At 46.6% G+C, this 57,671-nt stretch carries 42 protein-coding genes (3 of these 42 cut by a window edge); 33 read left to right on the top strand and 9 right to left on the bottom strand.

Translation table 11 applies throughout. From position 1 onward, the window contains the following. On the bottom strand, nt 1-8,645 hold the 5' portion of the coding sequence (locus tag KAI37_RS23410) for a DUF7507 domain-containing protein (protein ID WP_220030310.1). 2,431 nt of this gene lie to the left of the window's left edge; 8,645 of the gene's 11,076 nt are visible here — the first part of the coding sequence; the start codon lies at nt 8,643-8,645; the stop codon falls past the left edge of the window. 432 nt (nt 8,646-9,077) lie between these two features. Here KAI37_RS23410 and hpf point away from each other — a divergent pair, with 432 nt between their 5' ends. From hpf to KAI37_RS23390, 4 genes are all read left to right on the top strand, one after another. Further along, on the top strand, nt 9,078-9,638 hold the full coding sequence (gene hpf, locus KAI37_RS23405; protein ID WP_023990642.1) for a ribosome hibernation-promoting factor, HPF/YfiA family: 561 nt from the start codon (nt 9,078-9,080) through the stop codon (nt 9,636-9,638). 412 nt (nt 9,639-10,050) lie between these two features. Beyond that, the gene (secA, locus tag KAI37_RS23400) at nt 10,051-12,501 is read left to right on the top strand and encodes a preprotein translocase subunit SecA (RefSeq protein WP_071643279.1); all 2,451 of its coding nucleotides are present in this window, start codon (nt 10,051-10,053) and stop codon (nt 12,499-12,501) included. A 512-nt stretch (nt 12,502-13,013) separates the two neighbouring features. Then, nucleotides 13,014-14,127, top strand: a protein-coding gene (gene prfB, locus KAI37_RS23395) for a peptide chain release factor 2 (protein WP_103744773.1) whose coding sequence is annotated in 2 segments (ribosomal slippage) — nt 13,014-13,085 and nt 13,087-14,127 — 1,113 coding nt in all. Because the reading frame shifts where the segments join, the coding sequence is not laid out codon by codon here. 95 nt (nt 14,128-14,222) lie between these two features. Continuing rightward, nucleotides 14,223-15,122 carry a YitT family protein gene (locus KAI37_RS23390; protein WP_076294061.1) on the top strand — a complete coding sequence of 300 codons (900 nt, stop codon included), beginning with the start codon at nt 14,223-14,225 and terminating at the stop codon, nt 15,120-15,122. A 100-nt stretch (nt 15,123-15,222) separates the two neighbouring features. Here the strand turns inward: KAI37_RS23390 and KAI37_RS23385 are convergent, their stop codons facing one another. Then, entirely contained in the window at nt 15,223-16,143 is a 921-nt protein-coding gene (locus KAI37_RS23385; RefSeq protein WP_076294062.1) for an SMP-30/gluconolactonase/LRE family protein, read from the bottom strand. Between the two features lie 418 nt (nt 16,144-16,561). Here KAI37_RS23385 and argC point away from each other — a divergent pair, with 418 nt between their 5' ends. From argC to KAI37_RS23320, 13 genes are all read left to right on the top strand, one after another. Then, nucleotides 16,562-17,611 (top strand): N-acetyl-gamma-glutamyl-phosphate reductase, encoded by a 1,050-nt coding sequence (argC, locus tag KAI37_RS23380; RefSeq protein ID WP_220030309.1) that lies wholly within the window; start codon nt 16,562-16,564, stop codon nt 17,609-17,611. 103 nt (nt 17,612-17,714) lie between these two features. Further along, nucleotides 17,715-18,941, top strand: a complete 1,227-nt coding sequence (gene argJ / locus KAI37_RS23375; RefSeq protein ID WP_220030308.1) for a bifunctional glutamate N-acetyltransferase/amino-acid acetyltransferase ArgJ — start codon at nt 17,715-17,717, stop codon at nt 18,939-18,941. A 118-nt stretch (nt 18,942-19,059) separates the two neighbouring features. Continuing rightward, the gene (argB, locus tag KAI37_RS23370) at nt 19,060-19,899 is read left to right on the top strand and encodes an acetylglutamate kinase (protein ID WP_025723996.1); all 840 of its coding nucleotides are present in this window, start codon (nt 19,060-19,062) and stop codon (nt 19,897-19,899) included. Nucleotides 19,900-19,952: 53 nt separating this feature from the next. Next, complete coding sequence (locus tag KAI37_RS23365; protein WP_071643269.1) at nt 19,953-21,215, top strand: acetylornithine transaminase; 1,263 nt, start codon at nt 19,953-19,955, stop codon at nt 21,213-21,215. Between the two features lie 48 nt (nt 21,216-21,263). Beyond that, on the top strand, nt 21,264-22,220 hold the full coding sequence (gene argF / locus KAI37_RS23360) for an ornithine carbamoyltransferase (protein ID WP_220030306.1): 957 nt from the start codon (nt 21,264-21,266) through the stop codon (nt 22,218-22,220). Between the two features lie 60 nt (nt 22,221-22,280). Next, the gene (locus KAI37_RS23355) at nt 22,281-23,516 is read left to right on the top strand and encodes an argininosuccinate synthase (protein WP_071643267.1); all 1,236 of its coding nucleotides are present in this window, start codon (nt 22,281-22,283) and stop codon (nt 23,514-23,516) included. An 86-nt stretch (nt 23,517-23,602) separates the two neighbouring features. After that, a complete protein-coding gene (gene argH, locus KAI37_RS23350; RefSeq protein WP_071643265.1) occupies nt 23,603-25,015 on the top strand; it encodes an argininosuccinate lyase in 1,413 nt (470 codons plus the stop codon). Between the two features lie 516 nt (nt 25,016-25,531). Continuing rightward, a complete protein-coding gene (locus KAI37_RS23345; RefSeq protein WP_023990629.1) occupies nt 25,532-25,783 on the top strand; it encodes a hypothetical protein in 252 nt (83 codons plus the stop codon). Beyond that, entirely contained in the window at nt 25,776-28,235 is a 2,460-nt protein-coding gene (locus tag KAI37_RS23340) for a cyclic di-GMP-binding domain-containing protein, MshE-related (protein WP_220030304.1), read from the top strand. Before KAI37_RS23345 ends, KAI37_RS23340 begins: the two co-directional genes overlap by 8 nt. Nucleotides 28,236-28,258: 23 nt before the next feature. Further along, on the top strand, nt 28,259-29,266 hold the full coding sequence (locus tag KAI37_RS23335; RefSeq protein ID WP_023990627.1) for a glycosyltransferase family 2 protein: 1,008 nt from the start codon (nt 28,259-28,261) through the stop codon (nt 29,264-29,266). Beyond that, on the top strand, nt 29,229-29,648 hold the full coding sequence (locus tag KAI37_RS23330) for a GtrA family protein (RefSeq protein ID WP_220030302.1): 420 nt from the start codon (nt 29,229-29,231) through the stop codon (nt 29,646-29,648). The genes KAI37_RS23335 and KAI37_RS23330 overlap by 38 nt, the downstream gene beginning before the upstream one ends. Beyond that, nucleotides 29,645-31,246 carry an ArnT family glycosyltransferase gene (locus KAI37_RS23325; protein ID WP_076294063.1) on the top strand — a complete coding sequence of 534 codons (1,602 nt, stop codon included), beginning with the start codon at nt 29,645-29,647 and terminating at the stop codon, nt 31,244-31,246. Before KAI37_RS23330 ends, KAI37_RS23325 begins: the two co-directional genes overlap by 4 nt. 103 nt (nt 31,247-31,349) lie before the next feature. Next, on the top strand, nt 31,350-32,984 hold the full coding sequence (locus KAI37_RS23320) for an ArnT family glycosyltransferase (protein WP_220030301.1): 1,635 nt from the start codon (nt 31,350-31,352) through the stop codon (nt 32,982-32,984). 77 nt (nt 32,985-33,061) lie between these two features. Here KAI37_RS23320 and KAI37_RS23315 read toward each other — a convergent pair whose 3' ends face one another. Next, complete coding sequence (locus KAI37_RS23315) at nt 33,062-33,850, bottom strand: alpha/beta hydrolase (RefSeq protein WP_071643255.1); 789 nt, start codon at nt 33,848-33,850, stop codon at nt 33,062-33,064. A gap of 266 nt (nt 33,851-34,116) precedes the next feature. Here KAI37_RS23315 and KAI37_RS23310 point away from each other — a divergent pair, with 266 nt between their 5' ends. Next, on the top strand, nt 34,117-35,253 hold the full coding sequence (locus KAI37_RS23310; protein ID WP_076294064.1) for an S-layer homology domain-containing protein: 1,137 nt from the start codon (nt 34,117-34,119) through the stop codon (nt 35,251-35,253). A 71-nt stretch (nt 35,254-35,324) separates the two neighbouring features. Here the strand turns inward: KAI37_RS23310 and KAI37_RS23305 are convergent, their stop codons facing one another. Continuing rightward, nucleotides 35,325-36,743: a VanW family protein gene (locus tag KAI37_RS23305; RefSeq protein WP_071643251.1), complete on the bottom strand. Its 1,419-nt coding sequence runs from the start codon at nt 36,741-36,743 to the stop codon at nt 35,325-35,327. Between the two features lie 224 nt (nt 36,744-36,967). On the opposite strand from KAI37_RS23305, the gene ftsE reads away from it, so the two are divergent. The 12 genes from ftsE to KAI37_RS23245 all read left to right on the top strand — a co-directional run bounded on the left by ftsE (nt 36,968) and on the right by KAI37_RS23245 (nt 50,649). Then, entirely contained in the window at nt 36,968-37,654 is a 687-nt protein-coding gene (gene ftsE / locus KAI37_RS23300) for a cell division ATP-binding protein FtsE (RefSeq protein WP_023990620.1), read from the top strand. Then, complete coding sequence (gene ftsX, locus KAI37_RS23295; protein WP_013312238.1) at nt 37,644-38,561, top strand: permease-like cell division protein FtsX; 918 nt, start codon at nt 37,644-37,646, stop codon at nt 38,559-38,561. Before ftsE ends, ftsX begins: the two co-directional genes overlap by 11 nt. An 86-nt stretch (nt 38,562-38,647) precedes the next feature. Further along, on the top strand, nt 38,648-39,931 hold the full coding sequence (locus tag KAI37_RS23290; protein ID WP_023990619.1) for a M23 family metallopeptidase: 1,284 nt from the start codon (nt 38,648-38,650) through the stop codon (nt 39,929-39,931). 206 nt (nt 39,932-40,137) lie between these two features. Next, nucleotides 40,138-41,604, top strand: a complete 1,467-nt coding sequence (locus KAI37_RS23285; RefSeq protein ID WP_025721899.1) for a S41 family peptidase — start codon at nt 40,138-40,140, stop codon at nt 41,602-41,604. A 164-nt stretch (nt 41,605-41,768) separates the two neighbouring features. Beyond that, nucleotides 41,769-43,085, top strand: a complete 1,317-nt coding sequence (locus tag KAI37_RS23280; protein WP_220030299.1) for a PDZ domain-containing protein — start codon at nt 41,769-41,771, stop codon at nt 43,083-43,085. Between the two features lie 177 nt (nt 43,086-43,262). Then, nucleotides 43,263-43,820, top strand: a complete 558-nt coding sequence (locus KAI37_RS23275) for a class I SAM-dependent methyltransferase (RefSeq protein WP_025721901.1) — start codon at nt 43,263-43,265, stop codon at nt 43,818-43,820. Between the two features lie 275 nt (nt 43,821-44,095). Further along, nucleotides 44,096-44,479 (top strand): hypothetical protein, encoded by a 384-nt coding sequence (locus KAI37_RS23270; RefSeq protein ID WP_029514546.1) that lies wholly within the window; start codon nt 44,096-44,098, stop codon nt 44,477-44,479. Nucleotides 44,480-44,879: 400 nt separating this feature from the next. After that, entirely contained in the window at nt 44,880-44,993 is a 114-nt protein-coding gene (locus KAI37_RS26840; RefSeq protein WP_143756805.1) for a glycoside hydrolase family 48 protein, read from the top strand. 19 nt (nt 44,994-45,012) lie between these two features. After that, a complete protein-coding gene (locus KAI37_RS23260) occupies nt 45,013-45,222 on the top strand; it encodes a hypothetical protein (protein ID WP_143756807.1) in 210 nt (69 codons plus the stop codon). Nucleotides 45,223-45,333: 111 nt separating this feature from the next. Next, complete coding sequence (locus KAI37_RS23255) at nt 45,334-49,371, top strand: glycosyl hydrolase (RefSeq protein WP_220030298.1); 4,038 nt, start codon at nt 45,334-45,336, stop codon at nt 49,369-49,371. A gap of 519 nt (nt 49,372-49,890) precedes the next feature. After that, nucleotides 49,891-50,217: a BLB8/JUQZ-1 family protein gene (locus KAI37_RS23250; RefSeq protein WP_220030297.1), complete on the top strand. Its 327-nt coding sequence runs from the start codon at nt 49,891-49,893 to the stop codon at nt 50,215-50,217. A 69-nt stretch (nt 50,218-50,286) separates the two neighbouring features. Next, on the top strand, nt 50,287-50,649 hold the full coding sequence (locus KAI37_RS23245) for a BLB8/JUQZ-1 family protein (RefSeq protein ID WP_220030295.1): 363 nt from the start codon (nt 50,287-50,289) through the stop codon (nt 50,647-50,649). A gap of 56 nt (nt 50,650-50,705) precedes the next feature. Here the strand turns inward: KAI37_RS23245 and KAI37_RS23240 are convergent, their stop codons facing one another. Both KAI37_RS23240 and KAI37_RS23235 read right to left on the bottom strand, forming a co-directional pair. Then, nucleotides 50,706-51,848: a DUF4179 domain-containing protein gene (locus KAI37_RS23240; RefSeq protein ID WP_220030293.1), complete on the bottom strand. Its 1,143-nt coding sequence runs from the start codon at nt 51,846-51,848 to the stop codon at nt 50,706-50,708. Next, entirely contained in the window at nt 51,820-52,395 is a 576-nt protein-coding gene (locus KAI37_RS23235; RefSeq protein WP_220030292.1) for an RNA polymerase sigma factor, read from the bottom strand. The genes KAI37_RS23240 and KAI37_RS23235 overlap by 29 nt, the downstream gene beginning before the upstream one ends. Nucleotides 52,396-52,654: 259 nt before the next feature. Here KAI37_RS23235 and KAI37_RS23230 point away from each other — a divergent pair, with 259 nt between their 5' ends. Continuing rightward, on the top strand, nt 52,655-54,052 hold the full coding sequence (locus tag KAI37_RS23230; protein WP_220030290.1) for a DNA-binding protein: 1,398 nt from the start codon (nt 52,655-52,657) through the stop codon (nt 54,050-54,052). 89 nt (nt 54,053-54,141) lie between these two features. Here the strand turns inward: KAI37_RS23230 and KAI37_RS23225 are convergent, their stop codons facing one another. Beyond that, nucleotides 54,142-54,525 (bottom strand): helix-turn-helix domain-containing protein, encoded by a 384-nt coding sequence (locus KAI37_RS23225; protein WP_220030289.1) that lies wholly within the window; start codon nt 54,523-54,525, stop codon nt 54,142-54,144. A 255-nt stretch (nt 54,526-54,780) separates the two neighbouring features. Between KAI37_RS23225 and KAI37_RS23220 the strand changes: the two genes are divergently transcribed. Further along, nucleotides 54,781-56,163 carry a DNA-binding protein gene (locus tag KAI37_RS23220; RefSeq protein ID WP_220030287.1) on the top strand — a complete coding sequence of 461 codons (1,383 nt, stop codon included), beginning with the start codon at nt 54,781-54,783 and terminating at the stop codon, nt 56,161-56,163. Nucleotides 56,164-56,395: 232 nt separating this feature from the next. Continuing rightward, nucleotides 56,396-56,623, top strand: coding sequence for an aspartyl-phosphate phosphatase Spo0E family protein (locus KAI37_RS23215; RefSeq protein WP_220030286.1), 228 nt, complete (start codon nt 56,396-56,398; stop codon nt 56,621-56,623). A 236-nt stretch (nt 56,624-56,859) separates the two neighbouring features. Here KAI37_RS23215 and KAI37_RS23210 read toward each other — a convergent pair whose 3' ends face one another. Next, on the bottom strand, nt 56,860-57,671 hold the 3' portion of the coding sequence (locus tag KAI37_RS23210; RefSeq protein WP_013312222.1) for a flagellar motor protein MotB. It continues 4 nt past the right edge of the window; the window shows 812 of its 816 coding nt (coding positions 5-816); its start codon lies off the right edge, out of view; it ends in the stop codon at nt 56,860-56,862. Beyond that, nucleotides 57,659-57,671, bottom strand: partial view of a flagellar motor protein gene (locus KAI37_RS23205; protein ID WP_071643237.1) — the 3' portion only. 815 nt of this gene lie beyond the right edge of the window; 13 of the gene's 828 nt are visible here — the last part of the coding sequence; the start codon falls outside the window, past its right edge; the stop codon is at nt 57,659-57,661. The genes KAI37_RS23210 and KAI37_RS23205 overlap by 17 nt, the downstream gene beginning before the upstream one ends.

Genomic DNA, 57,671 nt, shown 5'->3' with positions numbered 1-57,671 from the left:
ACCTCAGCCTGATCGACCAGTAATACGGTTGCAGGGATGGAAGATACCAGCACTTGGAAAGTGACGGTTGCCGATTGTCCTGGTGGTATGGCTGGAGTCGGGATGCCGGAAACCGGGCTTGCGCCGGGAGCTGCAATGCCGTTAATTGAGACTGTGTTCGGAAGGAATACAGAGCCGTCTGGAATATTGTCACTTACAGTAGTTGAGGCTGCAATGTTACCTGTGTTGGATACGACAATCGTGTAAGTGATGATGTCTCCGACTGTGGCATTATTGGTATTGCTTGTTTTGACTGCTGTCAGGATCGGCTGGAAGACCGGAATGGTTATTACATTAGATGTTGAGCTACCAGTAAATGCCCCGCTGGTAAAGCTAACGGATGCCTGATTGTTTAATTGTGCCGGTGTGGGCAAGAAATCGACTCGAACCTGGAACGTAACGGTAGTAACAGCTCCTGGAGCGAGTGTACCAATGGCAATACCAAATCCAGGGTTTCCATCAGGGAAGGAAGTGCTGTTTATGGTAACACTGCCATTTACAAAGGAGCTTCCCGCCGCAATCATATCTGAAACCACTATATTACTGGCTGTACTGATCCCATTGTTGGAGACAGCCAGTGTGTAGGTGATGATATCGCCAATAATGGCGTCGGTAGCCGCCGTTCCTTTGACGATGCTAACGTCTGGTGAGGATACAGAGATACTCACTGAATTGGATACCGCAGATCCGGATACAGTCCTGCCATCTGGAGGTTGGAAAGTGAATGAGCCAGATGCCTGATCGACCAACACCTGTGGATTAGGCAGAGTATTAATAACGGTTTGGAACGTTACGGATACCGTTCCGCCTGGTAACACGGACCCAACTGGAACGCCGGTTTCGATGGACAACCCAGGTTGCGGACTGCCAGCAATGCTGACACTGTTGGCAAGGAAAGTCGATCCGGCTGGGATATTATCGCTGATGGTAAGCGCTGCTGTAATATTGCCGCTATTCACGGCCGTAATCGTGTAGGTCAGTGTATCGCCGACGGAGGCGTTAAGAGTGCTGGATGCTTTAGTAATTGCAATTAACGGTTGGAACACAGGCACGATGAGTGGATCGGAAAAGGCAGTGCCAGTGAATGTTCCGCTAGTAAACGTAACGGCTGCAATATCTGTGAGCAGTGGTGGCTGCGGCAAAGACTGGACGGTCGTCTGGAAACTGACGACGAATGTATTTCCAGGTGCGACGTTTCCAATGGCAATTCCAGCAACCGGAGAGGCATTAGGGAAGGCTACTCCGTCGATTAGGACACTGCCCGGAACGAAGGAGGTACCTGCAGGAATTGTATCGGTTACAACAGTATCTGTGACTGAATCCACACCGCTATTCGTGATGCTCAGTGTATATCTGATCGTATCTCCGACTACAGCGGCTGCCAGACTGGATGTTTTCGTCACCTGAATATTAGGTGCAGACACAGCAACATTGACTGTATTGGATGTGACGGAACCACTCAGCACCCTACCATCTGGTGGTGAGTACGTAAAGTTCGCTTGCCCTTGGTCGGTCAATATAGGCGGAGCTGGCAGAGACGAGACGATGGTTTGGAAGCTCACTGTAATACTGCCTGAAGGGGCCAGTGATCCGAGCGTTATGCCTGTAACTGGCGAAGCTCCTGGTACAAGGATGCCGTTAACGACTACGCTGTTAGGCAGCAGTTCAGAGCCAGCAGGAATGTTATCCGACAGCACAGGTATAACAGAAATATTTCCGGTATTGGTGAGCGTCAGGGTGTAGACCAATGTTGATCCAATCTGTGTGTTGACGGTATTGACGGTTTTGGTCAGGCCGATGATCGGCTGATAAACGGGCAAGGTGACCGGATCGGATTGCGAAGACGTGGTCAACGCGCCTGAAGTAAAGCTGACGGTCGCTTGATTGGTTATTTGCGGCGGCTGAGGCAGACTAACGACGGAGACCTGGAATGTAACTGCTGCCGAACCACCTACTGCAATGGTGCCTACAGGGATACCGGAGCTTGGTGACGCAGCAGGTACAGAAGCTCCATTTACGGTTACGCTACCCGGGACAAAGCTGGTGCCGGGCGGTAGTTGATCAGATACAACGGCATTGACGACTTGACTGATTCCGTTATTCGTAGCAATCACAGTATACGTAATGGTATCTCCGACTACGGCATCTGTAGCGGAAGCTGTTTTGATAACGTCCACATCTGGCGAAGAGACCGAGACGGTCACGGACGGAGATACTGCACTTCCAGTCAGGACACGACCATCTGGAGGTTGATAGCTGTAAGCTGCGGTTGCCTGATTGACCAATGTACCTGATGCGGGCAGTGAGGTAATGACTGCCTGAAAGGTCAGAGTCACGGTCGTAGCTGCACCTATGATACCTAATGGAATCCCAACACTTGGATCTGAACCGGGTGCGGCGGTGCCATTGATCACTACACTATTAGGTATAAAAGCAGCCCCTGCCGGAATGGGATCACTAAGTACGGTATCTGCACCGATGTTTCCAGAGTTTGTAACGGAGAATGTATAGGTTACCGTATCTCCAACCGTAGCTCTTCCCGTTCCCGCGCTTTTAGTTACAGTGACGATCGGTTGATACACAGGGATGGTAACGGGATTGGATACCGAAAATCCATTAAATGCACCTGAAGTAAAGCTGACGGTCGCTTCATTGGTAATGGACGCTGGTGACGGCAGCGATTGTACGTTAAGCAAAAAGCGAATGGTAGCCCCGCCACCTGCTCCAAGCGTTCCGACAGGAATGCCGTTTTGTGGGTTGGCTGTAACAACAGGAGTACCATTAATTGTAACGCTGCCCGGGACAAAGGCGGTTCCAAAAGGAATGGTATCCGTGACGATTACGCTAGTAACAGGATCGAGTCCGTTATTGAACGCAGTTATGACATAGGGGACAGAATCACCCACGACAGCGACAGCCACATCAGCTGCCTTCGTGACTGTTACATTCGGTGACGAGATCGGAATGGATACAGGCAGGGCCGCTCCGCTTCCGCTCAGCGTTCGTCCATCGGGCAATTGGAACGTGTAGATCACAGTTGCCTGGTTGGTCAGTATGGAGCCAGGTGGTACCGATATGACCACGGCGCTAAACGACACGGTTACCGTCGCACCTGGGGCAACCGAACCAATATTGATCCCTGTAATAGGGTCTGCTCCGGGAATGGGCGCACCATTGACCAGTACGCTATTCTGATTCAGGCTAAGCGAGCTGGACAACAGATCAAGCACGACCGTTTCAGCAGGCGCGTTGCCAGTATTGGTTACAGTGATGACAAAGCCGAGTGTATTCCCTACGGTCGCACGATCTGCACTGAGGGTATTGGTCACATTCAAGATCGGCTGTAGTACAGGTAGGCTGACTTGATTCGAGACGGATTGACCTGCGAAAGCCCCTGAATTAAAGGAGACCGTAGCCTGATCCGTTGACAAACCTGATGCTGGCAAGGATGTTACCGTAGCCTGGAAGGTGACTGTTGCTGAGCTAGAAGCAGGGACAGTGCCTACGGACACACCTGTAGCGATGTTGGCTCCCGGTATAGTGACACCATTGACTTGTACGGAGTTAGGTATAAAAGTAGTGCCATCAGCAATCGGGTCGATAAAGACCGTCCCTGTTACGGGTGTAATGCCGCTATTTGCTGCGTTAATGGTATACGTAATGGTATCGCCGAAGGCTACAGAGGTCTGATTGACCGTTTTGGTCACGGTGACATTCGGATTGGATACGGGAATGAACACCGGATTCGATTGTGCGCTTCCATTTAATGTGCGGCCGTCAGGTGGCTGGAAGGTGAATGTGGCCGAACCTTGATTTAATAGACCCAGGCCAGTAGGGACAGCGTTAATGACCACTTGAAAGGTAAGAGCGACAGAAGCCCCCGCTGCAATGTTTCCGACCAATACTCCTGATTGGGGATTGGCTCCAGCCACAGGCAGACCGTTCACGGTGACACTATTCGGTATAAAGGAGGAACCAGATGGAATGGCATCGGTGAAGGTGGCGGTCGCTGCTAGGTTACCTGTATTTTGAGCAGTGAGTGTATAGACTACGGTGTCGCCTACCGTTGCTTGACCCGTATTTGCGGTTTTAACAAGACTGATAATAGGCTGGTAAACAGGGATGACAACTGTGTTGGAGAGCGATGTGAAATTCAGTGTACCGCTGGTAAAAGAAACTGTAGCCTGATCACTCAGCTGAGGTGGGTCAGGCAGGCTGTTGACAGACACGGAAAAGGTGACGGTTGTTGACGCTCCAGCAGCGATGGAACCGATTGGGATCCCTGTTAAGGGGCTGGCTGACGGCAATGTCGTTCCATTTACAATAACCGAGCCAGGAACAAAAGTGGAGCCCGACGGGATCGTATCGTTTACCCGAACATCCGTCACGGTTTGGACTCCGCTATTGGTAGCTGTAATGGTATAGGTTATCGAATCCCCAGGAACGGCGTCAGCTACCGAGGCGCTTTTGCTTACCTGTACATTGGGTGACGATACAGGAATTGTAACAATATTGGACGAAACATTGCCGTTAACAATCCGGCCATCCGGCGGTTGAAAGGAAAAGCTGATATTCGCCTGGTCGGTGAGTTGGGGAGGTAAAGGCACGGAAGTAATCACCACCTGAAAAGTTGTTTGAGTCACGGCTCCAGGTGCAATGGAGCCAATAGACAGACCTGCTTCGGGACTGGCACCGGGAACAGGAACACCGTTGACGACCACACTGTTCGGTACCAGTGCTGAGCCTGCGGGGATATTGTCTGTCAATGTGGCAGCAGCTGCAATATTACCGCTGTTGGTTACTGCCACAGAGTACGTTACGATGTTCCCGACTGTGGCTGATATAGGTTCTGCGGTTTTGCTTACGCTTAATACCGGAGCGTTCAAAGCTACTGTCACCGGGTTAGATACTGATACGCCTGAAAAAGCACCGCTGGTGTAGCTGGCACGCGATTGATTGGTGAGCTGCGGCGGACTTGGTAATGGAGAGGATACTGTTACCCTGAAAGTGATTGTAGCTCCCCCTCCAGCGGCAATGCTCCCAATTACGATACCTAAAGAAGGATCTCCACTGGCTATTGTGGAGCCATTCAGCGTTACGCTACCGGCAGTGAATTGAGAGCCAGCCGGGATAGGATCGGAAACGACCACATTGCTCACGGTCTGAATTCCGTTGTTGAGTACGGTCAGGGTGTATAACACCGAATCACCCGGAATGGCGGTGGAACGGTCTGCAGTCTTCGAAATGGACACATTCGGCGCTGACACAGGAATGGATAACACGTTGGACGATGTGCTATCTGTTCGCACTCGCCCATCGGGCAACGTAAAGGAAATGGCGGCGGTGGCCTGGTCTGTCAGTTGGGATGGTGTTGGAAGAGAAGCCACTACAGTTTGGAATGTCAGTGTGATAGGGCTTTGCGGCGACACGGTTCCGATGAAAATACCTGCTGCTGGACTGGCTCCGGGCTGACTAACGCCATTGATTACCACGCTGTTCTCCATAAACGTGGACCCGGCAGGAATAGCATCTGTCAGCGTTACAGAAGCATTATAGTTGCCGCTGTTCGTGACCAGCAAAGTGTACAGAATCGTGTCGCCTATCGTAGCTGCTGTTGTATTTGCAGATTTGGTCACACTGATGCGAGGCTGATAAACCGGCACAGAGACGGTATTTGTCTGGGATGTTCCGGTAAAAGCACCGCTGGTGAAGCTGACACTGGCTGTGTTTTGCAGCGGCTGCACGGATGGAACGGCATTGACCAGCACAGCATAGGACACCTGCACGGATGCGCCTGCGCCAATGGTGCCGACTGGAATGCCACTTCTCGGGTCGGCTGTGCTCACAGGTGAACCACCGACGGTTACGCTTCCGGGTACAAATGACACGCTGCCGGGGAGTGGATCGGTAATCACGGTGTTTGTGATGGGGTCAATTCCGTTATTAACGGCGTTCACACTGTAGGTTAGCGTTTCGCCAACACTAACGGATGTGAACCCCGCAGACTTGGTTACTGCTACGTTGGGAAGCGAAATCGATACGGAAACAATATTGGAGAGAAGCGAGCCCGACAGGGTTCTTCCGTCTTGCAACTGATATGAATATTGGAGTAGGCCCTGATCGTTTAATCCACCCCCAGGTGGTAGCGAATCCACTGTCGTCCGGAACGAGACTGTAATTTGTGCACCAGGGTTGACGGTGCCTACTGAAATTCCCGTATTAGGATTGGCACCTGGCACTGAGGACCCGCCGACAATGACGCTTCCGGGAATAAAGGTGGAGCCTGTCGGTACAGTTTCCGTCAAGGTCGTGTTTAATACGGCAGTTCCGGTATTAGCGATGAGAAATGAATAAGTAATCGTCCCGCCAACGCTGGCACGGTTGGAGCTGGCGCTTTTGGTAATCGTCGGCGCTGCAATAACGACAGGTATGGTTACAAGATTGGACAAAGATGATCCGGTAAAGGCTCCGGAAGTGAAGCTGACAGTTGCACGATTGTTGATCTGTGCAGGAGAAGGCAGAGAATTAATGGCTACCCGAAATACAACCGTAACCGATGCGCCTGGAGCTAAAATGCCGATCGGAATACCGTTCACAGGTGTAGCAGTCGCAGAAGCAGTTCCGTTCACGGTGACGCTGCCAGGTACAAAGGCAACTCCGCTTGGCAGCGGATCGGTAATGATTACATTGGTCACATTGGCGATTCCGTTGTTTGTGGCGGTTATGGTAAATTGAACAGTCTCTCCGACCGCGGCTGCCGCCAGGGAAGAGGCTTTTGTCACGGTCACATTTGGTGAGGATACGGGAATGGTGAGCGTGTTGGACGTCCCGCTTCCGTTCAATACACGTCCGTCAGGCGGTGTGAAGGTATACGTGTAAGCCGCCTGATCGGTCAAATTACCAGAGGCGGGAACCGCGTTGACGAGGGTCTGGAAGGTCACAGGTATAGTAGCACCTGTATTAATCGTTCCTACTGAAAAACCAGTAGCGGGATTGGCAGCAGGCACGGAAGAACCACCAATGGTCACACTGCCCGGTATAAAGGATGATCCGGCGGGAATGCTCTCCGAAAAGCTGAGATTTGCAGCAATGCTGCCCGTGTTGGATATCTGAAACGTGTACGTAATCGTATCTCCAACTGTAGCAGCCGTTGTATTGGCACTTTTAACAATCCCAATAACAGGTTGGTAGATCGGTGTACTGGCAGTGTTGGACGGAACGTTGCCAGAAATGACAGGTCCTCCCGGTACGGTTTGGAAGGAAAAGGATGCCGATGCTTGGTTGCCTAGCTGGGTGTTTGCTGGCAATGAAGTGACGGTTGCACGGAATGTAATGGTCACCGTGGAAGCAGGAGCAACACTACCCACTGTGATACCTGTAGCGGGATTGGCTGTTGGCTGGGCTGTGCCCGCGACAACAACACTGCCGGGTACGAAGGTAGCCCCGGCTGGTATGGTATCGGTAAGTACTGTGTTGGAAGCACTGACGAGCCCCGTATTCGAAATGTTAACCGTATAGGTCACTGTATCGCCAATAACCAAGCCTGTAGAGCTGGCAGTTTTGGTCAGGGTCACCAGCGGAGCATTGATATCAATTTGAATGGCATTGGCATTTACAGTGTAAATGTCGCCATTTGTTGTCAGCTGGAGGACACCTGTGGTTTGGCTGTTGAGCAGCGTGGAGGAAATATCGACATTGGTAATGTCCCAACCTTGCCGTCCGCCCGTCACCTGTGTGCCAGGTGCCCCATTCACGGCATTAGTTGTACCGAAGGTCCCGGTCGTGACCAATGTACCGTCGTCTCCGTTTATTTGGGAAGCGAAAAAATTAGTCGAAAAATTATTAGGCCCAGACAGCGCAGTCAAACTGGATGTGGTAGGTCCAAACAACGCACGGTCACCCGTAATGTCAACATCACCCTCTTGCGCGCTAATCAGCGCCCTACCGCGCAAAGTCCCCTGTACGGGCGTGGCAAAGCCGCTCACCACCACATTGACCGAGCCTGTAGCGGTACTGACCCCTTCACCACCAACACGTAGCGACAGGTTGCGGAAGGGCAGAGACGGGTTATTGTACACCACAGCCAGCGTCCATCCGGCATGGTTGGTGTTGGTGGAATCGGGAACCGTGATGGTGCCCGTCACATTTCCGACCGTGTATGCCCCTGCACCGCCTTGAATGACCAGATTTGTGACATTCGCTGTTCTCACATAGGTACTGAGACTGGTGACGTTGACTGATGTTGCCGATTCAGGGCTGACTGTAGTAGATAAAGCAGGTGTCTGAAATGTGACCGGGTTGCTGGCGCTGGACAATACATTGGTACTGCCGTTGGCATAACTTCCTCCCCAAATAAGCTCAGCATACAGCACCGTACTGCCCGCAGGGAGCACAAGGAATGCTGTCGATGAGTTACTGGTAAAGGTAGAAGTCGTGCCAAATGGATACGTACCGAAGCGAGAGGCTGTATTAGTTGTGATGAACGCGCCAATGCTGGTCGCTGTTCCCGGCACTCCTACCGAATTAGAGCGTGCCAGCCCAAGTGTATTCCCTATAAAGGTGACAGCCCCCGTCTGGTTCGTTACGTAACGCTGAATAAAAGCCATGGATTAGCTTCCTACTTTCCATCTCTTCCAAATCCGTTATCTTAGGATCTCCGTATAGGAAGAGCCAGCTAGGCTGGGTGTAATAATCCTTTCGTATAAATTGCCTGCGTTATAACCAGGCCTTGCATACCGCACAAGCCCATGTACCTAATCCAGCGGGAAAAGGTCACCCCCTTTTCCGATAAAATCGCTTAGCATGAAGCCCAAAATAGTTGTTTGGCATGACTTCAGCGGGGCAATATCTATATGCAGTCATTATTCACATATGTATGCAAGTCAATTTTAAACATACCTGTTTTCAAAGAATGACGTTATAGGAAGCGTTTTAGCGAAAAAAGAAGAAATTTGTAAAATAGCTTCGAAATGTTGGTCTCTTTTTTTACTTGGCGTTAACATATGTGCTATACTGAAGGAGCAAAGGAGGCGTGCCCTATGAACTTAACAGTACGAGGTCAACAGATCGAGGTTACCGACGCTTTGAAGGACTACGTTGATAAGAAATTCAGCAGACTTGAAAAGTATTTCGATGCACCCCCGACGTCTGATGGAAGTGTAACGTTAAGCACAACCAGAGATTTGCACACTGTAGAAGTAACCATTCCTTTGCCGGGGCTTGTACTCCGTGCCGAAGACGAGAGCGATGACATGTATTCATCCATTGATGCCGTGGTAGACAAGCTTGAACGGCAAATTCGCAAGCACAAAACCAAGCTAAACCGAAAATTCCGTCAGGAAGGCAGCTTGAAAACCCTTTTTGTGGAAGATCCAGCAGGTGGCGTGGCTGTTGCTGAAGATGAGGATGTAGAACTGGATGAGCTGGAAGTTGTCCGCACCAAGCGTTTCTTATTGAAACCTATGGATGTGGAAGAAGCTATTCTTCAAATGAACATGGTTGGACATAATTTCTTTGTGTTTTCCAATATTGACAACGAAGAAGTTAACGTAGTTTACAAGCGCAATGATGGTAAATACGGTCTGATCGAACGGGAATAGCCTGTGAAGTAGGAACTTTTCACATTTTAAAATGAATAGAACGATTTTGATTGAAGCATGCTTCATGGATATTAGGAAAATGAAAACAACACGAGCCTTATCCTTGCGAACCTGGCGGGATAGGGCTCTTTTATATGTTTTTTTGTAAATGTAAGGAAATTTAAACTTGGATAAGTATAACCAAGTTGTGTATTTCGTGCGTCAATTGTTTTGGTATCTTTAACCGGATGCAAATCTGGAGGCTGCTTGTGTTGCGGCATGTCCTACAAACTGTTACAATTTATGCAAAGAACATCGCACGATGGGCTGGTACAGCCGGGCCTGTCAAACATATCGGGAATCAATTTCATCATGGACCCTTTCTTATTGTGAAATTGATTCTATTAATTGTTTTGCGCGAAAGGGGTAAACCATGCTAGGAATTGTTAAGAAAATCTTCGGAGATACCAATGAACGTGACGTCAAGCGTTTAATGAAGACGGTTGAACTGATCAATAAGATAGAGCCGGATTTCGAAAAGCTCTCGGATGAGGAGTTGCAAGCGAAGACGGCAGAATTTAAAGCTCGGGTCGAACAAGGGACTACGGCTGAAGAAATTTTGCCGGAAGCTTTTGCAACGGTTCGCGAAGCGTCCAAGCGGGTGCTGGGTAAACGTCATTATGACGTACAGATGCTCGGCGGTATTGCGCTGCATGAAGGTAAAATTGCCGAGATGAAAACCGGTGAAGGTAAAACACTGGTAGGAACACTGCCGGTTTATTTGAATGCTCTGTTGGGCAAAGGCGTGCACGTGGTTACGGTCAATGACTATTTGGCGCAACGTGACAGCGGAGAAATGGGACAGATTTATAACTTCCTGGGGATGTCCGTAGGGCTGAATTTGGCTAATATGGATCATGGCGCCAAGCAGGCAGCCTATGCTTGTGACATCACGTACGGTACAAACAACGAGTTCGGGTTCGATTATTTGCGCGATAATATGGTGCTTTACAAAGAGCAGATGGTACAACGTCCGTTGTACTTCTGTATCATTGATGAAGTGGATTCCATTCTCGTCGATGAAGCTCGTACACCATTGATTATTTCAGGACAAGCTCAGAAATCGACAGAGCTGTATTTTGCGGCTGATCGTTTTGTGAAGAGCCTGAGTGTTGAAGAAGATTACACTCTGGATATTAAGGTGAAGTCGGTTGCTTTGACCGAAAACGGCGTATCCAAAGCTGAAAATTTCTTTGGTCTCGAAAACTTGTACGATCAGGAAAGTGTTACAATCAATCACCACATTGTACAGGCATTGAAGGCTAACGCTATTATGCGTTTGGATGTGGACTATGTCGTAGCTGACGGTGAAGTTCTGATTGTCGATGAGTTTACAGGTCGTCTGATGGCTGGACGTCGTTATAGTGATGGTCTGCATCAAGCCATTGAAGCGAAGGAAAACATCATTGTACAAAATGAAAGCATGACGCTGGCGACGATTACATTCCAAAACTATTTCCGTATGTACCGCAAATTGGCGGGTATGACGGGTACGGCTAAAACAGAAGAAGAAGAATTCAAGAAAATATATGGTCTGGAAGTACTTCAAATTCCAACGAATCGGCCTAACCAGCGTGTAGATATGCCTGACGTAGTGTACAAGAGCGTGAAAGGAAAATTCCATGCAGTGGTGGATGAAATCCTGGAGCGCAACAAAAAGAACCAGCCGATATTAGTAGGTACGGTTTCTATTGAAAACTCGGAGCTTCTTTCTGAAATGTTGAAACGCAAAGGCGTTCGTCACAAAGTGCTTAACGCTAAGTATCATGCTGAGGAAGCTGAGATTATTTCCCGTGCAGGTGAGGCTGGCGCAGTAACCATCGCTACCAACATGGCTGGACGTGGTACTGACATCGTACTGGGCGAAGGCGTATCAGAACTCGGTGGTTTGCATATCATCGGTACAGAACGTCATGAATCCCGTCGTATTGATAATCAGCTTCGCGGACGTGCAGGACGTCAGGGTGATCCGGGCTCCACACAGTTTTACTTATCGTTGGGCGATGAGTTAATGAAGCGTTTTGGTGCGGACAACGTACTGAATATGATGGAGCGTTTGGGCTTCGAGGAAGACCAACCTATCGAGAGCCGTATGATTACACGTGCTATCGAATCAGCTCAAAAACGCGTCGAAGGCAACAACTTTGATCAGCGTAAAGTCGTTCTCCAGTATGATGATGTAATGAACCAGCAGCGTGCTATTATTTACAAACAACGTCGTGAGGTTCTGGAATCAGAGAACATCAAGGAAATTGTGTTCGACATGATCAAGCCTGTCATTGAGCGCGTAGTGGAAGCTCATTGCGGCGATGACATTCCTGAAAACTGGGAGCTTGAAGAAGTAGCAGAGTATGTGAACAACAACCTGCTTGAGGAAAATGCACTTACGCGTGACGACCTGTGGGGCAAGGAAAAAGAGGAGATCGTGGATATGATCTTCGAAAAAGTTACCAACAGATACCACAGCCGTGAAGAAATGATTGGCGAAGATATGGTACGCGAGTTCGAGAAGGTTATCGTACTGCGTGCAGTCGATAGCAAATGGATGGACCATATTGATGCTATGGATCAATTGCGTCAAGGTATTCACTTGCGTGCTTACGGCGGTACCGATCCGTTGCGCGAATATCAATTTGAAGGCTTCGAAATGTTCCATGCTATGATTGCTAGCATCCAAGAGGAAGTAGCGACATACATCATGAAAGCACAAATTGAATCCAATCAAGAGCGTCAGGCTGTCATCGACGAAGACAAAATCTCGACGAGTGGTGAACCTGCGGCTCCTAAAAAGAAATCCGCTCCTTCGCGTCCGCGTAGAAAATAACGGATTGAAATTAAGGGAGAGATCTTGAGATACACTATTCCCTGCAGTGCATATAATGGCAGGCGGCAGTTCACCACTGACCGTCGGCCATTTTGTGCCATACAGGGGTGAGACTGATGTTTTCAACTTATAGGTCTCTGTTGGAGGATCGGTTTGAATATTTTTTTCTTGAGAAGATTGTCCCTATTTCTATAATTATGACAAGCAAGCAGGTATCTGCTTGTTTGTCAGTTAATTCAGCAGTTAATCTGACTCACATAACCAGAGCCAGTTATTTAAAAGCAGTTTAACTTTACGGCGGTCGGCAGCGAAGCGGAGGATTTGGATCTGGAGAAGCGTCAGCGTTCGCCTTTGCAGTGAGATGCCCACCTTTGAATGTGTTAATCCAATCAAGGGCATCTCGCTGCAACAGCGATCGTAAGATCGAATCATTCGCGCAGCGTCTCTTCACCAGCCCGTAACTCACAACGCTTTTACTCCCCCTAACCCTATATTAAAAGGAGAATGTCATCATGATAGATCCAAATGTAAAACATGATTTAAGAGAAATAGGCAAGAAACTAACAAACCTTAGGGGGTCTCTTTGACTTAGATCTCAAACAGGAAATGATCTCAAACTTTGAGGAAAAGATGGCTGCGCCTGATTTTTGGGATGATAACGATAAAGCTCAAGCCGTGATCGCGGAAATGAATGCGGTTAAGTCTTCTGTAGACAGCTATGAACAGCTCCGTCAGGAATATGAGGATGCGGGGATGATGGCTGAGCTAGCTGATGAGGAAGGCGACGAAACACTGGCTGGAGAAATTGAAAACAGTATCAGATCCTTGCTGAGCAAGCTTCAAGAGTTTGAACTCCAATTGCTTTTGAATCAGCCATATGACAAGCTTAATGCCATTTTGGAGCTGCATCCGGGGGCAGGTGGAACCGAGTCGCAGGACTGGGGTCAAATGCTGCTACGGATGTATACACGCTGGGCAGAAAAACGCGGTTTTAAGGTGGAAACGCTGGATTACCTTGCGGGTGATGAAGCAGGGATTAAGAGCGTAACCCTATTGATTAAAGGTTATAATGCCTACGGCTACCTGAAAGCGGAAAAAGGCGTACATCGGCTTGTTCGTATCTCACCATTTGATTCCTCCGGCCGTCGGCACACATCGTTCGTATCCTGTGATGTGGTGCCGGAAATTGCCGATGATGTGGACGTTGAGATCCGCACAGAGGATCTTAAAATTGATACGTACCGGGCCAGCGGTGCAGGTGGTCAGCATATTAATACGACTGACTCAGCCGTCCGAATTACGCATCTTCCTTCCGGCATTGTTGTAACTTGTCAAAATGAGCGCTCCCAGATCAAGAACCGTGAGCAGGCAATGACGATGCTCCGTTCCAAGCTCTACGAGCGTAAGATCGAAGAGCAGCGTCAGCAATTGGACGAAATCCGCGGAGAACAGTCCGATATTGCATGGGGCAGTCAAATTCGCTCCTACGTGTTCCATCCATACAGCATGGTTAAGGATCATCGTACTAGCGTGGAAACTGGCAACGTAGGAGCTGTCATGGATGGCGATCTCGATCCGTTCATCGACGGTTACCTGCGCAGCCAAATTAAGCTGGACGCAGAATAATAGCCTGTACGTTTTCCTACAGTCTGCAGACCATGTGCCTGCGGACTGTAGGAATTTTTGTGTAATGGTATTTTAACTAAAGGAGAACACGAATGATGTCTCAATTGAATCCCCCCGCTACCCGTCGAAGACGCCGCAAGCCTCTGATTGCCGCCAGCGGACCCGCACGCAACGTGACCGACATTTTGCTGATTATACTCGGCTCTTTCATTACAGCGCTGACCTTTAACATGTTCTTGCTTCCAAACCGGATTGCATCCGGGGGTGTATCGGGCTTGTCTATCTTGGGTGAGGACCTGTTTGGCCTGGAACCAGCCTATACGCAGTGGGGAATGAATATTCCGTTATTTATAGCAGGAGTACTGCTGTTAGGGAAAAAATACGGGTTGCGTTCCCTGCTGGGAAGTATTATGCTGCCGCTATTCGTTTATGTGACGAAGGACTGGGCAGTTCCGACAACAAATCCGTTGCTGGCTTCGCTATATGGTGGAATCGGAGTAGGGTTGGGTTTGGGCACCGTATTTCGGGGCAGGGGCTCGACGGGTGGACTGGCTATTTTGGCGCAGATTATTCAAAAGTATACGGGTTTTAGTCTTTCTCTCTGTGTCATGTTGATGGATGGAACGGTGATTACACTGGCTGGTTTTACCCTCTCGCCGGAACGTGCGCTGTATGCGTTGATTGGCTTGTTTGTAACTGGCAAAGTCATTGATGCTGTGGAAATGGGACTGAGTTACTCCAAAGTAGCTTACATCATATCCAATCAGAAAGAAACGATCACGCAGGCTATTTTGCAGGATTTGGACCGAGGATTGACAGAGCTGGCAGGACGGGGCGGTTACACGAACGAAGAACGTCCTGTACTTATGGTTGTAGTCGGACAAAACGAGGTAACTCGCCTCAAGACGCTCGTCCGCTTGGTAGACCCTGAAGCTTTTGTGATTATTAGTAATACTCGTGAGGTATTGGGTGAAGGGTTTAAGAAGGAAAGCTAAAACAAAGTGGCATGTCTGGAGACTTGCTCTTAACTGAATTAATGTAGGAGAGCAGGAGAGCCCACTAATGTAGTAGGCTCCTCTCTTCAGAATAGCTTTACTAGATTCTTTTTACTAATCGTTCAAGCCAATTTGCCGGTTGTCCTTGATTGAAATACGAGGTTGGCGTTCCTTTTACCCCTGTTTTGACCATAAATAGACCGCCTGCTAATGGTTGATCGGCACTATCATTATCTTGAGCAGTCGTAATATATAACTCATCCAGATGTTCACCGCCAAAAGCACACGAAGTCACACAATTGACGGGGAGTGACACCTCAGCAATTACTTCTCCATGAGCAGGATGGATACGGGAGACACGTTTACCACCCCATCGCGCGACCCACAACATGCCCTCTGCATCGATTGTCATGCCATCTGGATACCCTTCACTTTCATCCAATCTAGCCACCAGTTGCTTATTCCTAATCGTGCCTTGTGCCACATCGTAATCGAAGGAGACGACCTCCAATGTTGGAGTATCAATGTAATACATTGTACGATGATCTGCGCTCCAGGCTAATCCATTAGATATGGAAGCTTTATCAACCAGTAAGGAGACATTGCCTTTTGTGCTCAGACTATACAATGCTCCTTGCGCGTGTTCGCCATTTAGGCTCATTGTTCCTGCTAAAAAACGTCCTGTAGGATCGCATTTTCCATCATTAAAACGATTACCTAGTTTACCTTCCTCAGGATCATGGATCAATACTTTGGCCCCTGTCTCAATATCCAAACAATATAGACCGCTAATCAGCGCTACGATCACTTTATTTTTGAGATAAGGTACAACTGCACCAATATGTTCACCAACCTCTATTGTACGATCTGTGCACGTAGAAGGATCATAGATATGCAATTGAAAACCTTCAATATCGACCCAAAATAAACGTTGAAACTGCTGATCCCAGCTGGGACCCTCGCCTAACTTTGCTTTTGCATCTATAACGATATTCGCTGTATATGTTTCGATGTGTAGCACCCCTAACGTTTAAGTTTATTTTTCGACCCCAATTATCCGCTCCACCGGCTCCTCTGCGCAGATTCACTAGATGCAGCCCATGTGATTTTCTCTTGTGTGTACTGCTATGTGTACTCCATTCATGTTCAACAAGTTCATAAAGTGCAGCAAACGGCCAATCGAGATGAATACCAATATATGAGATAATTTAAAGGGAATATCCCCCCTTTTCTTTATGCAAAACGGCAGATTGTATTCAAGAGACTCTCTGTCTATTTTTTATTTCCTTTATTATAGCTCGTACAGCTTGTCCGTCAAAAGAATAGGCAAGAGTGCATATTTTAAATTTGGAGGAATAACATGACATGAGGTGTTGTATTTATATGAATAGAGTCGTATAATAATACATATTTCATAGGAACGGAATGGAGGAAGGTCTGTGAGCAGCAAGTTAAAAGTGGCAATTGTCGGTTCCACCGGGTATGGCGGGGTGGAGCTGATTCGTTTTTTGGTTCATCATCCGCAAGTAGAGATTGTATCTGTTATTTCTTCATCCAGCGCGGGTGTCCCAATCAGTGACGGATTTCCACATCTGACGGACATTGTGGTGCAGGATTTGGACGGTGTCGAAGTCCACGAAATTGCTGCCAAGGCCGATCTGGTTTTCACTGCTACGCCATCGGGCGTTAGTACCAAGTTAGTACCGCAGCTTCTTGATGCCGGACTGAAAGTCATTGACCTTTCCGGGGACTTCAGGCTTCGAAGCGGGGAAACGTATGAAGCATGGTATAAAAAGCCTGCGGCTTCACCCGAGTATCTCAAGCAAGCGGTATACGGACTCAGCGAGGTGTATGCAGAAAAGCTGGCGGGCGTTTCTTTTATATCAAATCCAGGCTGTTATCCGACCGCAACATTGCTGGGCATTATTCCTGCGCTGAAAGCGGATTGGATTGACCATCGGTCGCTGATTGTGGATGCCAAATCCGGTGTATCCGGCTCGGGTAGGGGAACAAGCCTCGTTTCGCATTATGCGGAAATGAACGAAAATTTCAAGGCTTATAAGGTAAATAAGCACCAGCATATCCCTGAGATCGAACAGGTACTGGGTGATATTGCGGGCGAGGACGTTACGATTACGTTTACGACACAACTTGTTCCCATGACCCGAGGAATTATGAGTACAATTTATGTCACGCTAAAGGGTGACCATACAGATCAGGATCTTATCGAGTTATACCGGGATTATTATAAAGGGCATCCTTTTGTCCGGGTACGTGGCGAAGGTATATGGCCGGCAACGAAGGAAGTATTGGGTTCGAATTACTGCGACATCGGTTTTGCAGCAGATGCCCGGACCGGGCGTCTTACGATTATTTCTGTCATTGATAATGTTGTGAAGGGTGCCGCTGGACAGGCGATTCAGAATTTAAATTTGATGATGGGATGGGAGGAGAACCTCGGGCTGGGCTTCATACCGGTATATCCGTAAGTAGCAAGTAACCGCAACAAGATGCAGGAAACGTCAGCGAGCGGAATTTCGAATACAGGCAGCTGTCATTCATTGAATATGTTGCGAACGAGGGCACATAATTATGGGCAAAGTAGTGTTTACAGTAGTAAACGGGGGCAACATCGTAACTCCGCGTGGCTTTACAGCCGGGGGATTACACTGCGGACTAAAAAATACGAACCGCAACGATATGGGCGCGATTCGTTGCGAGGTAGAGGCGACAGCTGCTGGGGTGTACACCACCAATGCGTTTCAGGCTGCACCACTGAAGGTGACCCGCGAGAGCTTGACAGATGGTCGATTGCAGGCAGTAGTGGTGAACAGCGGGAACGCCAATGCCTGCACGGGACAACAAGGAGAGCAGGATGCCTACGCTATGCGTTCGGCTGCGGCTCGTGAACTGGGTGTTGCTGAGAGCAATGTAGCCGTCGCCTCGACGGGCGTGATCGGCGAGCATTTGAAAATGGATCGTGTGCTTGGCGGAATATCCTCCTTACCTGACCGTATGAACGGGGCAAACGATGGAGCGGAGCAATTTACCCAAGCCATTCTGACAACGGATTTGGTCAAAAAGGAAGCGTGTGTGGCGGTTGAGGTGGACGGTGTGACCGTACACATCGCCGGGGCGGCCAAGGGCTCGGGCATGATACATCCGAATATGGCAACGATGCTCGCTTTTATGACCTGTGATGCAGTGATCGGACAGACGGCGCTTCATCAACTATTAAAGCAGGCAACGGATACCAGCTTTAATATGATTACGGTGGATGGGGATACGAGCACGAACGATATGCTAATCGCCATGGCGAGCGGACTGGCTGGCAACCGTGAACTGCACGTAGGGCATCCCGATTGGGACGCTTTTGCCGAGGCGTTCACCTATATCTGCCGAGAGCTGGCGAAGGCAATTGCTCGCGATGGAGAGGGTGCTACGAAGCTGGTAGAGGTGTCTGTAAGCGGAGCGGTAAGCGATGCGTCCGCTCAAGCGATAGCCAAGACAGTGGTGGGGTCCAGTCTGGTCAAGTCGGCCGTTTTCGGAGCAGATGCGAATTGGGGACGGATTATTGCGGCCGTAGGGCGTGCTGGAGAGCCAGTTAATCCAGATACGGTAGATATTCGCTTGGGTGATATTGTTGTGCTAAGCCAATCGAGTCCGGTCGCTTTTGACGAAGAAGAGGCGCTAGCCTATTTGCGGGGAGATACGGTGCAAATTATTGTTGATTTGCATCACGGGAACGGAACCGCTACAGCATGGGGCTGTGACCTAACCTATGATTATGTGCGGATTAACGCAGCTTATCGGACATAGATACCAGAATAAAATACGGATTGAATTAGGATAGTAGTTGATAGAAGCAACGAGCGGATGTAAGCCCAGCATCATTTAAAAATGGCACGGATATGCAGATAAGAAAAGGAGAGATGATATGCAATCGGCAGTGGAACACGCGGATCAAGCGAATCATGCGGGAGTGGCACGTCGTAATTTTGTGATGAAATGCGGAGGAAGTACGCTGGCTGCGTTACCTGATTCCTTTTTTGAAGATTTGGCGCGTTTGCAGTCGGAAGGTCTTCAACCTGTCATTGTACATGGCGGTGGCCCTGCGATCTCCGACAACTTGGCGAAGCTGGGGATCGAAACAGAGTTCATTCATGGATTACGCAAAACGACTGAACCCGTGTTAGATGTCGTGGAAATGGTACTGGCTGGCAGCATTAACAAGCAGATTGTACGTAGAATAGGGATGCATGGGGGCCGAGCGTTGGGGTTGTCAGGCAGTGATGGCTATTTAATCGAAGCCAAGCCTGTGTCGAATGCCGCAGAGGTCGGTTGGGTCGGAGAGGTAACATCCGTTCAAGCCTCGATTATTACAGGTGTACTGGATATGGACTATATGCCTGTTATTGCACCTATCGGGATTGATCGATCGGGTCAGCGTTACAATATTAATGCGGATACAGCGGCGGGTGCGGTAGCCTCTCATCTGGGGGTCAGTCGGATGATCGTCGTTACAGATGTACCAGGCATATTGAAGAAGTATGGCGGAGAAAAGAGAGTGCTGGATTCTATCACCGTACAGGAGATTGAGGATATGATCAGCACAGGTGAAATATACGGTGGTATGATCCCGAAAGTGAGAGCGGCTATTGCCTGTATCCACGGCAAAGTGAAGGAAGTCGTCATTGTGAACGGTAGCGAACCGCAGGTACTAAGCCGTGTGCTGGGCGGAGAATCGATTGGAACACGCATCGTGCGTATGCAGTAATTACAATATATAGCTCGACCTATATAACCAAACGATAAAGGAGCGTGAACATAATGAGTAAGGAACCGAATACGCTGGTGAGCGAGGAAATGCCAAGTACGGATGGAAGCGGAGTGCAAACGGATAAGGTGTCGGCAAAAGCGCAGACAGAAAGCTCCCTTTTTCCAACCTACGCAAGATACCCGCTTACACTGGTAAAAGGACAAGGAAGCTGGCTGTGGGATGATCAGGGCAAGCGTTATCTGGATTTCATGTCGGGCATTGCCGTTACCAATCTCGGCCATGCGCCTCAAGCAGTAGCTGAGCGATTGAAAAAACAGATCGATGAATTGTGGCATGTATCCAATCTGTTTCATATTCCGGGGCAAGAACGAGCCGCTGCCTTGCTGACAGCCAATAGCAGCGCGGATGCTGTGTTTTTCTGCAACAGCGGGGCCGAAGCGAACGAAGCTGCAATTAAGCTGGCGCGTCGTTACCACCAGAAGGTAAAGCAGACTGGTCGCTACGAAATCATTACGTTCACGCAATCCTTTCACGGACGGACGCTGGCAACCTTGACCGCTACGGGTCAGGATAAAGTTAAAGAGGGCTTTTTACCGCTTCCCGCCGGGTTCAAAAGTGTTCCGCTTCATGATCAGACGGCGCTTGAAGCAGCCATCAGTGAGCATACGGCGGCAATTATGCTGGAAATGGTGCAGGCCGAAGGCGGCATGTATCCGGTAGACCCTGCTTTCGTAGATGTGATCACAAAGCTGTGCCGCGAGCATGGTTTGCTGCTGATCATTGACGAGGTACAAACAGGTATGGGACGGACGGGCAAGCTGTTTTCCTTTGAGCATTATGGTATAGAGCCGGATATCTTTACATTGGCGAAAGGACTGGGCAGTGGTTTCTCTGTGGGTGCGATGCTAGGCAAAGGGTATTTGCGTGAAGCGTTCACAGCGGGCAGTCATGGATCTACCTTTGGGGGTACGCCACTTGCTATGGCAGCGGTTCAAGCTACTATTGAAACGATTATTGATGACAAGCTACCAGAACGTGCAGCTGAGATGGGAGATTACCTTTTCCATAGTCTGCAAAAGCAGCTTGGAGATAGTCCTTTTGTAAAGGATATCCGTGGAAAAGGTCTGATGGTCGGTATTGAGTGTGCCGAACCGGTAGCGGAGCTTGTTTTGGCAGGACAGAAGAAGGGCATTCTGTTCATTACAGCAGGACCGAACGTGATTCGTCTGTTGCCTAACTTGTATGTAACGAAAGACGAAATAGATCAAGCTGTAACCTTGATTGCTGAGTTGATTCGGGAGCATGTGGCCTAGTATAAAGGTCAAATCATCCTAGACTAGAGTGTAAAAGGAGACGATAGCATGAGCCAGGGCGGCGCACTGCAGCAGATGAATTTGAAGGGGCGGGACTTCCTGGAGCTGGACAATTACTCTCCAGAGGAAATCCATTATTTAATTGATCTCGCCATTGAAATTAAGCGTAAGCACAAAAACGGGGAAACCTATCAGCCGCTAAAAGGGAAAACGCTTGGACTGATTTTCGAAAAATCCTCTACACGTACACGGGTATCTTTCGAAGTCGGTATGTATCAATTGGGTGGGCATGCTCTTTTCCTCAGCAAAAATGACATTCAACTGGGACGCGGCGAACCGATTAGCGATATGGCTCAAGTCATGTCACGTTATCTGGATGGCATTATGATTCGTACCTTTGGGCACGATAATGTTGTAGAGTTGGCACGTTATGCGTCCGTTCCTGTGATCAATGGATTGAGTGATTTAGCTCATCCGTGCCAAGTGCTAGCTGATTATCAAACCTTGTATGAGCAAAAGGGTAAGCTAAAAGGGCTCAAATTGGCTTACATCGGAGACGGTAACAATATGGCTCATTCTCTCTTGATTGGGGGAGCGAAGCTTGGAGTGCATGTGTCCATCGCAAGTCCAGCTGGATACGAGCCTGACCCGAGTGTGGTCGCAGCTTCTCGTGAAATTGCCAAACAGACAGGTAGTGAGATCGTTATAACCCAAAGTCCGCAGGAAGCAGTACAAGATGCGGATGCGATCTACACAGATGTGTGGGCGAGCATGGGGTTTGAGGAAGAGCAGAAGGAGCGGGAGCTTGCTTTTGCCGACTTCCAGGTGAATGAGGAGCTGGTCAAGCTGGCGAAGCCGGATTATTTATTCCTGCACTGTCTCCCTGCGCATCGTGGGGAAGAAGTGAGCGCAGGCGTAATCGATGGTCCGAATTCCGTCATTTTTGATGAAGCAGAGAATCGTCTGCATGCGCAAAAAGCGCTGTTAGTTGCTTTAATGGCATAAGATTGATAGGTATTGATAGGTAAAGAAGATAAAGGTAAGCAATCGGGGAGGACTTCAACAATGGCAAAAGAAAAAATCGTACTCGCATATTCCGGCGGTCTGGATACGTCGGTCATTCTGAAATGGCTCAAAGAAACTTATGATGCTGAAATCATCGCATTCACCGCAGATATCGGTCAAAAGGAAGAACTGGACGGTTTGGAGGAAAAAGCACTTGCTACGGGGGCTTCCAAAGTGTACATTGATGATCTGCGTGATGAATTCGCCAAGGATTTTATCTATCCGATGTTTCAGGCGGGTGCTTTATATGAAGGACAATATTTGCTCGGAACGAGTATTGCACGTCCATTGATCGCTAAGCGGATGGTCGATATTGCGATTGCCGAGGGAGCAACAGCCATTGCTCACGGGGCAACAGGCAAAGGTAACGATCAGGTGCGCTTCGAGCTGAACGCGGCGGCGTTGACGCCGGATATCAAGGTGATCGCACCTTGGCGGCTGGAAGAGTTCCGCAATCAGTTCCCGGGCCGTGCAGAAATGATTGCCTATGCGGAAAAACACGACATTCCGGTAACTGCTTCTGCAGCCAAGCCATACTCCATGGACCGTAATCTGCTGCATATCAGCTATGAAAGCGGCGTGCTGGAGGACCCTTGGTTTGATCCAAGTGCCCCTGAAAATAAAGAAATGTTCTTGCTCAGCAGCGCGCCTGAGGACGCTCCTGATGAAGCAGAATATTTGGAGTTGGAATTTGAAGCAGGTAACTGCGTCGCTTTGAACGGAGAACAGCTAAATCCACTGCAAGTGATGGAAAAACTGAATGAACTGGGCGGCAAGCATGGTATCGGACGTGTGGATATGGTGGAGAACCGTTTTGTTGGTATGAAGAGTCGGGGAGTCTATGAGACGCCGGGCGGTACGATCCTGTTCACAGCTCACCGTAAAATGGAATCTATCACGATGGATCGCGAGGTTATGAATCTGCGTGATAGTCTGATTACCCGTTATGCTACCTTGGTTTACAACGGTTTCTGGTTCGCACCGGAACGTGTCGCTTTGCAGGCTTTGGTTCATGAGAGTCAGAAAAATGTCAGTGGTACCGTGCGCGTGAAGCTGTACAAAGGTAACATTATCGGCGCAGGCGTTAAAAGTCCGGTTAGCTTGTACAATCCGGACATTGCGACCATGGAAGCTGATCCGACACAAGCCTACGATCAAGGCGATGCAACAGGCTTTATCCGCTTGAATGCTCTGCGTTTGAAGGTCAACGCGGGCGTAACACAAAATCATAAATAATGATGTAACCTAAAAAATGTACGGGATACGGGCCGTTCTTGTCCAAACGACGAGGGCGGCTTGTATTGCAGAGAGGGGATTATACAATGAGTAAGCTATGGGGCGGACGGTTTACGAAGCAAACGAACAAGCTGGTAGAGGAATATACGGCTTCTATCGGGTTTGATCAGGCGTTGGCGGAAGAAGATATTCAAGGCAGTTTGGCTCATGTGGCCATGCTGGGGAAATGTGGAATTATTCCGCAGGAGGATGCAGACACGATCAAGGAAGGACTGCACACGGTCCTGGAGCGTATCCGCCGTGGGGAAATTGAATTTTCTGTTTCGGATGAGGATATTCACATGAATATCGAAAAAAATCTAATCGAGGCCATTGGTCCGGTCGGGGGTAAGCTGCACACTGGGCGTAGCCGTAACGATCAGGTAGCAACGGATATGCACTTGTATTTGCGCGGACGTGTGGTATCTCTGGTGGGTATGCTGCATGATGTACAAGCTGCATTAATCGGCCAGGCAAAGGATAATTTGGATACGATTGTACCTGGATACACACACTTGCAGCGTGCGCAGCCTATTTTATTTGCACATCATTTGCTGGCGTATGTGTCTATGCTGGAGCGTGATATTGACCGACTCAAAGACAGCTACAAGCGGATTAACGTGTTGCCGCTCGGTGCTGGCGCTTTGGCCGGGACCACTTTTCCGATCGACCGTCATTTTGTAGCCGAGCAACTGGGATTTGATGGCGTATATGAAAATAGCCTCGATGCCGTCAGCGACCGGGATTTTATTGTAGAGTTCCTGGCTGGCGCCTCGCTGATTATGACGCATTTGTCTCGTCTGAGCGAAGAATTAGTGCTATGGAGCAGCACGGAGTTTGGTTTTATCGAGCTGGATGATGCTTTTTGCACAGGCAGCAGCATTATGCCGCAGAAGAAAAACCCGGACGTACCGGAGTTGGTACGTGGTAAAACCGGACGTGTCTATGGAAACCTCGTAGGCTTGTTGACTGTACTGAAATCCTTGCCGCTGGCGTACAACAAGGATATGCAGGAGGACAAGGAAGGGATGTTCGATACCGTTGCCACGCTGGAAGGAGCCTTGCAACTGTTCGCACCGATGATCGCCACGATGAAGGTGAACAAGGAACGTATGCGTCAAGCGGTCAATCAGGATTTTTCCAACGCAACTGATATTGCGGACTTCTTGGTCGGCAAAGGGCTTCCGTTCCGTCAGGCGCATGAGGTCATTGGCAAAACCGTGCTGTATTGCATCCAGCATGGAAAATATTTGCTTGATCTGACGCTGGACGAATTTCAGCAGTTTTCGGATCTGTTCGACGGGCGCATCTATGAGGTGCTTCAACCAGAAGCGGTAGTTAATGCACGGAATGTATATGGTGGAACCGCTACCGGGCAGGTACAGGCAGCCATTGGGCGCAGTGAACAGCTCTTGGCGAATACATCAACATGGTTTGAAGGGCACAAGCCGAAAAATTAATCAGTAAAGAAAGATATTATTGTCTTGCACAGTAGCGGGATGCTGTGTAAAATCAGATTTTAAGGAATTAGCAATCTAGGTTTCGAAGGCACCGTTCGCGGTGTCTTTTGTGCTTTTTGAGGTATTTGTTTTATTCATGATCCCAATGATCATGAAATGCATAGATTTCCTGGAAGGGTATTTTTCATAGTGTTTAATTTATAGTTCTAAATACCTATTAATACGCTAGTGTGAAAGTTTCTAGAATTTACATTTTTGTATACTACGCCTACGATGATTATGGTAGAATAGCACTAAGTTTTTCATTGAATTACCAATTCAATAGGGCAAGAACTATATTCAATAAATAAATGTCAAGTTACTAGAGGCACTTTTGATTAGGTCAATTTCATAAATGTGTAAATGAAGGGCTTGAATGAGAACATAGGTATGTCCTGGTTTCGGGAGAACGGCAAGTAAAAGCTCTAAAGTAGCGACGTAGCTGAAGGCGGAGTCGGGATGATCCAGGGAGGTATTATGAGAACTAAAAGGACGGCGCGTCAGTTAAAGAGCGCTTGGTTCGGTTATCGCGCTTCTGAAGCCGATCAACTGATATCTTCATTGCATGAGGAACGGGTGCAAGCGGAGGAGTTACTGCGTGAGGAGCGGGAACTTTTCCACGCGGCGCTGGAACGGAAAAAGCAGCGGGATGCGGAGTTAAAGCAGCTGCTTGCGGATGCGCTTGCGGAAGAGCGGCGCTGGATTGAAAGGGCGGGAATTCATGGGTGACAAGCTTAGGTGGCAGGTTGGAGGAGTTTCAATTCGCCAAACCAAGAGAAGAATAAAAGAAGAGCGTCAGCGAATCGAACAACTGCAACAACAGCTAGAGGCCCAGCGGTTAGAGCAGGCCCCGGTGCTGTACAAGCTTGATTTTCATATTGAAGAGTTAGAACGGCGACTTCAGGATACAGAACTTCGTATCCAGGCGATACAGAACGCCCATGATACAGCAGCAGCTGTGGAACAATTGCTGGATGAAGGGATACAGGATGGACAGGTGCAGGAGGCTCAAGTCCAATATGCCTCTGGGCAGGAACAGATAGCAGCAGGAGCTGCTATGGGCGCTGCTTCCAGTATCCCTGGTACAGAAGGCGAAGAGGCCGCAACAGGAACGCAGAGCGGACGAAACGGCAAGGCCCGTCTAGGGGATCAACTGGTGGAGAACGGGATGATTACCCGCGATCAGCTGACAGATGCCATCCGCAACCAGAAGCGTTACGGTGGCAGGCTGGGCGATATTCTTGTAGAGATGGGCTTCATTACAGCCGAGCAGCTCCAGGAGCAGGTTGACGGCGACGAGTCCAAGGAGCGTCTAGGCGATATGCTGGTTCGTTCCGGCTATATACTACCGGAACAACTGGAGCGCGCACTGGAGTTCCAGGCGAAGAGCGGCGGGCTGCTGGGCGACATCTTGCTGTCATTGCAAATGCTGGAACCTGCCGATTTGTACCGCGCGATTGCTACACAGAACCGAATCGGGCGTATTGGTGAGGAGCTCGCGCTGGATGCGGCGTACAAACTACCCGAGCAAGTGGCAATGGCTTATGGCGTGGTCGTCATCCATCAATATATGAACCGATATATTGTGGCGGTTAGCGATCCGTTGCCAGAAGAGAGACGCTTGAAGCTGGAGGAAATTCTGGGTATGCCGGTAGAGCAGGTGCTTGCTACGAAGGAAGAGATGGAGCAGCTCTGGGGTAAAATCTACGGTGAAGAAATGATGCAGGAGAGCACGACCGGGCTGTTGGAAAAAGAACCGCACAATTCGGCGCGGACGACTTTTACAAAGGGACAACTTTGGGTGTTCGCAGCTATGGGTATGATTACACTGCTCGGTCTCTTGTGGAACAGTTGGAAAACGGTGTTGATCATCAATATGATGATTCAGCTGTTTTATTTTGCGATGACGCTATTTAAATTTGGCATTATTTACCTCGGTTCCCGGCGTGGGGCGCAGCTTCGCTTTACGAAGGAAGAGGTTGACGCCATGGATGAAAAGAAACTGCCGATCTATACCATTCTTGTACCTATGTATAAGGAGGCGGGCGTGCTTCCGATGTTGTTGCGGAATTTGGAGCAGCTGGATTATCCAAAGTCCAAGCTGGATGTGCGGCTGCTGATTGAAGAGGATGACATTGAGACGATCGAGCTACTTCGGGAAATGAAGCTGCCAGCCTATTACACGACACTGGTCGTTCCAGACGGTTTGCCGAAAACCAAGCCGAAGGCATGTAATTATGGACTTATTCGGGCACGTGGCGAGTTTGTCGTGATTTACGATGCTGAGGATCGTCCTGACGCTGATCAGCTTAAAAAGGTCATTGCAGCGTTCGATTCACTCCCTGAGCATTATGCATGTATTCAAGCGAAGCTCAACTACTTTAATAGTACACAAAATTTGCTGACCCGCTGGTTCACTCAAGAATACAGTATGTGGTTCGAGCTGCTGCTGCCGGGTATTATGCAGTTAGATACCCCAATTCCTTTAGGCGGCACATCCAATCATTTTCGGGTATCTGTATTGAAAGATATTAATGCGTGGGACCCCTACAATGTAACCGAGGATGCCGATCTGGGCATACGTCTGTATAAAGGCGGCTACAAAACGGCTATTGTCGATTCCCGCACATGGGAGGAAGCTAACAGCCGCGTGGGCAACTGGATTCGTCAGCGGTCACGCTGGATCAAGGGGTATATGCAGACATGGCTGGTTCATATGCGCAATCCGGTTAAGCTGGTGCGCGAAGTGGGCTGGAAGGGCTTTTTCGGCTTTCAGGTGATGATTTTGGCAACTCCGATGTTGCCGTTGCTGAATCCGATTTTTTGGGGTTTGCTTATTTTATGGTTTGGCTGGGAATTGTCCTTTATTCCCAAGCTGTTCCCGGGGTATGTGTATTACCTGGCCAGCGCGGAATTTTATATCGGTAACTTTCTGTTCGTATTCAGTAACGTGGCCGGAATGTACTGGGTCATCGGGGAACTGGAAGAGCGCGGTGAACGAACATTTTCATACGCGATGGTCAAATATGGGCTACTCTCGCCGTTATATTGGGTACTTATGAGTATAGCTGCGGTGAAAGCCGCTTGGCAGCTCATTACCAAGCCGTTCTATTGGGAGAAGACGACACATGGTCTGACCGATATGCACGATTTGGATGATACCCCGGCACAGTCCTCCTGAATATGAAGAAAGAAGGAGCAAGAATGGAGACAAAAACACCTTTTTTATCCGTCGTCATTCCCATGTACAATGAAAGCTCGCATCTCGAGCGTTCACTTAAGGTAATTGATGGGGTATTGTCTGTTGTCACCTCACGCTATGAGCTCATCATAGTAGATGATGGTTCTAAAGACGATACGTGGCTCAAGCTGTCCGAATTGTCCCGTCGTATGCCCTCTTTGCTCGCGCTCCGGCTGAGTCGGAATTTCGGCAAGGAGCTGGCGTTGTGCGCAGGTCTGGAAAATGCCTCTGGCGATGCGATTATTGTCATGGACGGCGATTTGCAGCATCCTCCTGAGATGATTGGGGAAATGGTACGTTTATGGCAAAATGAAGGTTATGATTTGGTCGAATGTGTGAAAGAATTTCGGGGAGAAGAGTCGGTGGGCAAAAAGCTCGGAGCTTCTTTGTTCTACGCGACCTTGAACCGCTTGACGGGCTTTAATCTCAAGGATGCCTCCGATTATAAGCTACTGGATCGACGAGTGGTGGATGCCTGGATGGCGATGCCAGAGCGTATGCCGTTTTTCCGCGGGATGACGGCCTGGCTAGGTTTCCGCAAAACCCAGATTTCATTCCGGGTGGCTCCACGCGAAGAGGGGCCAAGCCGCTGGAGTCCGTTAGGGCTGACTCGACTGGCAGCAGAAGCGATCGTTTCGTTTTCGACAGTACCATTGCGGGTAGTGAGTCTGATGGGCCTCATTTTTATGCTGATTTCAGTCGTATTGGGGATTCAGACCTTAATGCGCAAATTAACGGGTGATGCTGTGACCGGTTTTACCACTGTCATTTTGCTGCTCTTGATTATTGGCAGTGTACTCATGCTGTCAATTGGTGTGGTAGGAGAATATATTGCCGCCATATATCACGAAGTCAAAGCTAGGCCTCGCTATCTGATAGCAGATAAACGGGCGAATGCTGACCGATTGTGGGTGGACAGGGAGTTTAATCAACATGATCAGACGTTCATATCTAAAGTATCCAATCATTAAATACGGTATTGTGGGGCTGCTGGGCACAGGTATCCATGTTGGTGTGCTTGTGCTGCTGGTGGAGTTGTTTACGGTACCAGCAGTAATGGCTACTACAATCGGATTTGTGGTTACATTGCTCGTTTCGTATGTGCTGAACCGAAACTGGACGTTCGAGCCTACCGGCGAGGGAAGCCGCACCCAGTTTCTTAAATATTTGTTGGTCTGCACCTGTGGCTTGCTCTTAAATGCCGCTCTGATGTACGTGACCATTCATTGGATCGGTTGGTCGTATCTGATCGGTGAAGTACTAACTACCATCATCGTGCCTGTTCATAATTATATTTGGAACCGCTACTGGATCTTCTCCGTTCCGCAACAGCGTCAGAAAGAGGTTTCATGATTTTAAGAAAACACGGAAAATTGCTATCATTGTTTGCTTGTATTACTGCTCTTGAACTGGCCGTGGGTGTGTATTTTGCATGGCATCTTGGCTATATGCATACCGATGCGCTCAGTCGAGTGGCTAATGCATTTTATGTGCTATACAGTCGTGACCCACACTTGGGTGCTATCGGGTTTGTATGGAATCCGCTGCCCAGTTTGATGGAACTGATAGTGCTGTTGTTTTATCCTTTATTTCCGGTACTCGCTTCCCACGGGCTGGCGGCAGTGATTGTGAGCAGCCTGTTTGCAGGGGCGAGCGCGGCATTATTGTATGCGACGGGCAAACAGTTGGGGCTTCACGGTGCAACCAGTTTGCTCATTGCGCTATTATTTTCACTGAATCCATTTATGTTTCTGTTTGGCTTCAACGGCTTAAGTGACTCGCCATATATCTTTTTCATCCTGTTGACAGTGAGTCGATTTTGTATGTGGTTGAAGGATCGCAAGGCGGCGAATTTGATCGTATCCGGTTTTGCGCTTGCATTGGCATTTTGGGTACGCTATGAAGCGGTCCCGCTTGGCGTTGCGATGGCTTTGGGTGTATTGCTGACGATCTTTTTTCTGCATCGGTGGCGTACAAACAGAGAGAGGGTTAGAACGGAATTGTCTTTAAAAGAGCGCCTGTACAAGGTGGAAGCGACATGGCTTCTATTGTTGTTGCCACTTGTCTTTTCCGGTCTGCTGTGGCTCTTTTTTAACTGGATTATCATGGGCGATCCGCTTTACTTTTTACGCTCGCAATATTCCAATTCCACACAATCAGCGGCTTTGTTGGAGGATCAACGGTTCGTGGCCATGTTTGCCCACCCTGTGCTGATGCTAAAGTTTATCGGGCAACGAACCTTATGGTATGCTGCTCCGTTGATTGCCATTTTGCTCATACGACTATTGGACAAACGTCTGTTGAGTTGGAGCACGTTAACGCTACTGGCCATTTTTTTATCGGTGCCAGGACTTCAGCTTTTGCTGATGCTCAAGCAGTCTTCTTTTGGTTGGTTCCGATATTTTATGTATGTATTCCCGATTACGGTTGCCTGGTTGCCGTATGAGCTAAGTTTATTGAAGGGGAAAATGAGGGGGATCGGAATTTCACTAGTAACAGCAGGAATGTTGGTAACAGCAGGCTTGTTATCCTATGCACTGACGAACCCCGCGATTGCAGCAGATGAACACAGCTATTTGACGCATAGTGGTAATGAAAGCTACGAACGTCAAATTATTGAGCGGAAAATAGCGCCGTGGCTGGATGAGCATTATGGTTCATCTCTCATTTTGACAGATTCTTATGCCGCCTATCCGATCATTTTGAGCAGCAAAATCCCGAAGAAGTTTATGATTACGAGTGATTTTGACTTTGGGGAATCTCTAATGGATCTGCCTGCTTCCAAGGTGGATTATGTCTTGGTTACGCGCTTGGTGGATGGGGTACCGCTGGATCAGGTGAACCGGAACTATCCTGATTTGTTCGAAAAGGGAGCGCCGTGGGCCTCGTTGGTACATGACTTTGACGGGCAGTGGCGACTGTACAAGATAGAGCATGAAGAATCAAAATAATTATGATATTTTAGTGCATCGTAGCGGAGGGAAGCATACAGCTGTAGGGTGTGAGTAGGGTACAGCTGTATCACCGCAAGAAGTTTGAGGGGGAACGAGAGGAATGTCCTTTCGCAAATGGTCTGCAAGCAGATGGATGGCTATAGGTCTGTTTGTATTTATACTTGCATTGGAACTGTCTGCGGGCATCTATTTCAGCTATGTTCTGGGATATATGCACACAGACGCGCTCAGTCGCGTAGCTAATGCATTTTATGTGTTGTACAGCCGTGACCCGCATCTGGGCGCAATCGGATTTATCTGGAATCCACTACCCAGTCTTCTGGAAATGGTGATTCTACTGCTGTATCCAATCTTTCCGGCATTAGCCACCTATGGATTGGCTGCTGTCATTCTTAGTGCTACCTTTGCCGCTTTGACCGCTATGTTGCTGTATCGGGCGGGGATCAGAACAGGGCTTAGCTCAGGGATGAGCATCTTGCTGGCACTGTTGTATGCACTGAATCCATTTATTTTACTGTTTGGTGCCAATGGGCTGAGCGATTCGCTATACATATACTTCATTATGATGACGGTGATTGAGTTTGCATTGTGGCTCAAGGATCGCATGACGGCAAGTCTGATTGTTTCTGGATTAGCGCTTGCCATGGCGTTCTGGACTCGCTATGAAGCGGTTCCTCTGGGCGTAGCAATGGCGGGTGGAGTGGTATTGGCGATCATGTTTCTTCATCGAAACATGGGCAGACGTGAACTGGCCTTGCGAGAAAAACTGCACAAGGTCGAGGCAACTTGGTTACTGCTTCTGCTCCCCGTGGTCTTTTCCGGACTGTTGTGGATTTTCTTTAACTATCTCATTATGGGGAATGCTTTTTATTTCCTGAATTCGGAGTATTCGAACACGGCCCAATCGGCAGAGCTGCTGAATGATGATAAGTTTGTAGAGATTTTCTCCAATCCGCTGGTGGCCTTGAAATTTATTGCTTCCAAAACACTCTGGTATTCGGTACCGTTGTTTGCTATTCTGTTCATTCGTCTGTTGAGTGGGCGCTTGTTCCGATGGGGAACATTGATTATTTTGCTGTTGTTCCTGTCAGTGCCGGGGTTGCAGTTTTTACTCATGATGAAGCAATCTTCGTACGGATGGTTTCGTTATTTTATGTACGTGTTCCCAATTACCGTAGCCTGGTTGCCCTATGAGCTGAGCCAGCTTCAGGGACGATGGCGGAGGGCAGCCTTTGGCCTGGTGTCCGTCAGTCTGCTGCTTACCGCTGGATTACTTTCTTATGCGTTGACTCGCCCGGATATTGCACCGGATGAGAACAGCTTTCTCACACGAACGGGTAATGTGAACTACGTGAGACAGGAGTCAGATCGTAAGATTGCCGTTTGGTTGGATGAGCATCTGCCGAAGTCTACCATTATGACCGATTCGGCTTCAGCCTACACCATGATTGTCTACAGCGAATATCCCAAACGCTTCCTGATTACCAGTGATTATTCGTTCAATAAGGCATTAAGTTATCCGCAGGATAGCCATGTGGATTATATCCTTGTACCTAAGATTATGTCAGGCATGCCACTGAGTAAAATCAATATGGTATATCCGAATTTATATGAGAAAGGCGCTCCTTGGGTCCAGCTTGAACGTGAGTTTAACGGTGAGTGGCGCTTGTACAAGGTGCTACCCAAGTCACTAACTAAAGGATCTCCATCGACGGAGACCACGACAAATCCCTAATGTGCATAATAAAATCCCCAAGCCTATCCCTTCGCCATAGTGCGATGAGGGAAGCTGCGGGGATTTTTTTTACCTGTTTAGTGCTCTTTGAGCGGTAGCCACGCCAGTACATCCTGAATTTTCGCGTCCCAGTATCCCCATTCATGAGCTCCAGGACCTTCTTCGTAGGTCAGCGGAACTCCGGCAGTATTACATGTTTCACGAAAAGCCTGATTTCCCTTATATAGGAAATCTTCTGTGCCGCAGCATTGGTAGAGCCGGGGAAGTGAGGTCCCCAAGGCAGCGTGACGTTGTAACAGCTCCAGCAAATCGTGATCCGTTCCACGTATTTCATCTGGACCAAAAATGTTAAGCCATTCGGCTGGACTCATCGCATTTTGCATAGGATCGGTGCGTGATGCGTGTAAATCCATGACTCCCGAAAGGCTGGCAGCGGCTGCAAAACGCTCTGGATGCTGGAGTGCCAGTTTGAAAGCACCATATCCACCCATAGAAAGCCCGGCTACAAAATTATCTTCACGCTTGTCGGACAGAGGAAAGAATGAACGTGCCAAAGCCGGCAATTCTTCACTGATAAAGGTCCAATAAGCCGCGCCTTGCTCCATATTCGTATAGAAACTCCGATGTACTTGGGGCATGACGACAGCTAGGCCCAATGAGGCGACATAGCGTTCAATGGAGGTTCGACGCAACCAGATTGAATCATCGTCCGATAAGCCATGCAGCAAATACAGCGTCGGATGTGGCCCGGTTCCTTGCTTGCCTTCCAGTCCAATTTGCGAACGGGTTGCCTGAGGAAGAATAACATTCATGGATGTGCTCAGACCAAGAACTTCCGAATAAAACTGACATTGAATAAGAGCCATAAGAAGACCTCGTTTCCTAGGGTTTTGTGACCTCATTGCAGTGTTCCAGCATATGACCGAGTACTCATTCAGTATACCTTAGCCTGTCTAAATATAAATATCCAAGTGAATAACTAGGCATTAAGTCCCGTTTCTTATTTATCCTACATAAGGAGGGGGTATGGTTATATGGGACGATTTTTTTAATTTGGGGGTTATTTGGGTTTGATTTCTGGTAAAGTGTTTAAAAAAGAATGATGAATCCAATCAGAGGAGGAATTTATAGCATGGGAAAAAAGTTAAGAAACACAGTTACAGGTGTATTGAGTACAGGTCTTATTCTTAGCGCATTCAGCGCAGCGGCAGCTGCTCCCCAAACTACAAGTGGTCATTGGGCAGGAGATCAGGTGCAACGCTGGTCAGCCACAGGACAATTGGACGGCGCGGTGAAACCAGATGCGGCAATCACACGTGCAGAGTTTATTGTTCTCCTGAATCGCAGCTTGGGTACGTTCACGCAGGATACTCCAGCTGTGACAGACGTAACGTATGCGGACAGTGTAAAAGTAAATGGTAATGGAAGTAGAACGTTTACAGATGTACCAGCTTCGCACTGGGCATACAACGAGCTGACAAGTGCCGTGAATGCAGGTTACATAAGCGGCTATGCAGATAACAAGCTCAAACCAAATGGTAAGGTAACACGTCAAGAGGCTGCGGCTATCGTAGGCAAAGCTATTGGACTCACTGCAGGTAACGCAGCAGATGTTACTAAATTCATTGACTCCGACAAAATTGGAGTTTGGGCGAAGAAAAGCGTAGCGGCAGCTGCGGAGCAAAAAATCATCAACGGGTATCCAGATGGTAAATTCCAGCCACTGAAGTCGCTGACTCGTGCAGAGGCAATTGCTATTCTGGACGCTGCTTCCGGTTACAACCTGAGCCCTGTTGATAATCTGACGACGACTCCTGGTGGAACGGTGACGGATTCCACATACAGCAACGTGACAGATTCCACTTATGGTAACACGTCGACTACTTCTGGCAGCGAAACAGAAGATAGCACAAGTACCAGCACAGATAGCACGACTACGGACAACTCTACAACAATAGATACCAACACAACTACGGATACGACTACAGATAGCACTACAGACACAGCTGCAACTACGGAAGCACTGAAAGTCAACAATGTGTATGATGGAGAAGGTACAATTACGGGAACAGCTAAAGCCGGTTCCACAGTAACGGCCTATTCCAACGAACTGCCTATCGGTAGTGCAGTAGCCAAAGATGATGGCACATTTAGTATCAGTGTGCTTACTCAAAAAGCAACGGTTAGGCTGGTAATCAAAGCTAAAGATGCAGACGGTAACGAAAGTGAGCCTGTAGAAATTTCTGTTTTGGGTAAACGCAGCGAGTAATTTATAGCTAAAATCCCCCTTTCACTCTGTCTGGAACAAGTCCAGCTGACAGTGGAAGGGGGATTTTTCGTTTATTCGCTTATACCGTCCTCGACAATAGACTTCTCGGGTTCACGTGTTTGTGGCTCAGACGATGTGCCACCGCCATAACTAGCTATAATGCGTTGCTGCGCTCGGTACGTATCGCGGCTGATTCGGGTGCGATCTACGGTTTTTCCGTCTACCTTTTTTACCCGGAATGTTTCTACCACATACCCTTCCTTGCCCTGCCGAAGTACTTGATAGAAGCCGGGGGAAAGTGAGTCATTACGGAGTCTCTTCTCCGGTATGGGAAGTACGCGAACCGTATGGGATTCCAGTTCATACGAAACATTGGACGGAAATGTACCAAAAAATTTAACAGTAAGCGTTCGGTTTTGGACAGCCGCACGAAGTAGTAAATGCTTGCCTGTATTGTTTCTAAAACGAAAATTAATGGACCCTGTAGCAAAAGTTGCATCCTGACCTTTGGGCAGGTAGCTGACTGGCAAAGAATGGTTGCGGCGCTCAACAATGTCCAAACCGACTCGCAGTGCTGCATTATACACCGTGCTGGATACCTGACAAATCCCGCCGCCTATGCCGGACTCCAACCGACCGTTCACGATCACTGGAGCTTCACGAAAGCCATGAGTGCGCTCAGCCTTGGCAATCAATTGACCGTAGTCGAATATGTCGCCCGGCTTGAGAATTAAACCATCAACGGTGCTTGCCGCTGAATTGACGTTATACACACGTCCTTCCGAGCTGCTGCCAAGACTGGTGGAGAACTGGACGATTTTACGCTCAATCCCTTCGTTACGTAGACTGTCCACCGAAATTTTCGGCTCCAGCTGGCGGAACGGTAATTCCACTCGTATCGGCTCCTCAGAAACGGTAAAATCCTTGGGCAGCGCCTTATCCAGTGCGGCGTCCAGCTTGGGCCAATCCAGACGTCGCGCAGAGCGCCCCGGAATATAACGAACCTGATCATTCCCGTCAATCTGACGCACAGCATTGATAGGCATGCCATATCGTTGCTCCTCCCAATCGGCTCCGAATTGGGCTTTCAATATCTCCTTCTGTCGGAAAGATGCGATAGACCATTCCTTTTCGAAGCTAAAACGTGTCTGCACACGAGTCCATAGATGCTCCGAGCTGAGCGCCTTCACGGCATTCCGAAATGCCTCCGCTTTATAACGAATCCCTGCTTCCCCAAGTGTAATTTTTATATCCTGTGCACTGCTGTCATTGTCCGTCAGAAGCAGTGGGCGTTGCTTCAATGCATCCAGCTTTTTATCCACCAGCCGAAGAGCAGCTGTGTGATCCATGCTTCCTACGTTGACTCCTCCGACCCTAACTCCCTCCGGCAGCGTTTGTCTGTCGGCGTACAGATGAAGTCCCCCCCACAACATGGCCAGCGCCAGAACACTAGACCATATCCAAATGACAGATAAATGAATTTTTTTCATAATGCAGATGTCTCCTGTCTGATAAGCTTGATAGCGTACTCGTGTGCCATAATATTCATATATATGTGCCAAAAGCAGAAAACTTTCGGTACTATTTAGGTAACAAATTTGTTACAATGATAAACGGTATGATGAAATAGAGAAGTTTTTAAAGGAAATGCATGGAATATGTCGAATGGATATTAGGTTATGCGTAATATGATTAAGCAGCGGGAAGTGATCGAGTGATTGAAATGCAGGATGTGTGGAAGACCTATACTAACGGAACCCACGCACTTCAAGGAGTATCGGTCAGAATTGACCGTAATGAATTTGTATACGTAGTCGGCCCGTCTGGAGCGGGGAAATCGACTTTTATGAAGCTTATTTATAGAGAAGAAGTACCTACCAAGGGGCAAATTTCAGTCAATGGTTTTAATATCGGGAAGCTCAAGCAGCGTAAAATTCCCTACGTTCGTCGTAACATCGGAGTCATTTTTCAGGATTTCCGGCTTTTGCCGCGTTTGACGGCTTATGAGAATGTGGCTTTTGCTATGGAAGTTATTGAAGCTCCCAAGAAGCTGATTCGCAAACGGGTACCAGAAGTGCTTGAACTGGTTGGCTTGAAAACAAAAATGAACCGTGAGCCTGCCCAGCTTTCCGGTGGGGAGCAACAGCGTGTAGCGATTGCACGGGCCATCGTAAACAATCCTTCCGTGATCATTGCCGATGAACCTACGGGAAATCTGGACCCCGAGACATCGTGGGAGATCATGCAGTTGCTGGACGAAATTAATTTTCGGGGTACGACCATTGTGATGGCGACACACAATAAGGACATCGTGAACTCCATGCGTAAACGCGTAATTGCCATTGAGAATGGCAACATCGTAAGGGATCAGGTAAGAGGGGAGTACGGATATGACTTTTAATACCTTCTTGCGTCATGTGCGGGAAGGTTTCAAAAACATATTCCGCAATGGCTGGATGTCCGTGGCATCCGTCACCTCGATTATTGTGTCATTACTTATATTGGGCGTATTTATCATGCTGGTGCTCAACGTCAATTCCCTGGCTGATCAGGCAGATAGTCAGGTAGAGGTTAACGTATTTCTGGAGCTAAATGTAGAGCAAAACATGCGTGAAACGCTGCAAAAGGAAATCGCGGCGATGCCGGAAATCAGCAAAACGACCTTTGTGACTAAAGCTCAGGGTTTGGAGGAGCTGCGCAAAGATTTGGGAGACAGCGGCAAGGAGCTGCTGGAGGGTTTTGACAAGGACAGCAATCCACTCCCAGACAAAATTGTGGTAGAGGTTATTGAACCAACAACGGTTCCATTTGTAGCCGAAAAGATTGAGAAGCTGAATACGTTGCATCCAGAGAAACCGATTTTAAAGGTTCGTTATGGAAAGGGCACCGTAGAGACACTCTTTACGATTACGAAGCTCATTCGTAATGTAGGCTTTATATTCGTCGCCGGACTGGCGATCATGTCCATGTTCCTCATCTCGAATACGATTCGCGTGACCATATTGGCACGACGCAGAGAGATTGGCATTATGAAGCTGGTCGGTGCGACCAACTTTTTTATACGCTGGCCGTTTTTTATTGAAGGCGCGCTTATTGGTCTTATTGGTTCCCTTATTACCGTAGGTATTTTATTTACTGGCTATCAGCGTTTGCTGACCGCCGTTCAGGGCGATATAGCTCTAAATATGTTGAAGCTTATGCCACTTGAAGGCATTTGGATTCAGTTGAGTGCATTGCTGATTATTTTGGGTATGCTGGTCGGAATTGTTGGCAGTACCCTGTCCATGCGCAAGTTCTTAAAAGTATAAAGAAGCGTTGGCTGGACGTCGTGGTCGATATCAATTAGAACGGGGAAGCCCGGTGTTATTTTGCGATAAAGGATGGGGAGTGCAAGTTGAAAAAAACAGGATCTGTGTTGGCCGCTACCTTGGTAGCCGCATTGCTAATCCAGCCTTCTGACGGATATGCCAAAAGCATGAGTGAAATCAATTCGCAGCTGAACCAATTGGAAAAGCAGGCCCAATCTGCCAAACAACAACAGGAAAAGGCTGCTCAAGATAAACAGTATGCTCAACATTACAAAAATAAAACCGTGCAAAACCTGAAAATTGTGCTTGCTCAGATTAACAGCGTCAGTGATCAGCTGACTCGTGTTGCGGTTCAGATTGATCAAACGGAAGATAATCTGCGTGCGACCAAAAAAGATTTAGCTGAGGCCATTGATCGTATCCAGTCACGGGAAAAAATGCTGGAAACTCGTGTGCGCTTGATGTATACGGATGGAACCGTCTCATATATGGACGTGCTTATGTCTTCGTCCAGTTTTAGTGACTTTCTCAGCCGGGTAGATTCCCTGAAAACGATCGTGGAGCAGGATCAGATCCTGTTGGACGAGCATAAAAAGGACAAGGCATTGGTCGTAAGCAAGAAGAAACAGCTGGACACGGAATATAAAAATGCCAAGAAGCTCTATGCGCTCAAGCAGGACGCCAAAGCAGAACTGAATTCGAAGGAAAAAGAGAAACAAAGACTGATTTCCAATTACGATCATGATATTGCTGAGTCAGATGAAATTAGTGAAGAGCAAAATGACATGCTGGTAGCACTCGCTAACAAGCGTGTGGGTCTGGTGCAGGAGAAGAACAAGCTTAGAGCGGAGCAGGCTGCCAAAGCAGCACGCGCTAGAGCGGCTGCACGTGCGGCTGAAGCCAAACGATATGCATCTTCATCCTCAGGTGCCGCCTCGAATTCCAGCCATGCGGCAGCCAGTACGTATACAGGCGGAACGGGCACTTTGGCTTCGCCTGTATCCCATTACCGACTTTCATCTACTTTTGGCATGCGGGTACATCCGATTACCGGCAAGCTTAAAGGCCACACAGGTGTTGATATGGCGGCTCCTCAGGGAACCGATATTCATGCAGCCGAAGATGGTGTTGTCATTGTTGCCGAATGGTGGAGTGGCTATGGAAATACGGTTGTGATTGACCATGGAGACGGGCTATGGACCCTATACGGACACATTCGCAATGGTGGTACGGTGGTTCATACCGGGCAGACTGTGAAACGGGGTCAAAAAATTGCAGAAGTTGGTTCGACGGGCAATTCCACAGGACCTCACTGTCATTTTGAGGTGCGCGAAAATAACAAACCTGTAAATCCGATGAACTATTTATAGTAGATAAGGTAAGCCCTATTTATAGCCATTAAGGTTGTAGATAGGGCTTTGCTGTAATGGTTAATATCCGATGAAGAACATGTGCATTGAGACACGGAGTAGGATACAATTAACATATTCCGTACAAGCTAGACGTATACTTCGTGGATGGACATGCGTTGTAAGGCAATAGGATACAAGATAATGAGAAGGCGGTGGACGATTAGATGTTGAAAAAAAGTACAGCGATACTCTTGATGGTGATCGGGCTGCTTGGCGGCAGTCTGCTCACTTTTGCCTATACTGGAACGACTACAGTAGGGAACAGCGCTCTGGGCGAAGGACTGCTGGCGAGTGTGACAGGTAGCAGTTCTACCTCCAGAAGTGATATCCGCAAAATCGAGACGGCGATGGACCTGATTCAGGGACAATATTATCAGGATGTGGACCGTACCAAGCTGGTGGATGGCGCCATCAATGGTATGATGGAGTCGCTTGGCGACCCGTACTCCTCTTATATGGGTAAAGAAACTGCACAACAGTTCGAGCAATCCATTGAAGGTTCTTTTACCGGGATCGGAGCCGAAGTAGCGGCCGAAAACGGGAAAGTAGTTGTAGTCACGCCAATTAAAGGCTCCCCGGCTGAAAAGGCAGGGTTACGCTCTAAGGATATTATTTTGTCTGTTAATGGTGAAACACTGGACGGATTGGATCTAAACAAGGCCGTTTCCAAAATCCGTGGACCTAAAGGCAGTCAGGCAAAAGTCAAAATTCAGCGCAGTGGCTCTCCTGATCCGCTCGAATACACGATTACCCGTGACAACATTGATATGGAAACTGTAACGGCTCATATGGAAAGCGACGGTGTAGGCGTCATCACGATCACCCAGTTCTCTTTGAATACAGCAGAACGTTTCAAGGAAGAGTTGGCGAAGCTCGAAAAGCAAGGGTTAAAAGGGCTCGTCATTGACGTGCGTAATAACCCGGGCGGCGTGCTTTCCGTCGTCATTGATATTGCACAGCAATTTGTACCTTCCGGCAAAACGATTGTACAAGTGGAAGACAAGAATCAGAAGCGTGAAGAAGAGAAATCCAAAGGATCACGTAAGAACTATCCAGTGACTTTGCTAATGAATAAAGGTAGCGCAAGTGCGTCCGAAATTCTGGCAGGTGCTCTCCAGCAATCAGCAGGTGCTGTGTTGATCGGGGAAAATTCCTTTGGTAAAGGTACTGTACAAACCAGCTATGACAAGCAAATGGGTGACGGTAGCCTGCTCAAAATCACGATTGCCAAATGGTTAACGCCAAATGGAACGTGGATTCATAAAAAAGGGATTAAGCCGAATATCGCGGTGGAACAGCCTGAATACTTCACAGCAGCACCGCTGAATAAGGAAAAGTCCTTGAAATACAATATGAATAGCAGTGATGTGAAAAATGCACAAATCATTCTGCAAGGCTTGGGTTACAAACCAGGTCGCGAGGATGGCTATTTTGACAAAGTAACGGAAAGCTCTGTTATTGATTTCCAAAAACAAGCGAAGCTGACGGCTAGCGGCATCATTGATGCGAAGACAGCAGCAGCGATGGAAGCCAAGTTGATTGAGAAAATTCGTGATCCGAAAAATGATAATCAGCTCAAGCAGGGGATTGAAGAGATTCGGAAGGAAATGAAGACAAGCGTAGCGAAATAATAGTGAGGCTACAACAAGGGGGCTGGAAACAGCCTCCTTTTATATTGGGATTTATTTGCAGTCTGTCGGTTTGTCTTCCCTACGTTGGCAATTTCATATAGAATAAATGGATATGAAATGTACGTGATCCGCTATACAGCGGGCCAGGGGCATAAGGAGTGTGAATGGACTTGGAATGGGCATTACAATGGGGATGGAGCGTCTTGAATGCTTGCGTGTACCTGCTTTTGCAGCCTTTTTATTATATCTCGATACTCATTGTCGCACTTGGTTATCGTCGGCAAATGCTGCTGGAGCGCAAGCTATTTCATACCAAAATGCATAGCTGGGCTGCAGAGACCTGGCGTGTCGTATGGAGTGGTTTGCTTGCTGGAATGGCGCTATCTGCTCTGGGAATGTTCGTCAGTGTGCATCTGAACTCGGCTTCCATCGTGTGCCTGTGGGTAGCGACATTACTGCTCATGCTGGTACGCGTCCGTTACCTGTGTCTCGCTTATTCGGTAGGTCTGCTAGGAGTGGTTCAATTTTTCTTAAACGTGGCCAGTGGCTGGCAACCTGAGGGAGCGCTCGGAACATCAGTAGCAGCCATACGCGGATTGGATATTCCAGCACTGTTGGTGTTGGTCGCCGTGCTGCATGTGGCTGAGGCGCTGTTGGTTCGCTGGCAAGGGGGAAAGGCGGCCACTCCGCTGTTTGTCGAGGGCAAACGGGGAAGATTGGTTGGCGGTTATCGTATGGAAGACCTCTGGCCCATTCCGTTGTTGTTGTTGGTACCGACTCAGGGAGGATTCACGCTTCCTTGGACACCTTTGTTCGGTGGCGATGCCGGAACCGGGTATATGCTGGCAGCCTTGCCAGTCCTGATGGGCTTCAGCAGCGTGACGCTAGGCCAGCTACCACGACAGAAGGCGGTACTTACTTCGAACCGTTTGCTCCTGTACAGTGTGGCTTTGCTTCTGCTGAGCTTGCTGGCTGCATGGTGGAGTCCGCTGATATTGTTAGCAGCGTTATTCTCCTTTCTGGCTCATGAGGCGCTGATCTGGTATGGTAATATAGAGGAAAGTCGTCTTAGCCCGATGTTTGTCCATCCGGAGCAAGGGATGCGTGTTCTCGCTGTGCTGCCAGACAGTCCAGCGACAGCCATGGGCATACTGCCGGGCGAGGCCATTTACCGCGTGAATGGGGTTGTTGTGAATACCCGTGCCGAGTTACACCAGGCCTTGCGGATCAACTCTGCTTTTTGCAAGCTGGAGGTACGCAATCTGCAATGCGAGAGCAAGTTTGTGCAGCGAGGCATGTACGATGGCGATCATCACCAGCTAGGGGTCGTGCTTGCACCGGATGCAGACGCGAGCTGGGCCGTATCCATACAGCCGGCCTCCATCTATCGGATTGTTGCCATGCATATAGGCGCACGACGACGTAAAGCTGGACAGGCATCGCAGGCAGAGGGTGCACATTTGGATACCATGGACAAATAGATGTTACAACAAGAGGGTAGTCATTATTTGATTAGAGTCGAATAAGGCTACGCTCTTTTTATATGCCGACAGAAGCCTGCTTGAAATCAATATTCTGATCGGTATACAATGAATATGTAATAAGAAGCGTTGATGAACCGAATGCCTATCATGTGTGTCAAGCAGGGAGAGGAAAAGATGAACGCGATTCACTTTATTCGAGAGTACATCAGGCATCCACGTAGCGTAGGCGCTGTTATACCCAGCTCAAGACAGTTGGCCAAACAAATTGCCACACCGATTTATTTTGACAAAGCATCGTGCATTATTGAATATGGTGCAGGGACCGGTGTGTTTACGCAAGAGCTGATTTTGAACAAGCGTCCAGAAACGCTACTTTTAGTGATTGAAGCTAATGAATCGTTTTATAAAACATTACAAAGCAAGTATGGACACCTGGAGAAGGTACACATCATTCATGGATCGGCTGAGCATGTAGCTCAGTATATACGACAGTATGAGGTCCCAAAAGTGGATTATGTCGTGTCAGGGCTCCCTTTCACCAGCTTACCCGCTGCGTTATCCAGCCTCATTTTGGGACAAACGGCTGAGGTTTTGGGCCAGGAAGGCAAATTTATTACGTTCCAGTACAGCAAGGTCAAACACAATTTTTTCCGCACCTTTTTTGCTGACATTCAGATTAAAAAGGTAAACTACAATGTCCCTCCCGCTTATGTGTTCACTTGCAGCCTGTAACCTTGCAGCTATGTAGAGGACTAGAATAAATACGAATGTGAATATACGGATAATTATGAGAAGACTTGGTCAGCGTCATTAAAATGCTGAAACAGTCTTTTTTTGTTGTACACTTTCATGGATATAGAAGATAAGGGGATATGTTAAAAAGCAAAATTCATTTAAGGAATCATATTTTAAAATGGGGCTTAACCTATATATTACATAAGATGGAACCCGCTAGTTTTTTGTAGGATTCATGATAAATCTGAACTTTTGTTAAAGGAGATTTATATATGGTAAAACCGCTGATATTCATGCGTTGGTGTGAGTACTATAAGTTAAGTGACCGTGAGACGGATTTTGTATCTTTTTTTATGATGAATTTCTCGGCTGCCCGTTCAGGCAATCAACCGAAGCTTAGGGAGCAGTTTGTTGAAATTCAGAAAAAAACTTTTCCTGAGTACCCGTTTGATATTACCCCGGAAGAACTGGATTATTCCAAATTCGAAGGCTTGATGAAGCAAGTGCTGAAAATTCATTTTGACACGGCCGAGCTGTTATACTCCTTCTATCTCCAAAAGCTGTGCGCACCTTTGGCAGAATATATTTTATCCACTGGAGAATCAGAGCCTGCACGCATCTATTATAAGCTTATTCAAAAGGATAAAGTGCGGTAGGAGAAATGGATGTGGATGTATCGTAAAAGCTTTGGAAGGCAATACAGCATTCTTACACCACTATGATTTAAATGCCGGGGACTCTTCATTCTGTAATTTTACTAGAAATAGTTTGATATGAATCCCCGTTCTCCATACCCTTCGTTTCATTTCTCTCCAGTAAATAGCTGCTACTGATAAAGGAAAATAGGATCCTTCTACACCAATATCGCAATCCATAGATAAATACCGGTTTGTTTTTCCACAGGTAATTCAGATGTGTGGGTTTATTTCTGTTAAACATATATAAATACATAACCTATCGAAGTTTGTCCAGTTTCAAAGAAAGACGATGACATAGCTAGAAATTTTGCGGCGAGTTCATGTTCTACTACATGGCTATTTAGAATAATCTTTGGATATGGACCTTCCGTCCAACAAATGGTTCGATATGCAGGCTTGGTCGGTAGAACGTATAGCAGAGCTGTACTATTACACATTTCTCAACAAGAAGCCGATAATGGTACTACCTTGATGCAAACGGCAAACCCATCATGTGCGGTGTGAATACGGCTGTTGCTACACTTGAAGATCCGGGCCAATTCTGGATTTCGGACGGAGAGGAGAGTGTAGTCAACCGGATACTTAGAGCTTCGAATGGCGAAATTCAAGCGTGTATTAACAAAAACGAGTGGACGAGCTACAATGTGGCAGATGAATACTCCTACGATCCTACAAAAAATTTAATTGGCAGATTAGAGTAAGGTGACGCTGTACCAGAACGATAAACTCGTTTGGAGTCAGGAGCCTTAAAGCCTGACGGAGCGGCACTCGTATGGGTGCCGCTCTTTTCAAACTTAAAGGAGGAAAGCGGCATGAAGGCGAAAAATAGTAGTAGTGTTTGGTCCAAACGTTCCAAATGGCTGCCTGTCGTCATGGCATGCACGATTATAGTAGGGGGTGCTCTACCGGCTCCATCTGTAGTTCACGGTCAAACGGCAAAAACCGTTACCATTAAAGTCGATACATCCAAGGATCGTAAGCCTATTAGCCCTTATATTTACGGTACGAATCAGGAGTTGGCAGGCGATGAGAATCTGACTGCCAGACGACTTGGTGGCAATCGAATGACCGGATATAACTGGGAAAACAATATGTCCAATGCAGGAAGCGATTGGGAGCAATCCAGCGATAACTATTTATGCAACAATGGCGGTCTGACAAAAGCTGAATGTGAAAAGCCGGGGGCGGTGACGACTTCGTTTCATGATCAATCGCTGAAGCTGGGCACTTATTCTTTAGTTACGCTGCCGATGGCCGGTTATGTGGCCAAAGATGGAAATGGAAGTGTGCAGGAAAGTGAAAAAGCCCCTTCTGCTCGTTGGAATCAGGTCGTAAACGCTAAAAATGCGCCGTTCCAACTACAGCCTGATCTGAATGATAATCAGGTTTATGCGGATGAATTCGTCAACTTTTTAGTGAAAAAGTATGGCGTTGCTTCAACAAAAACAGGTGTGAAAGGATACTCGCTCGACAATGAACCCGCTCTCTGGTCGCATACGCATCCGCGCATTCATGGTGAAAAGGTCGGTGCGAAAGAGTTGGTAGAGCGGTCGGTAAGTTTATCCAAAGCCGTTAAGACGGTTGACGCCGGTGCGGAAATTTTTGGGCCCGTTCTTTACGGTTTTGGCGCCTATAAAGATCTTCAAACTGCACCTGATTGGAATTCTGTAAAAGGCAACTACAGCTGGTTCGTGGACTATTACCTCGATCAAATGCGCCTCAGCTCGCAAGCTGAAGGCAAGAGATTGCTGGATGTTTTCGATGTGCACTGGTATCCCGAAGCGATGGGTGGAGGCATACGAATTACGAATGAGGTAGGCAATGACGAAACGAAGAAAGCCAGAATGCAGGCGCCTCGTACTTTGTGGGATCCGACCTACAAGGAAGATAGCTGGATCGCACAATGGAACAGCGAATTCTTGCCTTTACTGCCTCGATTAAAGCAGTCGGTGGATCAGTATTACCCGGGAACCAAGCTGGCTTTGACTGAGTATAGCTATGGCGGCGAAAATGATATTTCCGGCGGTATCGCTATGACCGATGTGTTGGGCATCTTGGGCAAAAACGACGTTTATATGGCAAACTACTGGAAGTTAAAGGAGGGTGCCAACAACTACGTTAGTGCCGCTTACAAGCTTTATCGCAATTATGACGGAAAAAGCTCAACTTTCGGTGATATCAGCGTTAATGCGCAAACGTCGGATATTGTTAATAGCTCGGTGCATGCTTCCGTAACGGATGCATCCTACAAAGAACTGCACCTCGTCGTCATGAATAAAAGCATGGACAGCGCATTCGACGCCCAATTTGATCTTTCCGGTGAGACGACTTACGGTTCCGGTAAAGTATGGGGCTTCGACAAAAATAGCTCGCAAATTAAGGAAGCAGCGCCAATCACGCAAATTTCAGGCAACCGCTTTACCTATACAGTACCGCCTTTGACGGCTTATCACATCGTGTTGACTGCTGGCAATGATACGTCCTTTGCGCTGAGGGCTGAGGCTGGCGATGGGAAAGTCGATTTATCCTGGGACGCTTCCAGCGAAGTTGTAAGTTACAGTGTACAGCGGGCAACATATGAAAACGGACCTTTTGCTGATGTAGCATCCAACTTGGTCGAAACGTCTTATACGGATACGAACGTAACGAACGGCACTTCTTATTATTATAAAATAACCGCAAAAACAAAGGCGGGAACAAGTGAATCCAATATTTTGAAAGCGGTTCCGCGAACGCCTATAGACGGACAAAATCGCTATGAAGCCGAAGATGGTACGCTGAAGGGAACCATTGTGGAGTCCAGCGGGACCGGCTTCTCAGGTACTGGTTATGTAACCAATTTCCACAATGCAGGGGATTCCCTGACGATGACGATTCAGGCAGAGGCGGCAGGCTTGTACAATCTTACAATCGGCTACCGTTCTCCTCATGATGACAAACGCACGAACTTCTCTTTAAACGGCAAAGCGTCTGGCGAGCTGGTACTTTGGAAAACGGCTGATTTTAAAGAAACGTCCGGTGGTAAGGTTCTGTTGAATGCAGGGGCCAATACGATCGGTTTTGAAACAGGCTGGGGCTGGTATGATATCGACTATGTCAAGCTGGAGCCAGCTACTGACCGTCCACCGCATGCGGTAACCAAAACGCTCATTAATCCGAATGCGACGGTAGAAGCAAAAGCATTGATGAACTACCTGGTTGATCAATACGGGAAGAATATGCTCTCTGGTCAGGAGGAAATAAACGAAATTGATTGGCTTCAAGCCAATGTAGGTAAAAAACCGGCAATTGCAGCGCTTGACCTGATCGACTATTCGCCAAGCAGGGCGGAACACGGTCTTAGTTCCACTGAGACGGAAAAGGCGATTGCATGGGATAAGCAAGGGGGCATTGTTACCTTTGCATGGCATTGGAACGCGCCGAAAGGTCTGATCGATACGCAGGGAAAAGAATGGTGGAGAGGCTTTTATGCCGATTCAACTACATTCGATATCGAATATGCGATGAATCATCCAGAGTCCGAAGATTATAAATTGCTTATTCGCGACATCGATGTGATTGCAGGGCAATTGAAGAAGCTGCAGGATGCGAAAGTTCCTGTCCTGTTCCGTCCTTTGCACGAAGCGGAAGGCAAATGGTTCTGGTGGGGCGCTAAAGGTCCTGAGCCTGTTAAAAAATTGTATATTTTGATGCACGACCGTTTGACTAATGTGCACAAATTGAACAATCTGATCTGGGTCTGGAACTCTGTTGCTCCCGACTGGTATCCGGGAGATGAGTATGTGGATATTTTGAGCTTCGACTCTTATCCGCAAGCAGGCGACTACAGCCCGCAAATTGCAAAATATGAAGACCTTGTTACATTGGGCAAGGACAAAAAGCTAGTTGCTATGAGCGAAAACGGACCTATCCCGGACCCTGATCTGATGAAAGCGTATCAAGCCCATTGGAGCTGGTTCGCTACATGGTATGGGGATTTCTTGAGAGACGGCAAACAAAACAGTCTTGAGCATCTGAAAAAAGTGTATAATCATCCGAACGTCATTACGCTTGAAAAGCTCCCGACTAACTTAAAAACGTATGGCATTACCGAGCAACCGTCAGTACCGGGCAGCTTCACGCTGAACGCGGCGGGCGAAACGGCGAAAGTAGCGCTGAGCTGGACAGCATCGGCGAATGCGGCAAGCTATGAAGTGAAGCGTTCGACGGCTGAAAACGGCGCGTTCGCCACAGTAGCGAGCGATGTATACGGAAGCAGCTACACCGACACAGCCGTAACAGCAGACACGACGTACTATTACCAAGTCGTAGCGAAGAATGATGCAGGACAAACGGTTTCCAACACGGCTAGCGCAGCGCCGAAAGCGGATACTCAGCAGCCGACAAAGGGACTGTTGGTCCAGTATCGCGTAGCGGATACAAATGTGAATGACAATAACTTGAGGCCGCATTTCCAAATCTTAAATAAAGGTACAACCTCCGTACCGATCAACGAGTTGAAACTTCGCTACTACTACACGATCGACGGTGACCGTGACCAGACATTTAACTGCGACTATGCGGTGGTGAGCTGCTCGAAGCTGAATGGTAAGCTGGTTAAAATGGATAAAGCTGCAACCGGTGCTGATTATTATTTGGAAGTCAGCTTCAACTCGAACGCAGGCGTGTTAGCACCTGGAGGAAGCACGGGCGAAATTCAAACCCGCATTCATAAAACAGACTGGTCGAACTATAATGAAAGTGACGATTACTCGTATAAAGGCACGCAAACTTCATATGCCGATCATACGAAAGCTACGTTGTATCATAATGGCGTACTTGTTTGGGGAACCGAACCGACAGCTAATTAAGATAGACGTCCATCGTTGAAATGAGCAGGGGATTTAGTATCCCACCTGCTCATTTTTTTGTACAAAAACCCTCCAAGAGATATACCTCATCGTAATCTTCTTCCTGAGCATTATAAGTTGGAGGCGATTCATAAGATCACAAATATATATTTTTACTTACACAAATGGGACGTGGTAGAGAAGTACGATCATGAATTAAAAAAACTGGCTTACAAATGACTTATTATTATTGTTACATGTATCAGCTTGCCATTTATCATTACAGACGTGGAAGAATACTAAAAGGACAAAAGGATACTATAGATTATCTTTCATTATCTCAGCAGAGGAATTGGTTTAAGGCACCAGTTTCTATTGAGAGTCTTCAAGATCATATGCAATTAGACTAGGCCAATTTTAAGGGATTGGTCTTATTTATTGATTATTTTGTAAAAAAAGAAATGATATGTTTATTTTATTGCTAGTTGTAACACATCAAGAATTATAATGGGATTAAATTAGAAGAAAGGAGATGGGAAAATGAAGAAAATAGTTTCAGCTTTAGCAATCTGTGTACTGGCTTTATCGCTTAGTAGTTCGGTGTTTGCTTCGGGAAGTACTTTAACGTTTGACAATTATCAGGCAAAGAATGCATTAGGCACTACATCAATTCAAGATTTATACAAAATAACCAAAGGAGGGTATCTTCGACTTGGAGACTACTCCTTGGTCATTGTCAGCAACAATGGAGTTTTAGTGAACGAAAGTAAATCTATAATTAAAGGTATGAACTATGGAACGGCTGACGTCAAAGTATTTAATAGTTCAGGTATTTTTATCAAGACAATTCAAGTAAATGTTATATGAATTAAACCTAGCATAATAATTATAGATTTTATTGAGTAAAGGAAAATAATTAAAGAGGAGAAATGACAAATGAAAAAAGCAATCTTAGCACTATCAATTTCTGCGTTAGCTTTATCTTTAGGGGGAGTAGCCTCCGCCTCACCAGTAAGTTCAACGGCATCATCTGTAACCCCAGCAAAAGTTACGGTAACTTTTGAACTTGCAAAAGGAGAAAAAGCGCCCATTACAAAGCAGGATACTCCTCCACTTCGTTTAGGAATAGGTAGCACGTATAAAATGGATGGTTCTAACTGGATGATTTTGTATGGAAGTGATGTTGTCGAACTTCATGGAAATAAAGCTAAGATGATTGGCTATGGTACAGCTCAGGTTGAAGCCTTTAAATCTAATGGAGACAAACTTGGAGTTTACACTTTTAAGGTTGAAAGATAGTATTTATATGCAGTGAAGGAGGTGAAGTACGCTTCACTTCCTTCACTTATTTATTATCATGGATTAATCGGGTAAGTAATCTCCAGATCAGGGAAATACTCTATTTTCGGATTTCCATCTTTGTCTAGTTCAAATTTACTCTTATCATCCTTTTTTAAGATAGTTTTGTAGACCTTTATAGTAATTGCTTTGGGGAGAGAGGTGAAAGGTTCAAGACGTGAATCACTTATCAGAACGTTTCCATCCGTAGCACTCCAACCGTTGTTGCTTATAAAATTTAGTTGCTTTCCTTTGTCATCGTAAATTTCATAACTCAAAAAAGGAAGTGACGAAGAAATTTTTAAATTGTCAGGTAGCTTTATGCGAGTTGTGATGCTGGTTGTAATCGGCGTGATCTCAATCTTTTCCAGAGTATAGTCGATGTTTTTATACTTTCGCTTAAGGGATGGCGTAAAAGTTAGGTTATTTTTTGTGTTTTTTTCCACTGGAATTTCTATTTTGAAGGGCTGCTTAATACCAGAGACAGGCATGGAAATTGTTAAATCAAACTTATCTGGGAAAGATTTACCCCCTTGGTTACGTAAATCTGAAAACTGTATAATTGTTGAGTTTTTATTTTTTCCAGGTATCATATATGGGTCAATAGAGTTAGTAGTGTTTGCAGGCGCATAAGAAGAGTTGATTTCTTCTCCATTAATAAAAAATATTAAGTCATCAAGTAATAAGGGTAATTCGGTGTTTAAAAATCTTTTGTCAGTGGTTTGCCGTTCTAAGGCAATGGATATACGTGTTCCATCAAACATAACTTCCGGTACGCTGAGAGTCAGGCCATCGTGAGTGTCACTAAGATTTGGTTTTGATACTAGCCCTTTTTCGTCTGCTGTTTGTAAACCAAGATCACCAGCAAGCTGGAATATAGAATCTATACCTGGAATTTGTTTCAAGGACGAAGCCATTGTTGGTGAAATAAATCCAGTACTAATGACAAGTGCAAACGCTACTACAAGTGCAGCGGAGGTTCCGAAAAAGGTATTGCGAACTCTTTTTGAACGAGCGTTAGAGTGCTGATAGGTTCTTGTTTTCATTTTATTGTAACGTTCCATAGTTCTATCAATTAAATCCACTTGTAATGGGGTATTCCGAATAAGCTTTTGTAAATGTTCGATTTCTTTATCTTCCGATTTTAAAGGAATGCTCATATGTTTTTCCTCCCTTTTCATTGTAGTTGATTAGCTTTTTACGGAGTCGCTCATATCTTTTTCGAATCGTGGATGATTTCAGTCCTATAATTGTAGCAATCTCTTCGTAGTTGTAATCCTCAAGCGAGCGTAATAATAGAATTTGACGATCTTTTAATGTTAGCTGGTCTAGTAACTCGTGAATTAAATTTGTATATTCATGTATTGGTTGTTGCTTTAGGTTCAGTTTGTATTGAATGAAGGATTTGAATGTTCTAGCGTTTCTTTTTAGTAAGTCAGTGCAGTGATTTTGAGCAATTTTGTAAAGCCAAGCTGAAAAAGAGACTGTAGGTACGAACTGCTCAATGTGCTCAAGCCCTTTAATAAATATTTCTTGAGCGGCATCTTCTGCTTCTTCCTGATTTTTAAGTAAATAGTAGCAATATAAAAAGATCTGTTGTTGATAACGCCGAATGATATGTGTGTAGGCTTGTTTGTCGCCAGCTTGGACCTGCTTTATGACAAGGTTGATATCTGTGTCTTGATTACTTGCATTTAATTTTTCCATCAACTTCCCTCCTTTCTGCCTATATAACTGAAAAAGGCATGCTTTTGTGACATTCAAATAAAAAAACTTGAAGTTTGCTTTTAGTGCTCTCTTTATGTATCTCATTCAACTTTTTAATTATCACGGAATTCATTAAAAAAAGACTTCCTTGTAAGGCATCATAAAATAAAATAACTATATAGACCATATATTTCACTATTTTCGTTATTTTGTATGGAGATGGTATTCTTATATCTAAAACTTATTGAGGGGGATTGGCATGGAACATACACCTACGATCCGCTCGAAGATAGAGACCGAACTAAAGCTAAGGGGATACACCTTTAGTAGCTTTAGCAAAATTTCAGGTATTAACCGTGGTACATTCAGCACCATGCTGAACAGCAACCCACCCAAGCCGATCTCGGTTCGGCAGATGGACTTGATTACCAAGGCATTGGGATATCCCGAAGGCTGGCTGTATGAGTTATACATAGATGAATGCTTTTACGAGGGAAAAGGACACTGGAAACGGATTAAACCTTTTTTATTGCGTTGTGTAGAGTTAGGAAGGGAAGACTGTATTCAAAAGGTACTGTCAAGACTAACCGAGGACTTGTCCTATGTACCGACGATATTTGAGCTTGCAGAAGAACTACACGAAGCAGGAAGGAAAAAGGAGTCTACCCCCTTTTACGAGTGTGTAATAGAGAATGAGAGATATTACCACTCGGAGCGGTTGGCAATTTGCCAGTATCGTTTGTTTTGTTGTTCTCTGAATACTGACTTGGATAATAATCGACAGGCAACTATAAAGTTTGCACCGTTTCGAAAGAATCTCTCCGAAAATTACCAACTCGATGCTTTGTTAAGATTAGCTAACTGCTATTTCCAATTTTATGAGTATGAGGCGGCTATACACTATGCGAAGGAGCTTGAGGTACTAGTTACAAATATTAATTGGCATCAAGCTAAAGCGAGGGCGAAGAATCGGGAAGATATACGTTTAAATACAGAAAGACATCTCATCGTTTATTATGGTCAAGCTTATTTAATGCAGGGGGTTGCCCTTGAAAAGCAAGGACTGTATGAAGAATCGATGAAATTCATACCTTACTATGAAGATTTGACTGCTTTTGAAGGACTAGATGAAGTGGGAATTCTAGAGGCGCGGAAATTTGAAATGTGGGCAAAGGCAAACCGCTTGAATTTAGAAATTCTAATGGGAGATATGACTAATTTACCCGCCTATGTGGAACTGATTAGGAATAATCCTCAGGAAATATTACTTGGGCTACTAACCATAATAGAGTCCGCCAATACTTACAATTACACAATAGACGATATTCTGATCCTTTTTGCTGAGAATATTAATGAATCTAGGAACCTACGCACAAATATTTCCTATTATAAGACGAACTATAATCTAGTGATTTATTCTCGTTTTTTTCTTGAGCTTAGTCGATACCATTTTAATAAGGGAAACTACTCTGAGGCGATCGACAGTATGCTGAACAGTCTCAAAGCTTCCTCACAGTTGAATGATAAAGCTTTCTATATCAAGTCTATCACGTTGTTGTTTGAGAAATACAAAGAGCATTCGACACATGAGCAACGGGCAGAATATGAAAAAGTACTTAAAACTGTTGAAAGTAATATTAAGCAAATGACTTCTTGAAACTTATAAAAGGCTATGTGCCCTTCTACTATTATTAGGTAGAGAAACATAGCCTATTTGATATTTAAATAGCAAGACCATCTGGAAATCTAATTTTTTTCATTACCATTTAAATTTTCAGGGTTATTTTCAGAAAGCTCACTCTCTGAAGAGGTAAACAGTTCCTTTAAAATCCGATAAGCTTTATTTTGATCCGCTTCACTCTGCTGGGAGAGTATATGAATGCATTCCCATATCCAGGGCTGACTTTTGAGTTCTTTAAAAGGATTAAAATCAAAAAATGCGAATACGTTTGTGTCCAGCGCCTCTGCTATTTTCTCTAATGTTTTGATCTGCACATTGACTTCACCACGTTCCAACTTCCCTATGTAGGAACCTGTTGAATCGGATACTTCTGCCAACTGTTCTTGTGTGATACCCCGTAATTTTCGAAATTGACGGATTTTCGTTCCTAATAGTTTCGTTGTCTCCATAGACATCCACACTCCTATAGTATGAGTGTAGACAAAGCTAGATTAAGCGTGGAGGCAATTGAATTGCCTTAATTATTCAGTATTTAGTTCTTGTGAGAACTATTTTAATAACATCAAATTCCATAATATAATAAAACAGTGTAGAAAAGGGGTTGACCGTTATCCAATTTATTCATATAATTTCTAGTATATTGTAATTGATTGTCGAGGAGGGTGATTTTTTAAAATCATCTGAATACGCCGGGGGTGTTTTTATTGGAAAATGCAACCACGATCCGTTCGGAAATTGAGAAAGAATTAAAACTAGGTGGCTACACTTTTAATAGTTTTGGACAAGCTACGGGGCTTAACCGGGGCATATTTAGTGCTATGCTTAACGGCAATCCGCCTAAACCTATCTCGGTAAGACAAATGGACTTGATTACCAAAGCCTTTAATTATCCAGAAGGCTGGTTGTATGACCTGTATGTGGATGAATGTTTTTATGATGGAAGACCACATTGGAAAAGGGTCAAGCCGTTCCTGATTCGTTGTGTTGAAGTAGGAAATCTGCGATGCGTGGAGAAAGTGCTCTCACGCTTAATGGAAGATCTTAACCACATTCCAACAATCTTTGCTTTGGCAGAGGAGCTTTATGAAGAAGGGAAGTTAAAAGAGGCAATTCCTTTCTATGAATGTGTCATTGAAAATGAAAAATATCAACATTCAGAGAGGTTGGCAATTAGTCATTATAGGATTTTTTCAATTTCTGTTAGTGAAAATATGAAAATAGATGTGGAAGCTGCGCTAAGATTCGTGCCCTTTAGAAATCGGGTACCTCTAGATTATCATTTAGATGGTCTACTTAAACTGTTAAATCTTTATCACAATTTGCATCAATGGAAAGAGGCGGAGCGTTATGCGGATGAATTAAGAGCGCTTGCAACTATTGTGTGTAAAAGTAGAGAAACTAATAAAAAGAGTTTTACATTGAAAACTGAAAGACATTTAGTTGTCTACTACGGTCAAGGTTATTTGATGAAGGGAATTGCATTGGAAAAACAAGAAAGATATGAAGAAGCTATGAAGTATATTTCTGGCTATGCTGATTTGAGTTGGTTTGCAGATTTAGGGGGAATTGGTCAGCAAGAAGTGCAAAAATTCACTCTTTGGGCAAATGCTAATCAACTTAACTTGAATATTCTTATGGGCGATACAAGTAGTTTACCAATGTATATTCAATTTCTGAAAAATAACCCACCCGAGATTTTGTTGGGTTTATTAACGATAGTAGAGTCAGCTAACAAGCATGGTTTTATGATAGAACATATTCTACAGCAGTTTTTTAGCGAACTGGCGTCTTTTAATAATGAATTATCTGTTGGAACCAGTTATTATAAGCAGTCATTTAGTTACAATACTTATGCTGATTTGTGTTACCAACTGGCTATATATATGTTTAATAACCTTTTTCATGAGAAAGGTGTTTATTATGTGTTAAAAAGCCTGAGGAAATGTTTGGAAATCGGCAATAAAGAAAAGTTTATGATTTGTACAGCATTGTTTGAAAGATTTAGAGACAAAGCGACAAAAGACCAAAAATCAGAATATGAAAGTATCATGGAGGAGGTTTTAGTCAATGCGAGTAAAAAACCTTAAATACATCCTGATTTTAGGAGTTTTTAGCTTTTTAGCATTCTCTCATAACATTATTGTTTTTGGACATGGTGCAGGAGCTTAATAGTTATCAAAAAACCAGCCTCAGTAAGGCTGGTTTTTTGATTCATCCCGTTAAAGGGATGAATTGGGTTTTATTATATTTTTAACCTGTAGGGAAGGTATCAGCTTGTAAACTAATGTAAATACCACACCAAACAGGAGGTTTATTGATGTGAAATGGAAACAATTGGAGGAATGCATCGAAGAAAAGCGGAAGGAACTAAATGATTTGGCGAATGAGGTGGGATTGAAGGATCGGCGGGTGTTAATCAAGTCCATGGAGTTGGATCGACTCCTTAATAAATACAGCGACTGGAAATATAGCTATCGTAGACAACAGAACGTACCTCAAAGTTCACAAATACAAGAGAAGCAACACGAGCTTGTCCTATCTTATTAATCTTCAAGAATCATGACAAGATAAAACCTAACTTCACCAGGGCTTCTAATACATAGTGGGATATAGAATAAACAAAATAATCTCTATTGCATCTCGTACGCCGCTCTTATACACGTTGTTCGTACGGTTTATTGTTCTGTGTCTACATCTGAGCGGAAGCCATGTATTAATGATAAATATGTATCAAAAAAACCTCCCGATTCACGTTATGGCGTGACTCAGGAGGTTTTTGGGTTTTACTGTTGAAGCTGGCGTAGTACGGTGATTTCGACACGGCGGTTTTTTTGTCGTCCAGCTTCGGTGCTATTGTCACCAACCGGCCGGGTATCTGCATAACCCGCATACTGAAATCCTGAGGGTGAAAGTTGCTCTCTGTCGAGAAAGAATCGGAGTACAGACAGTGCCCGTGCGCCGGAAAGCTCCCAGTTGTCCTTATACGTCGATGAGTTCGAGGAGCGCGTGAACGGAATGTTGTCCGTATGGCCCTCAATGCTAATCGGTGTTTTCAAATCTCGAAACAGACTGGCCAACTTGGATAGCGTGTTGGCAGAGCCTTGTTTGAGTGCAGCTCTACCTTGATCGAATAAAAAGCGGTCATTCAGCGTAATGACAATACCACGCGGCTGATCTGACACAAAAATCTGGTTTTCCAGTTTGTTGTCCGTAATATATTCTTGAATGACACCCATTAAATTTTGCAGCTCTTTTTCCTGCGTTCGGAATGCTTGTTCACGTTCGGTGAGCTTAGTCGATCCAGCTTCCTTTTTATCGGCTGCCGGTTGTTTGGTCGTGGGTGGATTCTTGCTGGTGTAACGATCGGCAGTACCTGTAATGCCCGAGCCTTGTTCCAAAATGGAATCTCCTTTGTGGAACGTATCCTGGAGGGATTGAACAACGACATCGTATTTTTTAGCATCCAGACTACTCATGGCATACATCACAACGAAAAATATGAGCAGCAGGGTGATCAGATCGGCATAGGTAATCATCCAGCGGTCACGATGGTCTCCGCCGCCTCCTTGACCTCCACGGCGCTTACCGCGCGCTC

The sequence above is a fragment of the Paenibacillus sp. S25 genome (genome assembly GCF_019454085.1).
Lineage (GTDB): Bacteria > Bacillota > Bacilli > Paenibacillales > Paenibacillaceae > Paenibacillus > Paenibacillus polymyxa_B.
Note: the sequence above shows the minus strand (reverse complement) of the source record. Positions and strands in the feature narration are given on the sequence as shown.

Coding starts and splice junctions, on each gene's coding strand:
- hpf (WP_023990642.1), top strand. CDS start 9,078: ATGAACTTAACAGTACGAGGTCAACAGATCGAGGTTACCGACGCTTTG.
- secA (WP_071643279.1), top strand. CDS start 10,051: ATGCTAGGAATTGTTAAGAAAATCTTCGGAGATACCAATGAACGTGAC.
- KAI37_RS23390 (WP_076294061.1), top strand. CDS start 14,223: ATGTCTCAATTGAATCCCCCCGCTACCCGTCGAAGACGCCGCAAGCCT.
- argJ (WP_220030308.1), top strand. CDS start 17,715: ATGGGCAAAGTAGTGTTTACAGTAGTAAACGGGGGCAACATCGTAACT.
- argB (WP_025723996.1), top strand. CDS start 19,060: ATGCAATCGGCAGTGGAACACGCGGATCAAGCGAATCATGCGGGAGTG.
- KAI37_RS23365 (WP_071643269.1), top strand. CDS start 19,953: ATGAGTAAGGAACCGAATACGCTGGTGAGCGAGGAAATGCCAAGTACG.
- argF (WP_220030306.1), top strand. CDS start 21,264: ATGAGCCAGGGCGGCGCACTGCAGCAGATGAATTTGAAGGGGCGGGAC.
- KAI37_RS23355 (WP_071643267.1), top strand. CDS start 22,281: ATGGCAAAAGAAAAAATCGTACTCGCATATTCCGGCGGTCTGGATACG.
- argH (WP_071643265.1), top strand. CDS start 23,603: ATGAGTAAGCTATGGGGCGGACGGTTTACGAAGCAAACGAACAAGCTG.
- KAI37_RS23345 (WP_023990629.1), top strand. CDS start 25,532: ATGAGAACTAAAAGGACGGCGCGTCAGTTAAAGAGCGCTTGGTTCGGT.
- KAI37_RS23340 (WP_220030304.1), top strand. CDS start 25,776: ATGGGTGACAAGCTTAGGTGGCAGGTTGGAGGAGTTTCAATTCGCCAA.
- KAI37_RS23335 (WP_023990627.1), top strand. CDS start 28,259: ATGGAGACAAAAACACCTTTTTTATCCGTCGTCATTCCCATGTACAAT.
- KAI37_RS23330 (WP_220030302.1), top strand. CDS start 29,229: ATGATCAGACGTTCATATCTAAAGTATCCAATCATTAAATACGGTATT.
- KAI37_RS23325 (WP_076294063.1), top strand. CDS start 29,645: ATGATTTTAAGAAAACACGGAAAATTGCTATCATTGTTTGCTTGTATT.
- KAI37_RS23320 (WP_220030301.1), top strand. CDS start 31,350: ATGTCCTTTCGCAAATGGTCTGCAAGCAGATGGATGGCTATAGGTCTG.
- KAI37_RS23315 (WP_071643255.1), bottom strand. CDS start 33,850: ATGGCTCTTATTCAATGTCAGTTTTATTCGGAAGTTCTTGGTCTGAGC.
- KAI37_RS23310 (WP_076294064.1), top strand. CDS start 34,117: ATGGGAAAAAAGTTAAGAAACACAGTTACAGGTGTATTGAGTACAGGT.
- KAI37_RS23305 (WP_071643251.1), bottom strand. CDS start 36,743: ATGAAAAAAATTCATTTATCTGTCATTTGGATATGGTCTAGTGTTCTG.
- ftsX (WP_013312238.1), top strand. CDS start 37,644: ATGACTTTTAATACCTTCTTGCGTCATGTGCGGGAAGGTTTCAAAAAC.
- KAI37_RS23285 (WP_025721899.1), top strand. CDS start 40,138: ATGTTGAAAAAAAGTACAGCGATACTCTTGATGGTGATCGGGCTGCTT.
- KAI37_RS23280 (WP_220030299.1), top strand. CDS start 41,769: ATGGACTTGGAATGGGCATTACAATGGGGATGGAGCGTCTTGAATGCT.
- KAI37_RS23275 (WP_025721901.1), top strand. CDS start 43,263: ATGAACGCGATTCACTTTATTCGAGAGTACATCAGGCATCCACGTAGC.
- KAI37_RS23270 (WP_029514546.1), top strand. CDS start 44,096: ATGGTAAAACCGCTGATATTCATGCGTTGGTGTGAGTACTATAAGTTA.
- KAI37_RS26840 (WP_143756805.1), top strand. CDS start 44,880: ATGGACCTTCCGTCCAACAAATGGTTCGATATGCAGGCTTGGTCGGTA.
- KAI37_RS23260 (WP_143756807.1), top strand. CDS start 45,013: ATGTGCGGTGTGAATACGGCTGTTGCTACACTTGAAGATCCGGGCCAA.
- KAI37_RS23255 (WP_220030298.1), top strand. CDS start 45,334: ATGAAGGCGAAAAATAGTAGTAGTGTTTGGTCCAAACGTTCCAAATGG.
- KAI37_RS23250 (WP_220030297.1), top strand. CDS start 49,891: ATGAAGAAAATAGTTTCAGCTTTAGCAATCTGTGTACTGGCTTTATCG.
- KAI37_RS23245 (WP_220030295.1), top strand. CDS start 50,287: ATGAAAAAAGCAATCTTAGCACTATCAATTTCTGCGTTAGCTTTATCT.
- KAI37_RS23240 (WP_220030293.1), bottom strand. CDS start 51,848: ATGAGCATTCCTTTAAAATCGGAAGATAAAGAAATCGAACATTTACAA.
- KAI37_RS23235 (WP_220030292.1), bottom strand. CDS start 52,395: ATGGAAAAATTAAATGCAAGTAATCAAGACACAGATATCAACCTTGTC.
- KAI37_RS23230 (WP_220030290.1), top strand. CDS start 52,655: ATGGAACATACACCTACGATCCGCTCGAAGATAGAGACCGAACTAAAG.
- KAI37_RS23225 (WP_220030289.1), bottom strand. CDS start 54,525: ATGGAGACAACGAAACTATTAGGAACGAAAATCCGTCAATTTCGAAAA.